Annotated in this window: 53 protein-coding genes (1 of these 53 cut by a window edge); 31 read left to right on the top strand and 22 right to left on the bottom strand. The window is 63.5% G+C overall.

What is annotated here, in order from left to right; all coding sequences use genetic code 11:
* Positions 1–110: 110 nt before the first annotated feature.
* Positions 111–860, top strand: a complete 750-nt coding sequence (locus tag ACCQ08_RS04075; protein WP_369459180.1) for a 2OG-Fe dioxygenase family protein — start codon at positions 111–113, stop codon at positions 858–860.
* An 84-nt stretch (positions 861–944) separates the two neighbouring features.
* On the opposite strand, the gene ACCQ08_RS04070 is transcribed toward ACCQ08_RS04075, so the two are convergent.
* Positions 945–1,931: a tripartite tricarboxylate transporter substrate binding protein gene (locus ACCQ08_RS04070; protein ID WP_312409173.1), complete on the bottom strand. Its 987-nt coding sequence runs from the start codon at positions 1,929–1,931 to the stop codon at positions 945–947.
* A gap of 240 nt (positions 1,932–2,171) precedes the next feature.
* Between ACCQ08_RS04070 and ACCQ08_RS04065 the strand changes: the two genes are divergently transcribed.
* The 5 genes from ACCQ08_RS04065 (at position 2,172) to ACCQ08_RS04045 (ending at position 7,298) form a co-directional block, all read left to right on the top strand.
* Entirely contained in the window at positions 2,172–2,729 is a 558-nt protein-coding gene (locus tag ACCQ08_RS04065) for a peroxiredoxin (protein ID WP_312836263.1), read from the top strand.
* 92 nt (positions 2,730–2,821) lie between these two features.
* Positions 2,822–3,637, top strand: a complete 816-nt coding sequence (locus tag ACCQ08_RS04060; RefSeq protein WP_239812699.1) for an ABC transporter permease — start codon at positions 2,822–2,824, stop codon at positions 3,635–3,637.
* Positions 3,638–3,984: 347 nt separating this feature from the next.
* Positions 3,985–5,004, top strand: coding sequence for a tRNA dihydrouridine(20/20a) synthase DusA (gene dusA / locus ACCQ08_RS04055; RefSeq protein WP_373448971.1), 1,020 nt, complete (start codon positions 3,985–3,987; stop codon positions 5,002–5,004).
* A 270-nt stretch (positions 5,005–5,274) separates the two neighbouring features.
* The gene (locus ACCQ08_RS04050) at positions 5,275–6,864 is read left to right on the top strand and encodes an NINE protein (RefSeq protein WP_373448970.1); all 1,590 of its coding nucleotides are present in this window, start codon (positions 5,275–5,277) and stop codon (positions 6,862–6,864) included.
* Positions 6,861–7,298 (top strand): hypothetical protein, encoded by a 438-nt coding sequence (locus ACCQ08_RS04045; RefSeq protein ID WP_373448969.1) that lies wholly within the window; start codon positions 6,861–6,863, stop codon positions 7,296–7,298. Before ACCQ08_RS04050 ends, ACCQ08_RS04045 begins: the two co-directional genes overlap by 4 nt.
* Before the next feature lie 12 nt (positions 7,299–7,310).
* Here the strand turns inward: ACCQ08_RS04045 and ACCQ08_RS04040 are convergent, their stop codons facing one another.
* From ACCQ08_RS04040 to ACCQ08_RS04025, 4 genes are all read right to left on the bottom strand, one after another.
* The gene (locus tag ACCQ08_RS04040) at positions 7,311–8,225 is read right to left on the bottom strand and encodes a thiamine phosphate synthase (RefSeq protein ID WP_373448968.1); all 915 of its coding nucleotides are present in this window, start codon (positions 8,223–8,225) and stop codon (positions 7,311–7,313) included.
* Positions 8,226–8,236: 11 nt separating this feature from the next.
* A complete protein-coding gene (locus ACCQ08_RS04035; protein ID WP_239812068.1) occupies positions 8,237–9,046 on the bottom strand; it encodes a thiazole synthase in 810 nt (269 codons plus the stop codon).
* Between the two features lie 70 nt (positions 9,047–9,116).
* Positions 9,117–9,314: a sulfur carrier protein ThiS gene (gene thiS / locus ACCQ08_RS04030; RefSeq protein ID WP_373449078.1), complete on the bottom strand. Its 198-nt coding sequence runs from the start codon at positions 9,312–9,314 to the stop codon at positions 9,117–9,119.
* A 37-nt stretch (positions 9,315–9,351) separates the two neighbouring features.
* Positions 9,352–10,464 (bottom strand): FAD-dependent oxidoreductase, encoded by a 1,113-nt coding sequence (locus ACCQ08_RS04025; RefSeq protein ID WP_373448967.1) that lies wholly within the window; start codon positions 10,462–10,464, stop codon positions 9,352–9,354.
* Positions 10,465–10,753: 289 nt separating this feature from the next.
* Between ACCQ08_RS04025 and thiD the strand changes: the two genes are divergently transcribed.
* Positions 10,754–11,608 carry a bifunctional hydroxymethylpyrimidine kinase/phosphomethylpyrimidine kinase gene (gene thiD / locus ACCQ08_RS04020; RefSeq protein ID WP_373448966.1) on the top strand — a complete coding sequence of 285 codons (855 nt, stop codon included), beginning with the start codon at positions 10,754–10,756 and terminating at the stop codon, positions 11,606–11,608.
* Between the two features lie 748 nt (positions 11,609–12,356).
* Here thiD and ACCQ08_RS04015 read toward each other — a convergent pair.
* Entirely contained in the window at positions 12,357–12,968 is a 612-nt protein-coding gene (locus tag ACCQ08_RS04015; RefSeq protein WP_312409164.1) for a gamma-glutamylcyclotransferase, read from the bottom strand.
* 487 nt (positions 12,969–13,455) lie between these two features.
* Between ACCQ08_RS04015 and ACCQ08_RS04010 the strand changes: the two genes are divergently transcribed.
* Entirely contained in the window at positions 13,456–14,463 is a 1,008-nt protein-coding gene (locus tag ACCQ08_RS04010; protein ID WP_373448965.1) for a D-2-hydroxyacid dehydrogenase family protein, read from the top strand.
* A gap of 61 nt (positions 14,464–14,524) precedes the next feature.
* Here ACCQ08_RS04010 and ACCQ08_RS04005 read toward each other — a convergent pair whose 3' ends face one another.
* The gene (locus ACCQ08_RS04005; RefSeq protein ID WP_239812063.1) at positions 14,525–15,517 is read right to left on the bottom strand and encodes a tripartite tricarboxylate transporter substrate binding protein; all 993 of its coding nucleotides are present in this window, start codon (positions 15,515–15,517) and stop codon (positions 14,525–14,527) included.
* A 219-nt stretch (positions 15,518–15,736) separates the two neighbouring features.
* Here ACCQ08_RS04005 and ACCQ08_RS04000 point away from each other — a divergent pair, with 219 nt between their 5' ends.
* Positions 15,737–16,354, top strand: coding sequence for a TIGR02281 family clan AA aspartic protease (locus tag ACCQ08_RS04000; RefSeq protein WP_373448964.1), 618 nt, complete (start codon positions 15,737–15,739; stop codon positions 16,352–16,354).
* A 13-nt stretch (positions 16,355–16,367) separates the two neighbouring features.
* Here ACCQ08_RS04000 and ACCQ08_RS03995 read toward each other — a convergent pair whose 3' ends face one another.
* The 3 genes from ACCQ08_RS03995 to ACCQ08_RS03985 form a co-directional block, all read right to left on the bottom strand.
* Positions 16,368–16,799 carry a hypothetical protein gene (locus tag ACCQ08_RS03995; RefSeq protein WP_312462842.1) on the bottom strand — a complete coding sequence of 144 codons (432 nt, stop codon included), beginning with the start codon at positions 16,797–16,799 and terminating at the stop codon, positions 16,368–16,370.
* A 152-nt stretch (positions 16,800–16,951) separates the two neighbouring features.
* A complete protein-coding gene (gene upp, locus ACCQ08_RS03990; RefSeq protein WP_021028434.1) occupies positions 16,952–17,584 on the bottom strand; it encodes a uracil phosphoribosyltransferase in 633 nt (210 codons plus the stop codon).
* A 113-nt stretch (positions 17,585–17,697) separates the two neighbouring features.
* On the bottom strand, positions 17,698–18,681 hold the full coding sequence (locus ACCQ08_RS03985) for a threo-3-hydroxy-L-aspartate ammonia-lyase (protein WP_373448963.1): 984 nt from the start codon (positions 18,679–18,681) through the stop codon (positions 17,698–17,700).
* A gap of 248 nt (positions 18,682–18,929) precedes the next feature.
* Here ACCQ08_RS03985 and ACCQ08_RS03980 point away from each other — a divergent pair, with 248 nt between their 5' ends.
* Positions 18,930–19,694 carry a basic amino acid ABC transporter substrate-binding protein gene (locus ACCQ08_RS03980; protein WP_373448962.1) on the top strand — a complete coding sequence of 255 codons (765 nt, stop codon included), beginning with the start codon at positions 18,930–18,932 and terminating at the stop codon, positions 19,692–19,694.
* Between the two features lie 65 nt (positions 19,695–19,759).
* The gene (locus ACCQ08_RS03975; RefSeq protein WP_239812058.1) at positions 19,760–20,536 is read left to right on the top strand and encodes an amino acid ABC transporter permease; all 777 of its coding nucleotides are present in this window, start codon (positions 19,760–19,762) and stop codon (positions 20,534–20,536) included.
* A 62-nt stretch (positions 20,537–20,598) separates the two neighbouring features.
* Here the strand turns inward: ACCQ08_RS03975 and ACCQ08_RS03970 are convergent, their stop codons facing one another.
* Complete coding sequence (locus tag ACCQ08_RS03970; protein WP_312462829.1) at positions 20,599–22,107, bottom strand: DUF853 domain-containing protein; 1,509 nt, start codon at positions 22,105–22,107, stop codon at positions 20,599–20,601.
* A 78-nt stretch (positions 22,108–22,185) separates the two neighbouring features.
* On the opposite strand from ACCQ08_RS03970, the gene ACCQ08_RS03965 reads away from it, so the two are divergent.
* The 7 genes from ACCQ08_RS03965 (at position 22,186) to rng (ending at position 28,963) form a co-directional block, all read left to right on the top strand.
* Positions 22,186–22,905 (top strand): YebC/PmpR family DNA-binding transcriptional regulator, encoded by a 720-nt coding sequence (locus ACCQ08_RS03965; protein WP_133858840.1) that lies wholly within the window; start codon positions 22,186–22,188, stop codon positions 22,903–22,905.
* Complete coding sequence (purD, locus tag ACCQ08_RS03960) at positions 22,902–24,179, top strand: phosphoribosylamine--glycine ligase (RefSeq protein ID WP_313331595.1); 1,278 nt, start codon at positions 22,902–22,904, stop codon at positions 24,177–24,179. The genes ACCQ08_RS03965 and purD overlap by 4 nt, the downstream gene beginning before the upstream one ends.
* A 30-nt stretch (positions 24,180–24,209) precedes the next feature.
* Positions 24,210–25,169: an oxygen-dependent coproporphyrinogen oxidase gene (hemF, locus tag ACCQ08_RS03955; protein WP_373448961.1), complete on the top strand. Its 960-nt coding sequence runs from the start codon at positions 24,210–24,212 to the stop codon at positions 25,167–25,169.
* A gap of 269 nt (positions 25,170–25,438) precedes the next feature.
* Entirely contained in the window at positions 25,439–26,155 is a 717-nt protein-coding gene (rsfS, locus tag ACCQ08_RS03950; RefSeq protein WP_373448960.1) for a ribosome silencing factor, read from the top strand.
* 72 nt (positions 26,156–26,227) lie between these two features.
* A complete protein-coding gene (gene rlmH / locus ACCQ08_RS03945; RefSeq protein WP_116925617.1) occupies positions 26,228–26,695 on the top strand; it encodes a 23S rRNA (pseudouridine(1915)-N(3))-methyltransferase RlmH in 468 nt (155 codons plus the stop codon).
* Between the two features lie 154 nt (positions 26,696–26,849).
* A complete protein-coding gene (locus ACCQ08_RS03940; protein WP_373448959.1) occupies positions 26,850–27,464 on the top strand; it encodes a nucleoside triphosphate pyrophosphatase in 615 nt (204 codons plus the stop codon).
* Positions 27,465–27,475: 11 nt separating this feature from the next.
* Entirely contained in the window at positions 27,476–28,963 is a 1,488-nt protein-coding gene (gene rng / locus ACCQ08_RS03935) for a ribonuclease G (RefSeq protein ID WP_239812052.1), read from the top strand.
* Positions 28,964–29,061: 98 nt separating this feature from the next.
* On the opposite strand, the gene ACCQ08_RS03930 is transcribed toward rng, so the two are convergent.
* The 3 genes from ACCQ08_RS03930 to ACCQ08_RS03920 form a co-directional block, all read right to left on the bottom strand.
* Positions 29,062–30,225, bottom strand: a complete 1,164-nt coding sequence (locus ACCQ08_RS03930) for a pyridoxal phosphate-dependent aminotransferase (protein ID WP_373448958.1) — start codon at positions 30,223–30,225, stop codon at positions 29,062–29,064.
* Positions 30,226–30,315: 90 nt separating this feature from the next.
* The gene (locus ACCQ08_RS03925) at positions 30,316–31,257 is read right to left on the bottom strand and encodes a CysB family HTH-type transcriptional regulator (RefSeq protein ID WP_239812050.1); all 942 of its coding nucleotides are present in this window, start codon (positions 31,255–31,257) and stop codon (positions 30,316–30,318) included.
* Positions 31,258–31,423: 166 nt separating this feature from the next.
* A complete protein-coding gene (locus ACCQ08_RS03920) occupies positions 31,424–31,819 on the bottom strand; it encodes a sirohydrochlorin chelatase (protein ID WP_373448957.1) in 396 nt (131 codons plus the stop codon).
* A gap of 290 nt (positions 31,820–32,109) precedes the next feature.
* On the opposite strand from ACCQ08_RS03920, the gene ACCQ08_RS03915 reads away from it, so the two are divergent.
* The 4 genes from ACCQ08_RS03915 to ACCQ08_RS03900 are packed head-to-tail and all read left to right on the top strand — an operon-like array spanning position 32,110 to position 39,280.
* Entirely contained in the window at positions 32,110–33,351 is a 1,242-nt protein-coding gene (locus ACCQ08_RS03915) for an efflux RND transporter periplasmic adaptor subunit (RefSeq protein WP_373448956.1), read from the top strand.
* Positions 33,352–33,377: 26 nt separating this feature from the next.
* On the top strand, positions 33,378–36,548 hold the full coding sequence (locus tag ACCQ08_RS03910; protein ID WP_373448955.1) for an efflux RND transporter permease subunit: 3,171 nt from the start codon (positions 33,378–33,380) through the stop codon (positions 36,546–36,548).
* Between the two features lie 20 nt (positions 36,549–36,568).
* Positions 36,569–38,089, top strand: a complete 1,521-nt coding sequence (locus tag ACCQ08_RS03905; protein ID WP_373448954.1) for an efflux transporter outer membrane subunit — start codon at positions 36,569–36,571, stop codon at positions 38,087–38,089.
* Between the two features lie 54 nt (positions 38,090–38,143).
* Positions 38,144–39,280 (top strand): NAD(P)/FAD-dependent oxidoreductase, encoded by a 1,137-nt coding sequence (locus ACCQ08_RS03900; protein WP_373448953.1) that lies wholly within the window; start codon positions 38,144–38,146, stop codon positions 39,278–39,280.
* 34 nt (positions 39,281–39,314) lie between these two features.
* Here the strand turns inward: ACCQ08_RS03900 and ACCQ08_RS03895 are convergent, their stop codons facing one another.
* The 4 genes from ACCQ08_RS03895 to ACCQ08_RS03880 all read right to left on the bottom strand — a co-directional run bounded on the left by ACCQ08_RS03895 (position 39,315) and on the right by ACCQ08_RS03880 (position 42,183).
* Positions 39,315–39,854, bottom strand: a complete 540-nt coding sequence (locus ACCQ08_RS03895; RefSeq protein ID WP_373448952.1) for an N-acetyltransferase family protein — start codon at positions 39,852–39,854, stop codon at positions 39,315–39,317.
* Between the two features lie 5 nt (positions 39,855–39,859).
* Positions 39,860–40,531, bottom strand: a complete 672-nt coding sequence (gene pdxH, locus ACCQ08_RS03890) for a pyridoxamine 5'-phosphate oxidase (RefSeq protein ID WP_239812047.1) — start codon at positions 40,529–40,531, stop codon at positions 39,860–39,862.
* Positions 40,532–40,618: 87 nt separating this feature from the next.
* Positions 40,619–41,155: a superoxide dismutase family protein gene (locus tag ACCQ08_RS03885; protein WP_239812046.1), complete on the bottom strand. Its 537-nt coding sequence runs from the start codon at positions 41,153–41,155 to the stop codon at positions 40,619–40,621.
* 107 nt (positions 41,156–41,262) lie between these two features.
* Positions 41,263–42,183, bottom strand: a complete 921-nt coding sequence (locus ACCQ08_RS03880; protein ID WP_373448951.1) for a LysR family transcriptional regulator — start codon at positions 42,181–42,183, stop codon at positions 41,263–41,265.
* Between the two features lie 86 nt (positions 42,184–42,269).
* Here ACCQ08_RS03880 and ACCQ08_RS03875 point away from each other — a divergent pair, with 86 nt between their 5' ends.
* Positions 42,270–43,277, top strand: coding sequence for a bile acid:sodium symporter family protein (locus tag ACCQ08_RS03875; protein WP_373448950.1), 1,008 nt, complete (start codon positions 42,270–42,272; stop codon positions 43,275–43,277).
* A gap of 51 nt (positions 43,278–43,328) precedes the next feature.
* Here ACCQ08_RS03875 and ACCQ08_RS03870 read toward each other — a convergent pair whose 3' ends face one another.
* Positions 43,329–43,811, bottom strand: coding sequence for a hypothetical protein (locus ACCQ08_RS03870; RefSeq protein WP_239812043.1), 483 nt, complete (start codon positions 43,809–43,811; stop codon positions 43,329–43,331).
* A 158-nt stretch (positions 43,812–43,969) separates the two neighbouring features.
* Complete coding sequence (locus ACCQ08_RS03865) at positions 43,970–45,142, bottom strand: DUF72 domain-containing protein (protein ID WP_373448949.1); 1,173 nt, start codon at positions 45,140–45,142, stop codon at positions 43,970–43,972.
* 198 nt (positions 45,143–45,340) lie between these two features.
* On the opposite strand from ACCQ08_RS03865, the gene ACCQ08_RS03860 reads away from it, so the two are divergent.
* The 3 genes from ACCQ08_RS03860 to ACCQ08_RS03850 all read left to right on the top strand — a co-directional run bounded on the left by ACCQ08_RS03860 (position 45,341) and on the right by ACCQ08_RS03850 (position 49,869).
* Positions 45,341–47,734: a Tex family protein gene (locus ACCQ08_RS03860; RefSeq protein ID WP_373448948.1), complete on the top strand. Its 2,394-nt coding sequence runs from the start codon at positions 45,341–45,343 to the stop codon at positions 47,732–47,734.
* A 171-nt stretch (positions 47,735–47,905) separates the two neighbouring features.
* Entirely contained in the window at positions 47,906–48,262 is a 357-nt protein-coding gene (locus ACCQ08_RS03855; RefSeq protein ID WP_373448947.1) for a hypothetical protein, read from the top strand.
* Positions 48,241–49,869 (top strand): AI-2E family transporter, encoded by a 1,629-nt coding sequence (locus ACCQ08_RS03850; protein ID WP_373448946.1) that lies wholly within the window; start codon positions 48,241–48,243, stop codon positions 49,867–49,869. Before ACCQ08_RS03855 ends, ACCQ08_RS03850 begins: the two co-directional genes overlap by 22 nt.
* A gap of 78 nt (positions 49,870–49,947) precedes the next feature.
* Here the strand turns inward: ACCQ08_RS03850 and ACCQ08_RS03845 are convergent, their stop codons facing one another.
* Positions 49,948–50,847: a LysR family transcriptional regulator gene (locus ACCQ08_RS03845; RefSeq protein ID WP_313332016.1), complete on the bottom strand. Its 900-nt coding sequence runs from the start codon at positions 50,845–50,847 to the stop codon at positions 49,948–49,950.
* A gap of 75 nt (positions 50,848–50,922) precedes the next feature.
* On the opposite strand from ACCQ08_RS03845, the gene ACCQ08_RS03840 reads away from it, so the two are divergent.
* The 5 genes from ACCQ08_RS03840 (at position 50,923) to ACCQ08_RS03820 (ending at position 54,685) form a co-directional block, all read left to right on the top strand.
* The gene (locus ACCQ08_RS03840; RefSeq protein WP_373448945.1) at positions 50,923–52,104 is read left to right on the top strand and encodes an MFS transporter; all 1,182 of its coding nucleotides are present in this window, start codon (positions 50,923–50,925) and stop codon (positions 52,102–52,104) included.
* A gap of 283 nt (positions 52,105–52,387) precedes the next feature.
* A complete protein-coding gene (gene dkgB / locus ACCQ08_RS03835; protein WP_373448944.1) occupies positions 52,388–53,191 on the top strand; it encodes a 2,5-didehydrogluconate reductase DkgB in 804 nt (267 codons plus the stop codon).
* A gap of 108 nt (positions 53,192–53,299) precedes the next feature.
* Positions 53,300–53,824, top strand: coding sequence for a hypothetical protein (locus tag ACCQ08_RS03830; protein WP_373448943.1), 525 nt, complete (start codon positions 53,300–53,302; stop codon positions 53,822–53,824).
* 73 nt (positions 53,825–53,897) lie between these two features.
* On the top strand, positions 53,898–54,164 hold the full coding sequence (locus ACCQ08_RS03825; RefSeq protein ID WP_373448942.1) for a hypothetical protein: 267 nt from the start codon (positions 53,898–53,900) through the stop codon (positions 54,162–54,164).
* 230 nt (positions 54,165–54,394) lie between these two features.
* Positions 54,395–54,685, top strand: a complete 291-nt coding sequence (locus tag ACCQ08_RS03820; protein ID WP_239812023.1) for a hypothetical protein — start codon at positions 54,395–54,397, stop codon at positions 54,683–54,685.
* A gap of 294 nt (positions 54,686–54,979) precedes the next feature.
* Here ACCQ08_RS03820 and ACCQ08_RS03815 read toward each other — a convergent pair whose 3' ends face one another.
* Positions 54,980–55,724: the 3' portion of a hypothetical protein gene (locus ACCQ08_RS03815; protein ID WP_373448941.1), read on the bottom strand. The gene runs 347 nt beyond the window's last position; only the last 745 of its 1,092 coding nucleotides appear in the window; its start codon lies off the right edge, out of view; the stop codon is at positions 54,980–54,982.

Here is a 55,724-nt window from a genome sequence, read left to right as displayed (position 1 = left end):
ATGCGCGTGCCACGGGATGCCAGCGGGCAGTGCTGCGGCGCTGCCCAAAGTTGTGTAGCACGCAATGCTTTTGAGACCGCCGTAAGCTCGCCCGCTTGACGGAGTTTTACATGCAGTCCTTTCCCCCTCCCTATTGCGATGCCGACACAGTAGACGGCACCTTGCGCGCCTATGGTTATGCGGTGCTGAGCCCCGCAGCGGTTGCACAGTGGGCCGCCTGCCAGCCAGAGGAGCTGGCGGCGCTCAGCGGCCACTGGGAGGCAATGCCCCACGATGCGTACCTCAAGGATGGCGGCCGGTACCGCAAGCGCCGCCATTCCTGCTATGTGGTGCAGGATGACCAGGTGCAGGCGGTGGCCCACCGTGCCCACTGGCAGCCGGTGGAATACAACGCCTTGCATGGCGGCATGCAGCGCTGGTTTGAACCGGTGACGGACACCACGCAGGCGCTGCCGGCATGGAGCCAGATCATGCGGGCGCTGGGGCACACGGCGCAGGCGCTGTTTCCCAGCGCTGAACATGCGCGTTGGTACACCGAGGCCCACCAGTTCCGCATCGACACCGCCGAAGGCATTGGCCGGCCCACCCCCGAAGGCGCGCACCGCGATGGCGTGGACCTGGTGGCGGTGTTTCTGGTGGCACGCGAAGGCATCAAAGGCGGGGAGACCCGGGTGTTTGATGCGCAGGGCCCGCAAGGCCTGCGCTTTACGTTGACGGAGCCCTGGTCGCTGATGCTGCTCGATGATGCCCGCATGATCCATGAGAGCACGCCGATCCAGCCCCTGGGCGAGGCTGCCGGCCACCGCGACACGCTGGTGGTGACCCTGCGGCGCGAGGCATTCCAGGGCGACGGCGCCTGAGCGCCTGCATCGCCGTGGGCCACTGGGCGTGGCCACAAAAAAAGGGCACCTGCAAGGTGCCCTTGTCGTGCCGAAGCCTTCGGGTTACTGGATGGTCGCGCCGGAGGCTTCGACGATGGCCTTGGCATCCTGGAAGTCTTTGTGGAAGAACTTGTCAAAGTCAGACACCGACATGGCTTGCGGCTCGGCGCCCTGGGCCAGGATGGAATCCTGCACTTCCTTCTGGCCCAGCAGCTTGTTCACCTCGGTGTTGAGCTTGCTGACGATGGGGGCGGGCAGGTTCTTGGGGCCAAACAGGCCATACCAGGTGCTCACATCAAAGCCTTTCATGCCCAGCTCGGCGACGGTGGGCACATCCGGCAGCGACGTGCTGCGCTTGGCCGAGGTGACGGCCAGCGGACGCAGTTTGCCAGCCTTGATCTGACCGATGGCCGAGGGCACCGAAGAGACCAGCAGGTCGACATTGCCGGACAAGGTGTCGAGCAGCGCGGGGTTGGAGCCCTTGTAAGGCACATGGGTCAGCTTGACGCCGGCCGCCTTCTCAAACAGCACGCCGGCGATGTGGATGCTCGTGCCATTGCCGGGAGAGCCGTAGGTGATCTTGCCGGGATCGGCCTTGGCTGCGGCGATCACATCGTTCAAGGTCTTGAATTTGCTGTTTTCCGACGTGGCGATGATCACCGGCGAATAGGCCACATGGGCAATGGGCGTCAGGTCCTTGCCGGGGTTCCAGGGCAGGCCCTTGTACAGGTAGTAGCCCAGCACCACATTGTCCTTCTGGCCCATGACGATGTCATAGCCGCTGGGCTGGGCCTTGGCCACTTCGCTGATACCGATGGTGCCGCCGGCGCCCGCACGGTTGTCCGCCACCACGGTCCAGTGGTTCTGCTCGCTGAGCTTTTGTGCAATGATGCGCGCGAGGATATCGGTGCCGCCGCCTGGCGGAAAGGGCACGACCATGCGTACGGGCTTGCTGCCGGGGTAGTCTGCCCCCGGGCCCTGGGCCATGGCACCCGATGCTGCACCCACCGTAAGGGCCACGGCGGCGCATTGCAGAATCTGTTTCATCATTGTGTTGTCTCCTTGAGAGTGACACCTTCGCATGGCTTTCGCAGAGGCGGCCAAGGAGGTAGTTGCATAAACGGTCAAAGGGGTGATGATGCATGCCATCACGCCAGGTGGCATATTCTAGGGGCTGTGGTGTTGGGCGATGTTGCGCAGGCAGGTTGCAGCATGCAAAACATGACAAGCGGCTGACAGCCCCGCCTTGGGCGTATGCAGATGACAACAGTGACAACAGAAGGATCGACTATGAAAGCAAAACTCGTGGGGGCGCTGGCCTCGGTGGTCATGGGCTGTGCGGCCTTGGTCAGCCTGCCCAGCCATGCGGCGCTGGCCGTTGGCGCCCAGGCGCCGCTCTTCAGCACCCAGTCGGCATTGGCCGGCAAGGTGCAGCGTTTTGACATGGCCGACGCCTTGAAGCGCGGCCCCGTGGTCCTGTACTTCTTCCCCAAGGCCTTCAGCCAGGGCTGCACCATCGAGGCCCATGCGTTTGCCGAAGCCACGCCTGCTTTTGCGGCATCCGGTGCCCAGGTCGTCGGCATCTCGCACGATGACATCGCGACGATGCAGCGCTTCTCCAGCGAAGCCTGCCGCGACCAGTTCAGCGTTGCGTCCGATCCCGATGCCAAGGCCATCAAGGCCTATGACGCGGGCTCGGCCGCACGGCCCGGAACGGCATCGCGCATTTCCTATGTAATCGCTCCGGACGGCAAGGTGATCTATGCGCATGAGGGCAGCGATCCGCTCGAACACGTGCAGCAGACCTTGAAGGCGGTGCAGGACTGGAAAGCGCGCCAGAAGTCCTGAGCTGCTGCAGCAGCGGGCGGCGGCCATGCTTGGCGCTGCCGGCATGCTGCTGAACACTGCCCATGCTGGCATCTATCGCCTATGATCGCCTGATGCTGGCAAGTCTGCTCCAACCCCAATGGCCCCACCGGACCTGGCGCACCGCGCGCCGCTGGGCGGTGGCCTGGTGGCGCATTTTCTATCTGGGCGCCGTGGTGCTGGTGATGCTGATGTCACCCAGCAGCTATGGCCCGCAGACGCGCGCGCGCCTGATGCGCCGCATGTATGTCGACACGGCGCCCATCCTGCTGGGCTTTACCGCACTGGCCGCGTTGCTGTGCCTGGTGGTGGCGCGCATCGTCTTTGTTACCGCGACCAGCTATGGCCTCTCGCGCGTGGCCGTCGAGATGGTCATCCGCGTGCTGGTGCTGGAGCTGATTCCGCTGACGGCCGCGCTGTTTGTGGCGATGCGCTGTTCCATCCCTGCGGGGGCCTCCTTGGCCAAGATGCGCGAGGACGGGCATTTTGAGCGTCTGCGCCAACACGGCTATGACCCCGTACGCACCGAGATGCTGCCGCTGGTGGTGGCCAGCATGTATGCCTCGATCACGTTGGCGGCCTTGTCCTGCGTGGTGTCGCTGGTCATGGTGTATTTCAGCGTTTATGGGCTCAGCTGGGTCGGGTTTGATCTCTACACGCGCATGTTTGCCAGTGTATTCACACCGATGGTGACCTGGCTGTTTGGGCTCAAGACCGTGCTGTTCGGACTGGCCGTGGCATTGATCCCCACCGCATCGGCCATGTACCGGCCTTACGGCATGGACCGCAACGAGACCCTGGGCCCCGCATCCGACCTCAGCGGTCTGGCGCGCATGTTTGCGGTGCTGCTGCTCATTGAGGTCGGGTCGCTGCTGGGGAACTACTACTAGCGAATCACCCGGCCGGCCGCCGCGCGTGGCAGCAGTGGCCCAGCCCTAGCGCGCAAAGCGCCCAGGCCTACCAGATCAGCCACCGCCAGCGGTTTGCTTTTGTGTACGACCCGCAGCAGGTCTTCGTCGTACAGATCTGCATCGTCCTGCGGCGCGCGTCCAACATGCAGCGCCACCGCGTTTGACAAAGCCGGGCCTCCGGGTGGCAGAAGGCGCATGCGCAGGCCTTTTTGAGGCCGGTCAGCGCCCGGGTGGCGCAACATTTAAAATACACCATTGCCTGCATGAGTCCCTGCCTCAACTGCACGCCACCCCTTCTTGGGCCATGCCTTGGCCGCGCAACCACCATGACTGAATCTCTCTCCCACAGCCCTTGGCGCATGTCCGTCGCGCCGATGATGGACTGGACTGACCGCCATTGCCGCTATTTTCACCGTCTGCTGACCCGCCAGACCTTGCTCTATACCGAGATGGTGACCACGGGCGCGCTGATCCATGGGGATGTGGCGCGGCATCTGCGCTTTTCTGCGCAGGAGCACCCGGTCGCGTTGCAACTGGGCGGCAGTGAGCCGGCGGACCTGGCCCAGTGCGCCCAACTGGCGCAGGATTGGGGCTATGACGAGGTCAACCTGAACTGCGGCTGCCCCAGCGAACGCGTGCAGCGCGGAGCCTTTGGCGCCTGCCTGATGAACGAGAAGGAGCTGGTCGCCGATGGCGTCAAGGCCATGCGGGATGTGGTGGACATCCCCGTGACGGTGAAGCACCGCATTGGCATCGACAAGAACGAAAGCTATGACTTTGTGCGCGACTTCATCGGAACGGTCGCCGATGCGGGTTGCGAGGTGTTCGTCGTGCATGCCCGCAATGCCTGGCTCAAGGGGCTCTCGCCCAAGGAGAACCGCGAGATCCCACCGCTGCGTTATGACGTGGTGGCGCAGCTGAAAAAGGATTTCCCGCATCTGACCATCGCCATCAACGGCGGCATTGCCGATGACGCCACGGTGCTGGCACAGCTGGAGCAGGTTGACGGCGTGATGGTGGGGCGTGAGGCCTACCACAACCCCTGGTGGCTGGCGACCTGGGATGCGCAGTTCTATGGCGCCGAACCCGACAACGGCATCAGCCGCGAATCGGTGGAAGAGGAGATGGTGCGCTACATGGAGCGCGAGGCGGCCGAGCATGGCACGCACTGGTACGCCATCGCACGCCATATGCTGGGCCTGCGACAGGGTATGCCCGGTGCGCGCCGCTGGCGCCAGGTCTGGAGCGACCACCGCATGAAGCATCTGCCACCGCACGAGGTGATGCAGGCCGCCCGCACCAAGCCGGAAAGCCACGTCGAAGCCACCGCATCGGCAAGTATGTGACAGGGCAACGCCGGTGCCCCCTTGGCGGTGCCGGCCGGCTTCACGCAGAGTCTTTTGCCGCGATTGGCGTCTGCGCTGCACGCCTATGCATGCTGGGCGGCAGGCCCGAAATGCTCTCTTGGCCACTGCAGGGGCCGCGCGTACCGGCAGCCCTCGCGTGGCCGATGGCGGTTGCTATACTTCCCGCGATACAGGCCGCCCCGGGAGGCGCCAACACGGTGCAAGTCCCGGTCGTAATGTGCAGAGCCAACAAAGCACAAGGGAAGAGGGATGGGAGAGAAGAATCCGCGATGGGCCTTGGGCCTGTTGTTGGCGGTGGGCTGGCTGGGCGCCCACCGCTTTTATTTGGGGCGCCATGCAAGCGCCGTCGCGCAGCTGGCCTTGTCCCTGCTGTGCGCGGCGCTGTGGCTATGGGGTGGACCAGCTGCACGTTACGCGCCTTATCTGCTGGGCCCGATAGTCTTTTGGCTGCTGCGCGATGGCTTTTGGCTGTTCGACTATTTTCGGGTCGAAGAAGACATGGACTCGCGCTTGTCGGCCTTTGCCCAGTCGCAGCTGGATGAGCAGACATCGATGCCTGCAGCCAAGGCACAGGTGGCCGCTGCGCCTATACCCGTCTCGGTGGCCCAGCCTTCTATAGCCGCCGCTCTACCGGCTGATCCGCCACCCAAACCCGCCACCGATCCGCAGATTGACAAGAAGTCCTTGGCCATCCAGATGGCGCAAAAGCATATTGGCGATGCGCTGGCAAGCCAGGATGTGCAGACTGCCCACGCGGAGGCGGACACACTGGTCAGATACCTGGCACAGCGCAGCCGCAAACCCCAAAGCGACCCGCACCTGGCGATGGCCTATCTGCTGCAGGGGATGACTTTCTACCAAACAGGGCAACTGGATGCGGCGCGCAAAAAGCTGCAAATGGGTGTGCACCTGGGCGCTGCCTTTGCCGAGCTGGCGCAGCCCGTGCAACAGGCCCAGGTGCTGTTGCAGCGCCTGCGCTCACCCCAGATGGCGCCGGGGGGCGCTACGCTGCCGGCGCTGCAGCCGGGACAGTATCCGCTGCTGATGCAATCGCAGGACTGGGCCCAAGCGCTTACCTGGTGTGAACAGACCATTGCGATGCGCCAAGCGGGCCAGGAAGGGGATGTGCACGACCTGGCCCAGCACCACCTGCATGCGATGGAGATCGCCCAGCACCTGGGCGATGCAGAGCGCCAACGTGTGCATGGCCAGGCGGTGCTGGCGCTGTCCCTGCGTGACGGTGGGGGCGTGCCCGCGCCGATGCAGCGCAGCGCGTTGCAACAGCTGGGCGATCTGTACCAGGCCCAGGGGGAGTACCGCCGGGCCAATGGGTACTACGCACAAGCGCTGGCGCTGGTGGATCTGCGCAGCAGTGGCAACGCCGCCGCGCAGGCTTTGTGGCTGTGCATGCTGTTGCAGCGCCTGGCCAGCACCCATGCGGCGCTGGGTGAGACGGTACAGGCCCTGCAATGCTGGCAGCGGCTGGCGCTGTACCTGGACAGCCTTGACCGGCTGGACCAACAAGGCCAGCACATGCCCGATCCGGAGGCGGTGTCGTTCATGCTGGCCGACTACGCAGCCTTTGCCATCCGCCACCAGCCCACGCGGGTCAAAGCGCTGGTGCAGCAGGCCTTGCGCATACAGCAGCGCAGTTGCCGGGGCTATTCGTTGGCGGCTGCGCGCGCCTATGAGGTGTTTGCGGATTTTCTGGCGGCCCACGGGCAAACCGACGCGCGCCGCAGCGCGCTGAAAAAAGCACTGTTGCTGGTGCAGATCTGTGACCCGGACAACAGTGCTCATCTGATGCAGCTGAAAACATCCATCAGGGAGGCCGCATGAGCGTGCAAGGACTTTTTTATGCGATGCCGCGCCATGGCTTGCGGGCTTTGCTGGTCGAGCCTTCGGCGATGGATGACTACCTGCAGCGCAGTGCTGAACAAGGCGGGCCGCTGGCCGTGCTGGACCAGGGCAGCTGGTGGCAGCAAGACATGCAACGCCTGCCCGAGATCGAACCCGGCGTGGCGGTGGAATGCACCTTGGCTCAGCATTGCTGGGCCTGGCCGGCCGATATGGTGAACGACAGCGCGCAAGGCTTGGCGGCGATCAGCGCCAGCGAACTCGTGCAGCGCATGCCTGCATGGCAAAAGGCGCAGGATGGAGCGCCGCCTGATATCGACGCGCTGCGCCACTGGGTGCGCCGGCAGGCCGCGCTGCGCAGCTTCTGGCAGGCAGCGGCCCAGCGGCGTGATGCTGTGCTGCTCTACGTGGTGTAGCGGGTTAGGGGATTAACCCATCAGCGCCATCAAGTCGGCGGCAGCCGCCTCCGGGTCGTCCGCGTTGACGATGGCACGCACCACCGCGATCGATCCGACGCCGCTCTCGCGCACCTGCGGAAACTCCGCTGCCGAGATGCCGCCAATGGCGACCTGGGGGTAGCTGCGCGTCAGGGCGGCATAGCGCTGCAGACGCGCCAGGCCTTGCGGAACGGTGGCCATCTTCTTCAGGGTTGTCGGGAAGACCGCCCCCATCGCGATATAGCTGGGCTGCGCCTTGCTGGCACGCACCATTTCGGCATAGCCATGGGTGCTGACACCCAGGCGCACGCCGCTGGCACGCAGCTCGGCGAGTTCTGCAGCGCTCAGCGTATCCAGGTCTTCCTGGCCCAAATGCACGCCATAGCTGCCAGCGGCAATGGCCTGGCGCCAGTGGTCGTTGATAAAGAGCAGGGCGCCAGTCCCCGCCACTGCGGCAATGGCCGCGTCGATCTCCGCAGCAATGGCCTGGGCATCGTCGGACTTGAAGCGCAGCTGCACGGTGGGCACGCCGGCGCGGGCCATGCGGCCGACCCATTCGGCCGTTGGCAGTACCGCATACAGGCCCAACTGCTGGGGACAGGCCGCAAAGGCCTGGGGGCCGCCGCCGGTCACCAGGCCAAAATCGGCAGCTTGCGTGGGCCAGGCCTGCGCGTCGAACCGGCCAGTGCGTGCGCTCTGCGCGCTCCAGGCGCTGGCCAGGCATTCGGCATCAATAGCGATAAAGCCCAGCGTGCTGCAAGCGGCCAGGGCGCCGGCATAAACGGCATCCTGCTGACGCTCTGCGGGCAGCGCAGGGGCAGGTTGGGGCGGAAAGCTGGCAAACGCGGCCTGGTGGGCGGCGGTAATCGCCCGCGCGATCTGGGTGGAGGTGGGGGTGGCGTGCATCGGCGGGTTTCTCAGTGGCTCTGGTGCCAGAACGGCGTGCCCAGCACCGGCGTGCTGGGTTGGGCCATGTCCTGCGCCTGCATCGCGCCGGCGCGGTAGGCGGCGTGACCGGCGGCGGTGGCATCGGCAAAGGCGCCGGCCATCGCGACCGGGTCTTGCGACAAGGCGACGGCCGTGTTCAGCAGCACGCCGTCAAAACCCCATTCCATGACCTGGCAGGCATGGCTGGGCAGCCCCAGGCCTGCATCGCAGATCAGCGGTACGTCCAGGCGCTCGCGCAAGGTTTGCATCGCATAGGGGTTGACGGGGCCACGGCCGGTGCCGATCGGCGCGGCCCAGGGCATCACGGCCTGGCAGCCCACATCGACCAGGCGCTGGCAGAGCACCAGGTCCTCGGTGCAGTAGGGCAGCACCTGGAAACCGTCCTTGATCAGGATGGATGCGGCCTCGACCAGGTTCAAGGTGTCGGGCTGCAAGGTGTAGTCGTCGCCAATCAGTTCCAGCTTGATCCAGGGTGTCTCAAACACCTCGCGCGCCATCTGGGCCGTGGTGATGGCTTCCTGCAGGCGCATGCATCCGGCGGTGTTGGGCAGCACCGGCACATTCAGACGCTTGAGCAGCGCCCAGAAGTCACTGCCGGTCTCTGCCGCATTGCTGCCCTGGCGGCGCAGCGATGCGGTCACCATGGCCGGCTGGGCGCGGGCGACGGCCGCTTCCAGCACGGCAGGCGATGGATAGCGCGAGGTGCCCAGCAGCAAGCGGCTTTGAAAACGCTGGCCATACAGCACCAGCGCGTCATCGGAAGAGGAAAGGGCGTTCATGGCAAAGGCCTTGGTAAATGCGGTACAGGGGCGCGGAAGGTGTCGGCCCGCGCGGAGGGCGCTGGGCAGCCTAACCGCCGGTGACCGGCGAGATGACTTCCAGTTTGTCGCCTGCGTGCAGCTGGCGGCTGTCGTACTGGCCCTTGGGCACGAATTGGGTATTGACGGCGACCGCAAACGGCGGACGCGGCTGCAGCTGGGCCAGCGCCACGGCAATGGTGGCGCCTTCGGGCAAGGCCGTGGCCTGGTTGTTCAAGAGAATCTGTATCGTCATCGTTCAAGGCTCATCATAGGGCTGCGGTCCATCAGGCGGCCGCGAGCAGGCGCACATCCATGTCAAAACGTGTGGCCAGAGGGGCTTGGCCGGTCAGCAGCAGCTCGACCGCGCAGTCCAGCACGGCGGGCGAGATCATGAAGCCATGCCGGTACAGGCCATTGATCTCCAGCACCCGGGGGCGTACCTGGCGGATGGCTGGCAGATTATCGGGCAAAGTCGGGCGGCACTGGGTGTTGATCTCCAGGATGCGCGCCTCGGCAAAGCCGCTGTGCACAGTGTAGGCCGCGCTGAGCAGCTCCATGGCCGAGCGCACGCTGGCCGGCGACATGTCGTCGGACTCGATCTCCGTCGCGCCGATGACGAAATGGTGGTCCTGCTTGGGTGCAATATAGATCGGGTAGCGCGGATGCATCAGGCGCGTGGGGCGGCGCAGTTGCACTTCAGGGGCATGCACGCGCAGCACTTCGCCGCGCACGCCGCGCAACTGGCTCCACTGCGGTTTGGCACCCAGGCCACGCGTGTCGATCAGCAGGTCGGGCTGGCCCTGCTCGCCGGGCGCAAAGTCATCGAGCCCGCGCGCCTGGTGCCAGTGCAGGCGCACGCCCCGGGCCTGCAGCGCAGGCACCAGTGCGGCCAGCAGCTGGCGGTTGTCCAGCTGCCCCTCGCCGGGCAGGTAGTAGGCGGCCTGGAAATGCCCTGCCAGCGCTGGCTCCAGCTCGGCGATCTGGGGGCCGCTCAGCGTTTGCAAAGGCGGCAGGTCGGGGATGGCCGCCTGGGTGCGCTGCAAAATGCCGCGGAAGCGCTGCGCTTCAGGCGCATCCTGGCGGTGCCAGACTACCATGGTGCCAGCCTGTTGCAAAAACACCGGCGTATCGAGCTGTGCAAGCAGCTGCGGCCAGCGCTGCAGCCCATACTGGCCCATGCGCACGACGCCGTGCTCCGTCACGGCCGATTCGGCCAGGGGCGCGAGCATCGCGGCGGCGACGCGCGCCGCGGCATGTTCGGCTTCCGGGCCACCCCGGTCGTACAGGTCGATGGACAATCCCCGGGCCGACAGCTCCAGCGCCATCAGCCGGCCCAGCAAACCACCGCCCAGGATGGCGATGCGGGCTTGGGGAGAAATGAATGGGTGAGAAGACATGTTTTGTGCTTGGCAATAGACAAAACAGTGCGCGCAGCTGCCGAAAACTCCCCACGCCAGCATGACCTGGATCGGGTTGCGGAGCGCTGCCGTGGTGGCTCGCTCCAGGGTCTGATCTCAGTCGCGCTGCAGCCAAACTGCTGCAGGGACACCCCTGTTTCGTCTCAGGCTGCATTACAACACAGCGTTGCGCCGGGGGCATGGGCCTGCGTCAAGCCGTCGTCACAATCGTGGATAATTTTGGCCAGGCCGGGCCAGTGTTGCCCGGCATTGTTTTTGGACTGCTGCCATGGCCTCACTGAATCCTTCTTCTCCCGTCTCCTTGCCGCGCTATGCACGGGTGCTGTCGATTGCGGGTTCCGACAGCGGCGGCGGGGCCGGTATCCAGGCGGATCTGAAGACCATGTCGGCGCTGGGCTGCTTTGGCATGACCGCGATCACGGCGCTAACGGCGCAAAACACGCAGGGCGTTCGCTCCATCCATGGCGTACCGCCGGTTTTCCTGCAGGAGCAACTGGACGCCGTGCTCGAGGACATTGGCTGCGATGCGGTCAAGATCGGCATGCTGCACGCGCCCGAGATTGTGGCCGTCGTTGCCGCCGCGATTGACCGCTATGCCTTGCCCCATGTGGTGCTGGATCCGGTGATGGTCGCTACCAGCGGAGATCGGCTGATTGCCGAGGCAACGGTAGGTGAACTGGTGCGGGAGCTGTTTCCCCGCGCTGCGCTCATCACCCCCAACCTGGACGAGGCGGGTTTGCTGCTGGGGCGCCGCCTGGAACACGCCGATCAGCTGGAACAGGCCGCGCAGGACTTGCTGGCACTGGGCGCCAAGGCGGTGCTGATCAAAGGCGGCCATTTGCCCGGCGATGAGGTCGTGGACCTGCTGGCTACGGCCGACGGCGAGCGCCTTCGTCTGGCCTCCACCCGCATCCACACCCATAACGGCCATGGCACCGGATGCACCTTGTCATCGGCCATTGCCTGTCAACTGGCCCTTGGGCAGCCACTGCCGCAGGCCGTCAGCCTGGCGCGCCAGTACATCCTGGGCGCCATCGCGTCGGGTGCCGACGTGCATACCGGCCAGGGCCATGGCCCGCTGAACCATGGCTGGAACCCGCAAAAGCAGGTGATTGTGCGTTGAATGCATGCGCTCGGCAGCGCTTCTGTAAGCAGCGGTGAGGGTGGCGGTGCAGTCGATTTTTCGTCCGTACTTATGTCGAAATGGCGAAATAATTGATAATTTAAGATTGAAATGACCTAAAATATGTCGATATTACGACGAAATGCAATATTTAACGCGCATTGAAGGGTGTTGCTGTTAATTTAAGTTACTTTCTATGTTTGCGATTTAAGTCCATGATATATATCAATAAATCTCTGAAAATGTAGCCTGAATCAAGCTTTTGATACATTTTTCATTGTTGTTTTTCATGGGTTAAATATTGAAAGGTAAACAGTGCGTAAACATTTAAATTTGTGGAGCCTGCTGTCAACCGCGTCATAGGCCCCGGCGTTGAACAACCATCTTTAGGAGATTGTTCACATGACCACCGCAAATGTTTTCAGCATCTGGCCAGAAGACGAACGTGATCGCAAGCGCTAAGCACTGGCGCCAGTAACTCTTTATCGTGCTTGCCGTGATGCTGAACTCGGCAAGCCACCCCAGTAAACGGCTCCTTGATGGAGCCGTTACTTGCGAATAGGGCGCGGAGCCTTCCGGCCCCCCCCTGGATGGTCGAAAGACTGTCCACCCGCCTCAACATGCACCTCGCTTCCGATGCCGTCTGGCTCAGGGAAGGCGGGGTGTTTGTTTTTCTGCGTGTGATGGTGGGGGCCGGAACGCCCAGTACCCTGATGCCAGGCGCAGGGGTACAGCGGTCGCTGGGAGGTCAGGCGGCAGAGCGCTCAGTGTTAAGTCGCTGCTGGCCTCGAACGTCCTGGCCTGCGCCGGAGCGCGAAGCGGACAGTCGCAGCAGCCGCTCCAGCGCCCGGTCCTGAATGCCTCGGTTTTTGAGGGCCGTATAGGTGGACTCGGCATAGTCCAAGGTCGTGCCGTAGATACCGCAGGACTGGGCAAAGATGCGGCGGTAGTCCTCTTCGCTCAAGGTGCCGGTGCAGCGCGGGCTGGACTTGGACAACGTGAAAGCCAGCGCTTTGACGGGGCCGTCGTCGGTCTGGCAGTCGAGCCACTTGGGGTCATAGGAATCGGTCGCCATCTCGCGCTGCCACAGCCGTGGCATCATTTCCGGCACATGCTGGCGGGCAATGCGAAACGCCATACCCCGGCAGCTGCCGCCCGAGAACATGCCAAACACCAGGCCAGGGCATTCCGGCGTGCCGCGGTTGATGTGGCTCCACATCTTGAGCGCGCGGTGCCAGCCAAAGACCCTGGCGTGGCGGCATTCCAGAAATTCAAACTCCGGGCGCCAGATCAGCGAGCCGTAGGCAAAAACCCAGAGGTCATCCGCTCCTCCCCACTCCTGCATGGTTTGCGCGAACATTTGTTGCGGGCAACGGCTGCGGGAGGAGGCGACCAAATTCGTCATAGTGGTATCGACCGACAAAACTAAGAGATAAGCAATTGTTATAGCGCTTGACCAGTGCCAACGCTAGGGCTGCTGGGTGTCTGGCATCATCTTTTGCGTGGAAAGCAACAGTTTGGCAATGTCGGACACCGCCTACCTAACGCGGTAGAAGGCCTGGGCGATGACAAGCCCGGAGGATGTTGGAGCATGGCGGGCCGCGATCCTGCGACGGCAGGCCCACTGTGTTGCCCAGCCGCTGCAGAGCAGGGCCTTGGCTGCTTGCCCGATTGCCTGACTAAGACGCAGAATTATTCAGTGCTATGATGTTCATAGCTGATGCGGGGCTGGCCTGTGCTTGGAAATCGGTTTCCTGCTGATTTCCGCTGCCGGCGGGCTGGTGTGTACAGGTGGCATGCGTGGGGCAAGGCCGCCTGGCGGGCATACAACGAGAATGGTCCTTCCTATGAATATTGTGATCTTGGACGATTATCAGGATGCGGTGCGCAAACTGCAGTGCGCGTCTGTTCTCGACGCCTATTCGGCCAAGGTCTATACCAACACCGTCAAGGGCTTGGGCCAGTTGTCGGTTCGCCTCAAGGATGCGGACATCATCGTGCTGATCCGCGAGCGCACCCATATCAACCGCCTGCTGCTCGACAAGCTCCCCCGGCTCAAGCTGATTGCCCAGACGGGGCGCATCGGCTCCCATGTGGATTTGACAGCCTGCACCGAGCGCGGCGTGGCCGTGGCCGAGGGTGTGGGGTCGCCGGTCGCGCCTGCCGAGCTGACCTGGGCCTTGATCATGGCCGCTGCGCGCCGGCTGCCGCAGTACATCGCCAACCTCAAGCATGGCGCCTGGCAGCAGTCGGGTTTCAAGGCGGCCAATATGCCGCCCAATTTTGGCCTGGGTACGGTTTTGCGTGGCCGCACCTTGGGCATTTGGGGTTACGGCCGCATTGGCCAGCTGGTTGCCGGTTTTGGCAAGGCCTTTGGCATGGATGTGCTGGTCTGGGGCAGCGATGCCTCGCGTGCCAAGGCGCTGTCGGACGGCCACAAGGTGGCGTCGAGCAAGCAGTTCTTCTTTGCCAACAGCGATATGCTGACCGTGCATCTGCGCTTGAGCGAGCAGACCAAGGGCTGCATCAGTTTTGAGGATTTGGCACAGATGAAGCCGTCGGCCACTTTCGTCAACACCTCTCGGGCCGAGCTTGTGCAGCCCGATGCGCTGATTGCGGCGCTCAACCGGGGACGCCCCGGTATTGCGGCGGTGGATGTGTTCGAGAGCGAGCCAATCCTGCAGGGCCATGCGTTGCTGCGGCTGGAGAACTGCATTTGCACCCCCCATATCGGCTATGTCGAGCAGGACAGCTACGAGCAGTACTTCGGCGTGGCCTTTGACAACGTGGTCAACTTCATCAAGGGGCGGCCGTCGAACATCGTCAATCCGGGTGCCTTGCAGGTTCGCCGCTAAAACCGTTGGATGCACAGAAAAGGGCCCTGCGAGGGCCCTGGTTGTTGGCGCAGCGCGGAAATCACTCCAGCTGCAGCTTCTTTTTCGCGATCAAGGCGTTGTACATCTTGCGGTCACTGCTGATGCGGGTTTGCAGTGCGGTGGGCGATGCATCGTCCAGGGTCCAGGCCTGGCGCAGCAGCTGATCGCGGATATCGGCGGTATTGAGCACCTTCAGCAGGGCATCGCTCAACGGGGTGCGGATGGCGGCAGGCATGCTGGCCGGGGCCATCAGCGCGTTCCAGACTTCGATATTCACATCCTGGGCACCGATCTCGCGCATCGAGGGCGTCTGCGGCATCAGTTGCGTGCGCTGGGCCGAGGTGACGGCCAGCGCCGCCAGCTTGCCGCTTTGCACCAGCGGCAGCACCGACGAGATGGGCAGCAGCGCGCAATCGAGCTGGCCCCCCATCAGTGCGGAGACGACACCGGGAGCGCCGGTAAACGGGATATGCACGGCATCGAAGTGCAGCGCGTCCTTCAGCAGCTCCATGCCCAGATGGCCGCCGGAGCCCAGGCCCGTGGAGCCGTAGCTGGCCGCATTGCCCTTTTGGCGCAGGCTGGCGAGCGCCTTGTCGGTTTGTGCGCCGGCGCTGGCGGGCACCACCCAGGCCAGGGGCGAGACGCCCACCAGGGCCAGCGGCGCAAAATCCTTCACCGGGTCGTAGGGCAGCTTGGCATACAGCGCCTGCGACGAGGTCAGCGGGCCGTTGCCGACTATGCCAAAGCTGTGGTCGTCGGTCGCGCGGGCCACCTGGTCTGCACCGATATTGCCGCTGGCACCGGGCCGGTTGTCGACCACCACCGGCTGGCCCAGGATCTGTGCCAGCGGCTGCGCGATCATGCGCGCCTGCATGTCGGGCGAGGAGCCGGCCGGGTAGCCAACGATAAAACGCAGGGGCTTGCTGGGCCAATGGGTCGGGGCAGCATGGGCGCTGGTCCAGCCCGCTGGCAGGACAGTGGCTGCGGCAAAGCCCGCGAGGGAGTGCAGCAGGTGGCGGCGGTCGATGGTCATGAAAAACTGGGCAAGGTGGTAACTGGCGGTCATCCTAACCCAGACGGCACCCGCCCGAGGCGCTGGGCCTTTCCGCCTGGCGGCAGTGGCCTGCGACGAATAAAGCGCTGCAAGCGCCAGCACACAGTGCAGCAGCGTGGCCTGGCCCATGCCAGTATGATTTATGCTTTGTCTCCGGCCGCCGCACAGTTTGCTTGCGTAGGCGAAAAACCCTGATCCATGAGCCGATTACGCACCCGACGCCCCGATTCTTCTGCCGCTACACAGTCCGCAGGCGCCGCTCTGCCACCATCCTGGACCGGTGCACCCGGGCCCACAGGATCCCCGGGGCCGCAGCGCACCCCGCCTGAAGCCAACCGCCGCACCACCTGGATGCTGCTGGCCATCTGGATCGGGGTGATGTTCGCCATCTACCTCGTCACCGAGGTCTATCGCAAGCCCAGCGAGGGCACGGTGATGGCCCATGGCGTGCTGGAGATTCCCCGCGACCGCGATGGCCATTTCCGTGTGGCGGGCTCGGTCAACGGGGTGCCGGTGCAGTTCATGGTGGATACGGGCGCCAGCCTGATCAGCATCACCGATGCCGTCGCCGAGCGTGCCAATCTGGGCGAGGGCGTGCCGATCAGCTTTCAGACGGCCAATGGTGTGCGCCAGGGCATGATGAGCCGGGCAGAACGGATTGAGGTGGGGCCGCTGGCCGTCAATGGCTTGCGGGTGGGCACGGGCTACACCGGAGAGAGCGCACGCGATGCGCTGCTGGGCCAGAATTTTCTGCGCTATTTTGATGTCAGCATCTCCGGCAACAGCATGGTGCTCAAGGCCCGCGACGGCGAGTGAGGCCAGCGGTGCCTCAGCCCATCACCGGCCTGGAGTCAAACGCCGCCTGCAGGCCATTGTTGCCGTCGGGCAGGCGCACAGCCGCCGGTGATGCACTGGCCTCGTACAAGCCGACGCAGTGCCGAGCGGCCAACTCCCGGGCCGCCTCCAGCGCGGCACCGGCCTGCGCTGGCTGCACCGCGACAAAAACAATATTGCGGCCAATGCTGTAGTCGGCCAGCAGACTCTTGTCGTCGGGGGGGAGTTCTTCGCGGTAGGGGCCACTGCGCGGCGGAAAGCGCTGCATCATGTCCAGGCACCAGGCCTTGAGCGACAACGTGGCAACCGCTGGGTCCTCGTAGTCATGGTGCTCTGGCCATTCGGTCTGCGCCTGGAACCAGAGCCCAAAGGCCGCGGGTTCCCGGGGTGCAGCGGCGGGCGCAAAAACCAGCAAGTGGTAGCTCATGGTGGGGCCTCCAGACGGAGATGCTCTGGACGCCATTTAACCAAAGTCGCCGTGCGCTGTATGTGAGATTTTGTCTTACGCGCAGACACTGGCGGGCAGGCTGCGGCGTCTGGCATGCCCAGCGCGTGGTGGGCATGCCAAGGGGGCTGGGCTTACTTGGTGCCGAAGATGCGGTCGCCCGCGTCGCCCAGGCCCGGCAGGATGTAGCCGTGGTCGTTGAGCTGGCGGTCCACGGCAGCCGTGTAGATGTCCACATCGGGGTGGGCGGCCTGCATGGTCTTGATGCCTTCAGGCGCGGCCAGCAGGCACATGAACTTGATCGACTTGGGCTGGCACTTGTCCTTGAGTTGCTGCACGGCGGCGGCGGCCGAGTTGCCGGTGGCCAGCATCGGGTCCACGACGATCACATCGCGCTCGCCCATGTTGTCGGGCATCTTGAAGTAGTACTCGACCGGCTGCAGGGTTTCAGGGTCACGGTACAGGCCGATGTGGCCAATCCGGGCGCCGGGCACCACGTTGAGCATGCCGTCGAGAAAGCCATTGCCGGCGCGCAGGATGGAGACGAGGGCCAGTTTCTTGCCGTCGATGACCTTGCCGACCATCTTTTCCATCGGCGTCTCGATCTCGAGGTCCTGCAGCGGGAAGTCGCGCGTGATCTCGTAGGCCATCAGGGTGGACAGCTCGCCGAGCATGCGGCGGAAGCTGTTGGTGGATGCTTCCTTGCGGCGCATCAGCGTGAGTTTGTGCTGGACCAGCGGGTGGTCGATGAGGTGAACGGTGCTCATGGTAGTTGCCAATGTCATTTTTGGCCGCAATGGTAGCAGCGCAGGCCCGAAGGCGTGCGCGGCCTGCGAATATATTTACCGAATGGTGAGGCTTTTGCGTGGTGCATGGCCCCTCATGCAGCCCCCAGCAATTGCGCGTAGCGGCCCAGGTCCACATTGCCGCCGCTGATCAGCACGCCCACGCGGGCGCCCTGCAGATCGACACCGCCAAAGCGTGCGCCTGCCAGGCTCAGCGCGCCGGTGGGCTCGACCACCATCTTCATGCGCTCGGCATAAAAACGCATGCTGTCCACCAGCTGCGGGTCGCTGGCGGTGACGATGTCGGTCACATCGCGGCGGATGATGGCATAGGTCAGATCGCCCAGTGCCTGGGTCTGTGCGCCATCGGCAATGGTGCGGGGTGTGGCGATCTTGACGATCTCGCCCTTGCGCAGCGATTGCTGGGCATCGTTGCCGGACTCTGGCTCGACGCCGTAGACCTTGCACTGGGGCGCCATGGCCTTGGCCGACAGCAGGCAGCCCGACAGCAGGCCGCCACCCCCCAGGCAGACAAACAGGTAGTCGAGCTGGGGCACGTCCTGGAACAGCTCCATCGCGCTGGTGCCTTGGCCGGCGATCACATCGGCATGGTTGTAGGGGGGCACCAGCGTCATGCCGCGCTCCTGGGCAATGCGCTGGCTGATCGCTTCACGGTCCTCGGTAAAGCGGTCATAGGTGATGACCTCGGCACCGTAGCCGCGGGTCGCATCCAGTTTGGCGGCCGGGGCGTCTTCGGGCATCACGATGGCTGCGGGCATGCCCAGAATGCGGGCAGACAGGGCGATGGCCTGCGCATGGTTGCCCGAGGAGAAAGCCAGCGCGCCGCGCTGCGCCTGCTCGGGCGAGAAGCGGGCCACCGCGTTGTAGCCGCCCCGGAACTTGAAGGCACCCATGCGCTGGTAGTTCTCGCATTTGAAGAAGAACTCTGCGCCCGTCAATTTGTCGAGGGTGGATGAGCGCATCACCGGCGTGCGGTGGGCAACGCCTTGCAGGCGCTGGGCAGCCGCTTGCACATCGTCAAAAGTGGGGAGGGGGGTCGCGTGGACAGAGGCGTTCATGGTCGGTCAGGTGGCAGAGGCGTCGAAGGGATTCATGGTAGTGGCTTTTTGGCGATTCGGTGTCGCTCTGGCGGTCCGTTCTGGGGCAGCGCAGCGCATCGGCTTGCGCAATCCCCTTGGCATGCGGGCGGCCCCGCTTGTGCGCAACGACAGAGCCGCGCTGGCCACCGTGCGTTCGCCGCCGCTGTCTGCAAGCGTTTACGTATAATCGGCCGCTTGTATGAGCTTATGTTGCTAAAGGTTGGGGTATGTGGAACAAAAAATTTGCGCTGGCCGTGGGCGCTGCAGCGGTCTTGGTGTTGGCCGGCGGTGCCGCGCAAGCGCAGGGCCGTGATCTGGTGGTGGCCTCCAGCGCCACCTACGCACCCTTTGCATTCGAGAACAAGGACAAGCAGATCGTCGGTTTTGACATCGACATCGTCAATGCCATTGCCAAGCAGCAAGGCATGAAGCTGCGCATCGTCAACACGCCTTTCAGCAGCATCTTCGCATCGCTCAACAATGGCGATGTGGACTTTGTCATCTCCGGCGTGACCATCAATGACAAGCGCAAGCAGAGTTTTGACTTCTCGCAGCCGTACTTTGACGCCCGCCAGCTGATCGCGGTGCCCAAGGACAGCGCGGTGGCTTCGCTCAAGGACCTCAAGGACAAGAAGGTCTCGGTGGTCAGCGGCTCGACCGGCGACGATGTATTGAGCCGTGAAGTCGGCAAGACCAGCCCCAATATCCGCCGCTTCGAGAGCACGCCGCTGATCATCTCCGAGCTGGCAGCCGGCGGCGTCGATGCCGCCATTGGCGACAACGGCGTCATCGCCTACCGCGTCTCGCAGTATCCCGCACTGAAGACTGTGGATGATGCCAGCTTCCCCAAGGAGCATTTCGGCATCGTCGTGCGCAAGGGCGACAAGGCCTTGCAGGAGAAGATCAACGCCGGCCTGGCCGCCATCCGCGCCGATGGCAGCTACAACGTGATCTACAAGAAGTGGTTCAACCAGGACTACAAGCCTCAGTAAGGCCGCCGCGACGTCCGCTGCAATGACGGCCCGTTGGCCGTCATTTTTTTTGAAAGAATTGATTGATGGACAACAACACCCCCGTAGAGTGGTTCGGCTGGTTCCGCCCCGACATCCTGGTGGAATACAAGCAGATGTTTTGGCAGGGCGCGATGGTCACCATCGGCATGACGGTGGCCTGCGTGATCATGGGTTGCGCGCTGGGCCTGATGCTCGCGCTCGCACGCCTGGCTGATACCCGCCATCAGCCCTGGAAGGGGGTGTGCAAATACCTGCTGCGCTGGCCCTCGACGGCCTATGTCAGCTTCTTCCGGGGCACGCCGCTGTTCGTGCAGATCCTGCTGATGCATTTTGCGGTGATGCCGCTGTTTGTGCACCCGGTCAACGGGCTGATCATCAGCGGTGACCTGGCCCGCACGCTCAAGCAGGACCATGGCGCGCTGATGTCCGGTGTGGTGGCGTTGACGCTCAACTCGGCGGCCTACATCTCCGAGGTGTTCCGCGCCGGTATCCAGTCGATCGCGATTGGCCAGAAGCAGGCGGGCATGTCGCTGGGCATGACGCATGGCCAGATGATGCGCTATGTGGTGATTCCGCAGGCTTTCCGCCGCATGCTGCCTCCGCTGGGCAACAACATGATCTCGCTGCTCAAGGACACCTCGCTGGTCTCCGCCATTGGCCTGGCCGAGATGGCCTATGCCGCGCGCACCGTGGCCGGTGCCTATGGCCGCTACTGGGAGCCTTACCTGGCCGTTGCGCTGGCATACTGGCTGATGACCTTCATGCTGACCCTGGGCCTGCGGGCGCTGGAAAACCATATGGCGCGCACCGACCGCAGTTGATAGCGCAGCGCACACGCAAAAAAGCCGGCATTGCCGGCTTTTTCTTTGCGGTGCGCCTCAGGCTACTTTTTGCCGCCCATGATGCTGCCCAGCACGCCGCGCAGAATCTGGTTGCCCAGCTTGGTGCCAAAAGAGCGGGCGGTGGACTTGGCCATCGACTGCACAATGCCATCCTTCTTGCCGCCGCGCGGGCCGGTGGTGCCAAACAGGATGTCGTTGATGCTGCCCATCAGGCCGCCATCCTCGCCAGCGGCACTGCCTGCACCCGCCTTGCCGCCTGCTGCTGCGGTCGCCTGGCCAGCGCGAGCCTTCAGGATCTCGTAGGCCGACTCGCGGTCCACCGGCGTGTCATAGACGCCCGCGACCAGCGAGTTCTTCAGCAAGGCCTGGCGCTGCTCGGTGCTGATGGGGCCAATCTGGCTGCCCGGCGGCAGTACATAGACGCGCTCGGTCACGCTGGGGCGGCCTTTTTCGTCGAGAAAGCTCACGAGCGCCTCACCGACGGCCAGCTCGGTGATCGCGGTCTCGATGTTCAGGCCCGGGTTGGCGCGCATCGTGGTCGCCGTGGCCTTGACGGCCTTCTGGTCGCGCGGCGTGAAGGCACGCAGCGCATGCTGCACGCGGTTGCCCAGCTGGGCGAGCACGCTGTCGGGAATGTCCAGCGGGTTTTGTGTGACGAAATACACCCCCACGCCCTTGGAGCGCACCAGGCGCACGACCAGCTCGATGCGCTCTTGCAGCACCTTGGGCGCGTCGTTGAACAGCAGGTGGGCCTCGTCAAAGAAGAACACCAGCTTGGGTTTGTCGGGGTCGCCAATTTCCGGGAGCTTCTCGTACAGATCGGACAGCATCCACAGCAGGAAGGTGGAGTACAGGCGCGGCGAATTCATCAGCTTGTCGGCCGCCAGAATGTTGACCACCCCCTGCGTGCCCACGGTCTGCATCATGTCGTCGATGTTGAGCATCGGCTCGCCAAAGAAGCTGTTGCCGCCTTGCTGCTCGATCTGCAGCAGGCCGCGCTGGATGGCGCCCACGCTGGCCGAGCTGATGTTGCCGTAGTCGGTGGTGAACTGCTTGGCGTTCTCACCCACGTAAGACAGCATCGCACGCAGGTCCTTGAGGTCGAGCAGCAGCATGCCGTTGTCATCGGCGATCTTGAACACCAGGTTGAGCACGCCCATCTGCGTGTCATTGAGGTCCAGCATGCGGCCCAGCAGCAGCGGGCCCATGTCCGATATGGTGGCGCGCACCGGGTGGCCTTGCTCGCCAAACACATCCCACAACGTGGTGGGGCAGGCCTTGGGCGTGGGCAGGCCAATACCACGGTCTTGCAAGGTGGCGGCCAGCTTGCCGCCAATCTGGCCCGCCTGGCTGATGCCGGTCAAGTCACCCTTGATATCGGCCATGAACACCGGCACGCCAATGCCCGAGAATCCCTCGGCCAATGTCTGAAGGGTTACAGTCTTGCCGGTGCCGGTCGCGCCGGTGATCAGCCCGTGTCGATTGGCCAGGCCAGGAAGCAAAAAACACTCCGTTGTGCCATTTTTGGCAACCAGTAGGGGTTCAGCCATCGTAGGTTTCCTCTCCAGCATCAAAGTCAAAAGTAAAATCGCAGTCTAGCTAGATAAAACAATAGCAAAGGAAATTCTGTGGCAGGACACAGCAAATGGGCCAATATTCAACACCGCAAGGGTCGTCAGGACGAAAAACGCGGCAAGGTTTGGACCCGTATCATTCGTGAAATTATGGTCGCTGCGCGGCAAGGCGGCGCAGATTTGAGCGCCAACCCGCGTTTGCGCCTGGCCATCGACAAGGCCAAGGCCGCCAACATGCCGGCCGACAACATCAAGCGCAACATCGACAAGGCCACCGGCAACCTCGAAGGCGTGACCTACGAGGAAATCCGCTATGAAGGCTATGGCATCGGTGGTGCGGCCATCATTGTCGACACGATGACGGACAACCGCGTGCGCACGGTAGCCGATGTGCGCCATGCTTTCAGCAAGCATGGCGGCAACATGGGCACCGAAGGCTCGGTGTCCTTCCAGTTCCGCAACCTGGGGCAGCTCGTGTTTGCACCGGGTGCCGATGAGGAAAAGATCATGGAAGTGGCGCTGGAAGCCGGCGCCGACGATGTGATCACCGACGAGGAGGGCGCCGTCGAAGTGCTGACGCCCCCGTCAGAATTTGAGGCAGTGCGCAATGCGCTGGAGGCAGCGGGCTTCAAGCCCGAGGTGGCCGAGGTGACGATGCGCCCCGAAAATACCGTAGATCTGGATGAGGAAGGTGCGGCCAAGATGCAAAAGTTGCTGGACGCGCTGGAAGATCTGGATGATGTTCAAGATGTTTACCATAACGCGGCGCTATGAAGGTACTTGTGATTGGTGGCGGCGGCCGTGAACACGCAATGGCCTGGAAGTTGGCGCAATCGCCCAAGGTCTCCAAGGTCTATGTAGCCCCGGGCAACGCAGGCACCGCACGCGACAAGCGTCTGGAAAACCTGCCGATCACCGATGTGGTCCAGCTGCGTGAATGGGCACAGGACAACGGTGTGCAGCTGTCCGTCGTCGGCCCCGAGGCGCCTTTGGCCGCCGGCGTGGTGGACGAGTTCCGCGCGCACGGCATGAAGATCTTCGGCCCGACCAAGGCCGCAGCGCAGCTGGAAAGCTCCAAGGCTTTCTCGAAGGATTTCATGGCACGCCATGGCATTCCGACGGCGCAGTACGAGACCTTCAGCGATCCGGTGGCAGCCCATGCCTATATCGACAAGCTGGGTGCGCCCATCGTCGTCAAGGCCGACGGCCTGGCTGCCGGCAAGGGTGTGGTGGTGGCCACCACCGCCCAGGAAGCGCACGATGCCGTCGACTTCATGCTGGTGGACAACAAGTACGGCGTCGCCCATAACGACGGCGGCGCCCGCGTGGTGATCGAGGAGTTCCTCGACGGCGAAGAGGCCAGCTTCATCGTGCTGTGCGACGGCAAGAGCGTGGCGGCGATGGCGACCAGCCAGGACCACAAGCGCCTCAAGGACGGCGACCAGGGCCCCAACACCGGCGGCATGGGTGCCTACTCGCCCGCCCCGGTGGTGACGGCCGATGTGCATGCCCGCGCGATGCGCGAAATCATCCTGCCCACTATCCGTGGCATGGAAAAGGACGGCATTCCCTACACCGGCTTTTTGTACGCAGGTCTGATGATCGACAAGGCCGGTCACCCCAAGACCCTGGAGTTCAACTGCCGCATGGGTGACCCGGAAACCCAGCCTATCATGATGCGCCTCAAGAGCGATCTGGTCGATGTGATGCAAGCTGCCACCGACGGCAAGCTCGACCAGATCGAGCTGCAGTGGGACCGCCGCACCGCGCTGGGCGTGGTGATGGCTGCCCATGGCTACCCGGACGCACCGCGCAAGGGCGATGCAATCACCGGCCTGCCCGAGGACGAAGAAGAAGTGATGGTTTTCCACGCCGGCACTACGGTGCAGGATGGCAAGCCCGTCACCAGCGGTGGCCGCGTGCTGTGCGTGACCGCTTTGGCCGACAACGTCAAGCAGGCGCAGCAGCGCGTGTATGCCGCTGCCGCCCAGGTGCATTTCGATGGCGCGCAATACCGCCACGACATCGGCTACCGCGCGGTCAAGTGACGGCCTCCAAGCCCACAGGGAGCCAGGCACATGCTGTCTTCTTCCATTGACCAACTGAACGCCGGGGCCCAGGCCCTGGCGGTGGCCGCCTATCTGCAGTCGCTGCAGGCCTCCATCACCGATGCGGTTGAAGCGCTGGAGCAGGAGGCAGGCAGCAACGTCCGCTTTCTGGCCGATGCCTGGCAAAAGGCGCCCGGTGAGAAGCTGCAAGGCCAGGGGCTGACCAAGATCCTGGAAGGCGGTACGGTGTTCGAGCGTGCAGGCGTGGGCTTTTCGCAGGTGCGGGGCCCGCAGCTGCCGCCCTCGGCCACCCAGCACCGGCCCGAGCTGACGGGTGCGCCTTTCACGGCCATGGGCGTGTCGCTGGTCTTCCATCCACGCAACCCCTATGTGCCAACCGTGCACATGAACGTGCGCATGATTGCCGCAGGCCACCCCGGCCAGCCCGCCACCTGCTGGTTTGGCGGCGGCATGGACCTGACGCCGTTCTACCCCTTTGCCGAAGACGCGCAGCATTTTCACCAGGTCTGCCACGATGCGGTGGCGCCTTTCGGTGACGATCTGTACCCGCGCTTCAAGCAGTGGTGTGACCGCTATTTCTTCCTCAAGCACCGCAACGAAGCGCGTGGCATCGGCGGCATCTTTTTTGATGATTTCTCCGAGCTGGGCTTTGAAGGCGGCTTTGCGATGCTGCAGTCGGTGGGCGATACCTTTTTGAAGGCCTATCTGCCGATCGTGCAACGCCGCAAGGACCAGGTCCATGGCGAGCGCGAGCGGGACTTTCAGCTCTACCGGCGCGGTCGCTATGTGGAGTTCAACCTGGTCTGGGACCGGGGTACCCACTTTGGCCTGCAGTCGGGCGGGCGCACCGAATCGATCTTGCTGTCGATGCCGCCCATGGCCAGCTGGAGCTACCAGCGCCAGGACCCTGAGGGCTCGCCCGAAGCGCGTTTGCTGGCGGAGTTTTTGCAGCCGCGTGATTGGCTGTGAACAAGCCGGCCAGGGCTGCCGGTTCCGTGCCAGAGGGGTAGGCCCGAACGCCTTTTGCTCGCCCGGCGCCCATGCCGCAAGGCCATACCAGAGCGCCATTTGGCGCAGCTTGCGTATAATTCGCTTTCCGCTGACCATGCGCATGCCCCATTGCAGGCTGCGCGGCAGCTTCTCTTGAAGGCTTTGCCCTTTTGTCACTGCGTGTTGACGCGATCAACAATAACTGCAACACGCGCTATAGTAGAAACACTTTCATCCATCACCTACTGATGACCACCGCCAAAAAATCCGAATCCACTGCCAAGAAATCTGTGCAATTGCTGCAGCGTGCCATCGTTGATGGGCTGGAAGATGTGAAAGCACAAGATATCCAGGTTTTCAATACCGAGCACCTGTCGCCGCTGTTCGAGCGCGTGATCGTGGCCGCAGGTACCTCGAACCGCCAGACCAAGGCCTTGGCGGCCAGCGTCAAGGACGCCGTCAAGGAAGCGGGCTTTCCCAAGCCACGCACCGAAGGCGAAGACAACGGCGAGTGGATCATCGTGGACTGCGGCCCTGTCGTCGCCCACATCATGCAGCCGATGATTCGCCAGTACTACCGCCTCGAAGAGATGTGGGGCGATACGCCGGTGCGCGTGAAGCTGGGCGCTGCCAAGCCCAAGGCCGCCAAGCCTGCCAAGGCCCAGGCCGAAGCCGCTGCGGACACCGAAGCCAGCAAGAAAAAGCCCGCTGCACGCAAGACTGCCTCCGCTGACAGCGCGGCCGCTGCACCGGTAAAGAAGGTTGCCGCCAAGAAGCCGGCGGTCAAGAAGATCTCGGGCACCGTGGCCAAAAAGCCTGCAGCCAAGAAGACCAGTGCTGCTGCCACCGTCAAGACCGTCGTGGTCAACAAACCCAAGGCCAGCAAGCCCGCAGCCAAGTCGGCCGCCGCCAAGCCTGCAGCCAAGAATCCCGCAGCCAAGCGCGTAACCAGCAAGGTCAAGTAAACCCCCTCAACCTGCGGGTTGCAAAGAGCTGTACTGCCCCGCAGGACAGCTCTTTTTCATTGGAGAGTTCGCATGAAGATTTTCATCGTTGCGGTGGGCCAGCATGTACCCGATTGGGCGCAGACCGCCTATGACGACTATGCCAAGCGTTTCCCACCCGAGCTGAAGGTGGAGCTCAAGGCCGTCAAGACGGAGCCGCGTGGCTCCAAGACTGTCGAGACGCTGTATGCCGCCGAGCGCAAGCGCATCGAGGCGGCCATCCCACGTGGCACGCGCATCGTGGTGCTCGATGAGCGCGGCACGAACCTGACCACGAAGGCGCTGGCCCAGCGGGTCAAGGGCTGGCAGCTCGAAGGCGACGATGTCGCGCTGATCATTGGTGGTCCCGATGGTCTGGACCCCGAGTTCAAAGCCGCGGCGCATGAGCGCATTCGCCTCTCGGACATGACCTTGCCCCATGCGATGGTGCGGGTGCTGCTGATCGAGCAGCTCTACCGTGCCTGGTCGGTCAATGCCGGCCACCCCTACCACCGCGAGTAAGCCGGTGGCACCAGCCGCAAGGTGGGGTGAGGGCAGCTCAATATCCCCGCTTGCCAGTGGGCTGCCGGATGCGTTATGCTGCAAAAATAATAGCTGCTTGCGCTGGATTGATGGGCGCAGGCGCTTTTTTCAAATCTAGGCCTCGCTTCCCACCATGCACCCCTTTGTCTACCTGGCATCGCAGTCTCCACGCCGCAGTCAACTGCTTGAACAGATCGGTATCGCCCACCGCTTGCTGGTTGCCCAGGACGACGACCCCGAACCCCAGGACCCTGAAGCGCTGGAGCAGGTGCTGCCGCGCGAATCGGCCACCGACTATGTTCAGCGCGTGACCGGCCTGAAGCTGGATGCTGCCATCGCCCGCCTGCAGCGGCGCGGGCTGGAGCAGGCGCCGATTCTCTGCTCTGACACCACGGTGTCGCTGGGCCGGCATATTCTGGGCAAGCCCGAGTCGCAAGAACAGGCCCGCGAGATGCTGCAGGCGCTCAGCGGCAAGACGCACCGCGTCTTGACGGCGGTGGCGCTGCAAAGCGGGCGCAAGCGCCTGACCAGCCTGTCGGTCTCCAGCGTGGAGTTTGCGGCAATGGACAGCGCGCAGATCGATGCCTATGTCGCCAGTGGCGAGCCCATGGGCAAGGCGGGCGCCTATGGGGTGCAGGGGCGGGCGGCAGCGTATATTGCCAGGATCAGCGGCAGCTATTCAGGCATCATGGGGCTGCCGGTGTTCGAGACGGCCAATGTGCTGCGGGCTGCAGGGTTTGCCATCTGAGAATGACTTCTATGCAAAATGATATTTTGATCAACTGGGCCCCGCAGGAGACGCGGGTGGCGGTCATCGAGGGCGGCGCCGTGCAGGAGCTGCACCATGAGCGCACCCTGGAGCGCGGCCTGGTCGGCAATGTCTACCTCGGCAAGATATCGCGTGTGCTGCCCGGTATGCAGTCTGCGTTCATCGACATTGGCCTGGAACGCGCCGCGTTCCTGCATGTGGCCGATGTCTGGCAGCGCCAGGAAGGCGGTCTGGCGCCGATGTTCGCGCGCAAGGGCGAACCCCAGGTGCCGATTGAAAAGCAGATTTTCGAGGGCCAGTCGATCATGGTGCAGGTCATCAAGGACCCCATCGGCACCAAGGGCGCGCGGCTGTCCACGCAGATCAGCATTGCCGGGCGCCTGCTGGTGTACCTGCCGCAGGACGACCATATCGGCGTGTCGCAAAAGATTCCCCAGAACGAGCGCGATGCCTTGCGCGCACGCCTGCAGGCGCTGGTGGGCACCGCGCAAACGGGTGGCGGCGGTGGCTTTATCCTGCGCACCAATGGCGAGGACTCCAGCGACGAGGAGCTGGCCGAGGACATCAGCTACCTGCGCAAGGTCTGGAAGCGCATCAAGGAAAGCGCCGCCAAGCAGGCTGCCAAAACCTTGCTGCACCAGGACCTGAGCCTGATGCAGCGCGTGCTGCGCGATATGGTGACGGAGAACACCCAGTCGATCCGCATCGATTCGCGCGAGCAGTTCGTGCTGCTGCAGCAGTTTGGCCAGGAGTTCATGCCTGCCGCGCTGCCCAAGCTTCAGCTGTACAAGGGCGAGCGCCCGATTTTCGATCTGTACTCGGTCGATGAGGAAATTGCGCGTGCGCTGGGCCGGCGTGTCGATCTCAAGTCGGGCGGCTACCTGATCGTCGACCAGACCGAGGCCTTGACGACCGTCGATGTGAACACCGGCGGCTATGTCGGTGCGCGCAATTTTGACGACACCATCTTCAAGACCAACCTGGAAGCGGCCCATGCGATTGCCCGCCAGCTGCGGCTGCGCAACCTGGGCGGCATCATCATCGTGGACTTTATCGACATGGTGCATGAGGACCACCAGGCGCAGGTGCTGCATGAGCTGCGCAAGCAGCTGCAGCGCGACCGCGTCAAGACCATGTGCGGCGAGTTCTCCCAACTGGGCCTGGTGGAGATGACGCGCAAGCGCACCCGCGAATCGCTGGCCCATATGCTCTGCACCTCCTGTCCCGTCTGCCATGGCGTGGGCGAGGTCAAGACCGTGCGGACCGTCTGCTATGACATCCTGCGCGAGATCCTGCGCGAGGCGCGCCAGTTCAACCCCAAGGAGTTCCGCGTGCTCGCCGCCCCGCCGGTAATCGAGATGCTGCTGGACGAGGAAAGCCAGCATTTGGCCGGGCTGTCCGATTTCATTGGCAAGCCGATCTCGCTGCAGGCGGAGGGGCGGGACGGCTCGGACCAGTACGATATCGTGCTGCTGTAGCACTGGGCCACTGACGGCAGACAGCAGACAGCAGACAGCCAACAAAAAGCCCGGCGAGATGGGTTCCCGCCGGGCTTTTTGCCAGGGAAGAGGGCGCTTTACAGCTTGCGCAGACGTTCCAGCGCCGCGAGCAAGGTCTCATCCTTTTTGGCATAGCAAAAGCGCACCACCTGCTGGTCAAAGCCGTTGCCATAAAACGCAGACAGCGGAATGGCTGCTACGCCCAGGTCCTTGACCAGCTGCTGGCAGAACTCTGCTTCGCTGGCATCGGTCACGGCGGAGATGTCCACGCACTGGAAATAGGTGCCGGAGCTGGGCAGCAGCTTCAGGCGCGAGCCTTCGAGGCCGGCGCGGAACAGATCGCGCTTCTTCTGGTAGAAAGCGGGCAGGTTCAGGTAGGGCGCCGGGTCCTTCAGGTACTCGGCCAGGCCGACCTGCATCGGGGTGTTGACGGTGAAGACATTGAACTGGTGCACCTTGCGGAATTCCGCCGTCAGCGGCGCCGGTGCAGCAACGGTGGCGACCTTCCAGCCGGTGACATGGAAGGTCTTGCCAAAGCTGCTCACCACATAGGCGCGCGCGGCCAGGCCGGGGTAGCGCGATGCGCTCTCATGGCGTTCGCCGTCGAACACCATGTGCTCATAGACCTCATCGGCCAGCAGCAGGATGTTGGTGGGCGCCAGCAGGTCCTGCAGCTGCTGCATCTCCTGCGCGGTCCAGGTGGTGCCGCTGGGGTTGTGCGGCGTGTTGATCAGCAGCAGCCGCGTCTTGGAGGTGATCGCTGCGGCAATCTTGCCAAAGTCTGGGCGGAAGGTCTTGGGCGTCAGCGGCACGCGCACCGGCACGCCGCCCGCCAGCTCGATATTGGGCACATAGCTGTCGTAGCAGGGGTCCAGCACGATGACCTCGTCACCGGGGCTCACGCAGCTGAGGATGACGGTGAGGATCGCCTGCGTGGCACCAGCGGTGACGGTGATCTCGCTGTTGGCGTCGTAGCGCTTGCCGTAGAGCGCTTCGATCTTCTGGGCCACCACCTCGCGCAAGGCCGGTACACCGGTCATCGGCGGGTACTGGTTGTGGCCGGCCTGCATGGCGCGGCTGACACTGTCGATCAACGCCGGGTCGCAGCCAAAGTCCGGAAAGCCCTGGCCCAGGTTGACGGCCTTGTGCTCGGCCGCGAGCGCCGACATGACGGTGAAGATGGTGGTGCCCACATGGGGCAGACGGCTGGGGAACGACGGGGTGGGGGCGGAGGCGGACATGGTGATCAAGGTTGGAAAACAACCGCAGCCGGCGAGCCGGACTGCGACCTATCGATCAGTAAGCGGTTTGGGTTGGGAGACGGGTGCGGGTCAGAGCTCATAGTCAGCCACATGGCCGACCATGGCACGGGCGATCAGATCACGGCTGAGCCGGTCGCTGAGCAGCTCGGCAAATTTGTAGACAAAATTGCGCATGTATGCGCCGCGCTTGAAGGCCACGCGCGCCACGCTTTCGCCAAACAGATGACCGACGGGCCGCACGGCCAGGTCCTTAAGCGGATCATCGCGCATGGCCATCTCGGCCACGATGCCGATGCCCAGGCCCAGCCGCACATAGGTCTTGATCACGTCCGAGTCAATCGCTTCCAGGACAATCTTGGGGGTGAGCTGGCGGGCAGCCATCGCCGCGTCGATCTTGCCCCGGCCGGTAAACGATGGGTGGTAGGTGATCAACGGCTCTGCGGCAATGTCCTCCAGATTGATGCGCTCCTTCTGAGCCAGAGGGTGTTGGTGCGGCATGACCAGCACGTGCTGCCATTCATAGCAGGGCAGGGTCACCAGTTCGGGGTAGTCGGCCAGCGACTCGGTGGCCATGCCCAGATCGGCCTGCTCGTCGATCACCATGCGTGCCACTTCGGCCGGTGTGGCCTGGTGCAGGCTGACTGTCACCTTGGGATAGTGCTCGCGCAGCCGTGCCACCGGCGTGGGCAGCACATAACGCGCCTGGGTGTGGGTGGTGGCGATGGAGAGGGTGCCGCTGTCCTGCGCGCTGTACTGGTCGCCGATGCGTTTGAGGTTGCCGACCTCGCGCATGATGATCTCGATGCTGCGCAGCACCTGCTGCCCAGGCTCGGTGATGCGCTTGAGCCGCTTGCCATGGCGCGCGAAGATGTCGATGCCCAGCTCCTCCTCAAGCTCGATGATGGCCTTGGAGACGCCGGGTTGCGAGGTGTGCAGTGCCTTCGCCGCCTCGGTCAGATTGAGGTTGCGGCGTGCGGCCTCTTGCACAAAGCGGAACTGATGCAGGTTCATACAATGATGCGGAATATGAATTTGCATCATTATGCTTGATTGGAATATAAAAATCAGCCTCTCTGCAGAAATCCAGCCTCTGGGGCGGATTTTTCAGACATGCACCCGCTGGAGCCTGCCGCAACCGGGTACCGGCGGCATAGGGGCCGCCGGAGATTTAGCGCGGCTACGCGCCTTCCAGGTAGCCGCCCGCCATGGCCGCCAGCAGCCCGATGACGCGCGCATCCTCGCCCATCGCCGGGGCAATGCGCAGCTGCACCTGGGGATGGAGCGGGGCGAGTTCCTCGACCAGCGCGGGAATGTCTTCGCTGGCATGTTTGCCGACGCCAAACAGCAAGGGCCAGATGGTGATTTGCGTCAATTGGGGATGCGACTGCAGCAGCTGGGCAACGGCGTGGCCGAGCGGTGGGTCGCACCAGTCAAGATAGGCGCAAGCCACCGCAGCGGCGGGTTGCGCTTGCTGCACTTGGGCGAGCAGGTGTTCCGCATTGCGGCGCCAGACCGGGTCCTTGGAGCCGTGGGACAACAGAATCAATCCGATGGAAGAGGTGGTGGAAGACATGTGCGTAGGACGTTAGCGGCTGAAACATAAGCCGCCGTGGGTAAAGCTAGGAACCTTTAGGCATTATCGCTTTCCCATACCCGGGCCCGATGGGCCACCGAAATGGATACGAATGTAGCAAAATGTACAGCTTGCGCAGCCAGGGTCTGAAACCTGGCAATCCCGCGCGGCGCTTTACACTGCCTACATATTTAGCTGTAAAAATAGTAGTTTGCTCTACCTTGAAGCCAAAACCGATGATGCCGGATGTTTCCAATTTTTCGCGCCAGTCCCTGGCAACGTTTCAATCCTTGGCAACCGTCGGAAAGCACTCCTCCCCCCGCGCGTTGGGTCGTCTGGTCCGCACAGCTGCTGTGGTCGGCGCCATCGGTCTGCTGGCTGCGTGTTCGGACAAGCCCGCACCCGCAGCCGCCGCGCCGCAGGCACCGGAGGTCGGCATCATCACGGTCCAGGCAGCATCGCAGCAGCTGACGGCGGAGCTGCCCGGGCGCACCAGTGCCTTCATGATTGCCGAGATTCGCCCCCAGGCCAACGGCATTGTGGAAAAGCGCCTGTTCACCGAAGGCGCCGCCGTCAAGGCCGGCCAGGCGCTGTACCAGCTCGATGACCGGCCTGCGCGGGCCTCCGTCAACAGTGCCGAGGCGGCGCTGGCCAAGGCCAAGGCCACCGCGCAGACGGCGCGCAGCAATGCAGCGCGCAACAGCGAGCTGGTCAAGATCGATGCCATCAGCCGCCAGGTCTTCGATGACAGCCAAGCGCTGGTGGCGCAGACCGCTTCCGACGTGGCCGTCGCCCAGGCAGCGCTGGACAATGCCCGGATCAATCTGCAGTACACCCGTATCAGTTCGCCGATCAGCGGCAGGGTCAGCACCTCGGCGGTCACGCCCGGTGCGCTGGTCACCGCCAACCAGGCGACGGCGCTCACCACCGTGGTGCAACTCGATCCCATGTATGTGGACTTCACCCAATCGAGCACCGAGATGCTGCAGCTGCAGCGCGACCTGAAGGCGGGCCGCTTTCAGCGCCTCGAAGGCGACCAGATTCCGGTGCGCATCCGGCTCGATGACGGCACCGAGTACAGCCACGAGGCCAAGCTCAAGTTCTCCGGGGTGATCGTCAGCCCCACGACAGGCACCGTCACCTTGCGTGCTCAGGTCCCCAACCCCGATGGCGTATTGATGCCCAATATGTATGTGCAGGCGCTGTTGCCTACCGCAGTGGCGCCAGATGCACTGCTGGTGCCCCAGCAGTCGGTGGTGCGCGACCTCACCGGCAAGCCGACCGTGCTGGTGGTCACGGCCGACGACAAGGTGCAAAAGCGCGCGCTGCAGCTTGACCGTGCTGTGGGCAGCCAGTGGCTGGTGGGCAGTGGCCTCAAGTCGGGGGAGCGCGTGGTGGTCGATGGCTTCCAGCGTGTCAAGGAGGGTGACAAGGTGCGCGTCACCGAGGTGGATCTGAAGGCGCAGGCCGAGCGCGTCCGCAGCCCTGGGCGCGTGCCCGGCCAGGCCGCAGCGCCGGCAGCAGCCCAGTAACACCCCCAGAACCCGAGGCTGCATCCATGGCTCAGTTTTTTATTCAGCGCCCCATTTTTGCGTGGGTGATCGCCATCATCATCATGCTGGGCGGGGCACTGTCCATCTCCAAGCTGCCGCTGGAGCAGTACCCCGAGATTGCGCCGCCGCGCGTCACCATCGGTACCCAGTACACCGGTGCGTCGGCCGAGACGGTCGAGAACTCCGTCACGCAGATCATCGAGCAGCAGCTCAAGGGCATCGACAACATGCTCTACATGAGCGCGACCAGCAATGCCTCTGGCCAGGCCCGCATCACCTTGACCTTTGCGCCCAGCACCAATGTCGATGTCGCCCAGGTGCAGGTGCAAAACAAGATACAGGGGGCGCTCAACCGCCTGCCCGAATCGGTCAAGAGCCGGGGCGTGTTCATCAACAAGGGCGGCCAGGATTTTCTGGTCACCTACAGCTTCTACTCCCAAGACCCCACGATGACCGAGGTCGACATTGGTGACTACATCAATGCCAGTCTGGTCGATGTGATCGGGCGCCTCGAAGGCGTGGGCGACATCAACGTCTTTGGTACCTCATATGCGATGCGCATCTGGATGGACCCGGCCAAGATGGAGAAATTCGGACTGATGCCGTCGGACTTGGCCAATGCGCTCAATGCGCAAAACGCCCAGGTCTCGGCCGGGCAGCTGGGCGCGCTGCCAGCGGTGAACAACCAGCAGCTCAATGCGACGATCACGGCGCGCACCAAGCTCAAGACGGTGGACCAGTTCGAGGACATCGTGCTCAAGGCCGCCACCGATGGCTCGGTGGTCACCATGAAGGATGTCGCCCGCGTGGAGCTGGGCGCCGAAAATCTGAACGTGCAGGCCAAGCTCAACGGCATGCGCGGCGCCGGCATGGGCATCATCCTGGCCGATGGCGCCAATGCGATGGCCGTGTCCGATGCCGTTGCGGCCAAGCTGGCCGAGATGAAGCCGTACTTCCCCAACCAGATCGATTACTTCGTCAGCTCGGACTCCACGCCCTTTGTGCGCGCCTCCATCCACGAGGTGGTCGCAGCGCTGGGTGAGGCCATGGTGCTGGTGGTGATCGTCATGTTCGTGTTTTTGCAGAACCTGCGCGCCACGTTGATCCCGGCCATTGCCGTGCCGGTGGTGCTGCTGGGCACCTTTGGCGTGTTGTCGATCGCCGGGTACTCCATCAATACCTTGACGATGTTCGCGATGGTGCTGGCGATCGGCCTGCTGGTGGACGATGCGATCGTCGTGGTGGAGAACGTCGAGCGGGTGATGCACGAGACGGGCATGTCCGCCAAGGAGGCAACCAAGGTCTCGATGCGGGAGATCACACCGGCGCTGGTCGGTATCGGCGTGACCTTGTCGGCGGTGTTTGTGCCAATGGCCTTCTTTGGCGGATCCACCGGGGTGATCTACCGCCAGTTCTCGATCACCATCGTCGCGGCAATGGCACTGTCGGTGTTCGTCGCATTGACGTTGACCCCGGCGCTGTGTGCCACCCTGCTGAAGGCGCCCGAGCATGCCGGCGGCCATGAGCGCACCATCCGCAAGGGCCTGTTTGGCATCAGCGACCGGTTCTTCCGCTGGTTCAACCGCAATTTCGACCGCACGGCCACCCGCTACCAGGGCATCGTCGCCCGCAGCCTGCGCCGCGCCAAGCGCATGATGCTGATCTTCATCGCCGTGCTGCTGGGCGTGTGGCTGCTGATGCACAAGCTGCCGACCTCGTTCCTGCCCGATGAAGACCAGGGCTTTCTGTATGTGAACGTCAACCTGCCGTCCGGCGCAGCCGATGCGCGCCTGCAGGACGTGCTGGACGAGGTGCGCGAATACCTGCTCAAGCAGCCCGACATCATCAGCTTCAACCAGGTCTCGGGCCTCAACGGTGACCAAAGTTCGGCGCGCGGCTTCATCCGCCTCAAGCCCTGGGATGAACGCCAGCTCGCGTCGCAGTCTTCCGCGGCCATTGCCAACAAGGCGACGAGAGACCTGTCGCGCATCCGGGATGCGCGGGTGCTGGTGATCCTGCCGCCAGCCGTGCGCGGTCTGGGTGCCAGCTCGGGCTTCAACTTCATGGTCAAGGACATGAACAGCATCGGCCACGACGGGCTGTTGGCAGCCAGCAACCAGGTACTGGCGGCCATGCGCGCCAACCCGAACCTGACGGCAGTACGCACGACCAATCTGGACGATGCGGCCGAATTGCGTGTGGATGTGGACGACCGCAAGGCCGCCGCGCTGGGTTTGTCGTATGCCGACATCAACAGCGTGCTGTCCAGCGCGATGGGTGGCACCTATGTCAATGACTTCCTGAACAATGGCCGCGTCAAGCGCGTCTACATCATGGGCGATGCGCCGCACCGCATGCTGCCGCAGGACATCGCCAAATGGACGGTGCGCAACAAGAACGGCGAAATGGTGCCCTTTGGTGCGTTCTCCGACACGCACTGGGCCTACGGCTCGCCCCAGCTGCTGCGCTACAACGGCAGCCCGGCCTACGAGTTCGAAGGCCGCGCAGCACCCGGCATCAGCTCCGGCGCAGCAATGCAGGAGGTCGAAGCCATCCTGGCCAAGCTGCCAGCCGGCCTTGGCTATGAATGGACCGGCGCGTCGCTGCAAGAGCGCCAGTCCGGCGCCCAGGCGCCCATGCTGTATGCGATCTCGATCCTGTTCGTGTTCCTGTGCCTGGCCGCGCTGTACGAGAGCTGGACCGTGCCGCTGTCGGTGATGCTGGCCGTGCCGCTGGGGGTGATTGGTGCGCTGGCCGCCACCTATACCCGGGGCCTGACCAATGACGTGTACTTCCAGGTGGGCTTGCTCACCACCGTGGGTTTGGCGGCCAAGAATGCCATCTTGATTGTCGAATTTGCGGTGCAGCTGCAAGAGCAGGGCAAGCGCCTGTTTGATGCCACGGTGGAGGCGGTGCGCCTGCGCTTGCGCCCGATCCTGATGACCTCGCTGGCCTTTGGCTTTGGCGTGATTCCGCTGGCCATTGGCACCGGCGCCGGTGCCGGCGGGCGTAACGCCATCGGCACGGCCGTGCTGGGCGGTATGGTGGCCTCGACCGTGCTCGGTATTTTCATGGTGCCGGTCTTTTTCCTGCTGATCCGCAGCTGGTTCCGCTCGCGCAGCCGCCACGACGAGGCGCCTGCGCAAGCCAGCGCCGCGCCGGAGACCGCGCCATGAGCTGTTTTGATACTTTTTCCATGACCCGTGCCTACCGTTTGCCGCTGTCCCTGTTGGCAGCCGGCCTGCTGTCCGCTTGCAACCTGGCGCCGCAGTACCAGCGTCCAGAGCCTGCGGTACCCGCCACGCTCGATGGCGTGGCCCAGACCTTGCCTGCCGATTTTGTTGTGGAGCCGGCTGCAGCCGATACCTTGCAGTTGCTGCCGTGGCAGCAGTGGGTGGAGAGCGCAGGGCTGCGTCAGCTCATCGAGCTGGCCTTGCAGAACAACCGCGACCTGCGCGTGGCCATCGCCAATATCGAGAAGGCGCGCGCGCAGTACGGCGTGCAGCGTGCCGACCAGCTGCCCAGCCTGAATGCCAACGCCCAGGCAAACCGCACCCGAACCGCGGACGATCTGCGCTCGGCCAGCGCGGCCTCGTCGGTGACCAACCAGGTCAGCGTGCAGCTGGGCCTGGCCAGCTATGAGCTCGATTTCTGGGGCCGGGTGCGCAACCTCAGCGAGGCGGCATTGCAGCAGTACCTGCTGGTGGAAGAAAACCGCCGCAGCGTGCAGCTGGGCCTGATCACCGATATCGCCAATGCCTGGGTGGCCCTGGCCAGCGACCAGCAGCGCCTGCAACTGGCGCGCGACACGTTGGCCACACGCGAGCAGGGCTACGGCCTGGTGCAGCGCATGCACCAGCTGGGCGCCACCAATGGTTTGGTGCTGGCCCAGAACCAGACGGCGGTGGAGACCGCCCGCAACGATGTGGCGGCCTACGAGTCGCAAGTGGCCCGTGATCGCAATGCACTGCAGTTGCTGGTGGGTGGCCCGTTGGCGGGCGATATGCTGCCGCCCGCGCCCACTGCGTCGCTCAGCACGAATGAGATCAAGAGCGCGGGCTCGGGCCAGTTGCTCGATGGTGCAACGCCCCAGGTCAAAACGCCAGGCGTGGCCACTGCCATGACCGTGGTGCCGACCGGCCTGTCGTCGCAGGTGCTGCTGGCCCGGCCCGATGTGGCGGCCGCCGAGCACAGCCTGCAGGCGCAGTACGCCAGCATTGGTGCAGCGCGCGCGGCCTTCTTCCCCACGATCAGCCTGACGGCCAATGCCGGCACCGCCAGCGATGCGCTGTCGGGCCTGTTCGATGGTGGTAACCGCGCCTGGAGCTTTGTGCCACAGATCCGTTTGCCGATTTTCGACGGCGGCCGCAACCAGGCCAACCTCGACATCGCGCAAGCCAACCGCGATGCCGCACTGGCCCAGTACGACAAGGCCATTCAGGTGACTTTCCGCGAGGTGAGCGATGCGCTGGCCGACCGCGCCACGATGCAGCGGCGGCTGAACGCGCAGGCAGCGCTGGTGCAGGCGGCCAGCCGCGTGCTGCAGCTGTCGCAGGCGCGTTTCAAGGCCGGCGCCGACGATTTTCTGACCGTGCTCGATGCGCAGCGCAGCCTGTACGCGGCCCAGCAAACCCAGATCACGTTGATGCAGGCCGAGCAGGTCAACCGCATCAGCCTGTACAAAGCGCTGGGCGGAGGCATCGACAGCGCGCAGTGATGGCGCATAAGCGCAATGCTGCGAGGGCAATGCGCGCTGCACTACGATGGCGCCATGACTGATACCTTGCCCACGCCTTCTGACCGCAAGGCCTCACCCGAGTTTGATGAATCCCAGGCGCAGGCGGTCGATGCGCTGATTGTGGGTGCCGGCCCGGTCGGCATGTTTGCAGCATTCCAGCTGGGTTTGCAGGGCGTGCAAGCCCAGTTGTGCGACAGCCTGCCGCAGATGGGCGGGCAGTGCATTGCGCTTTATGCCGACAAGCCCATCTACGATATCCCCGGCATTCCGCTGTGCACCGGCCGCGAGCTGGCTGCGCAGCTGCAGCGCCAGATCCAGCCCTTCGAGCCCGTCTTTCACGGCCACACGCAGGTCGCGCAACTGCTGCCCCATGGCGATGGCCGTTGGCGCGTGCAACTGCAGGCTATCGATGGCCCCCAGACCCGCTGGTTGCTGGCCCGCACCGTGGTCGTGACCGCCGGCGTGGGCGCCTTTGTGCCCAAACAGCTGCGCTTGCCTGGGCTGGAGACTTGGCTGGGCAGCCAGGTGTTCTACCACCCCACGTTGGATGATGCCTGGCTGGAGCCGATATTGGCCGGCCATGCTGCGCCACGCATTGTGATCAGCGGCGGCGATGAGGCGGCGGTGGAGGCGTTGCTGGCCGCGGCAGACCATGCACAACTGCAATCGGCGCAACTGGTGCTGATGCACCGGCGCGACCAGTTCAGTGCCCCGGATGCCATGCTGCAGCGCCTGGCACGGCTGCGGGCCAGCGGCAGGGTCGAGGTGGTCATTGGCATGCCGCAGGCCATCGAGGCCACCGAGCGTCTGCAGGCCATTGGCTACGTTGATGCCGACGGTGCTGACCAGCGCCTGGCCTGCGACCAGCTGTGGGTGTTCCAGGGCCTGTCGCCCAAGCTCGGGCCCTTGCTGGACTGGAGTCTGGCGCTGGAGAAAAAACAGTTGCAGGTGGCGACCGACAGTTTTCAGACCAGTGCCGTGGGTATCTATGCCGCAGGCGATATCGTCAGCTACCCGGGCAAGCGCAAGCTGATACTGACGGGTTTCTACGAAGCGACGATGGCAGCCATGGCGGCCGTTGAATACCTGCGCGGCGAGAAGCTGCTGCTGGAATACACGACCACCAGCAAGCGCCTGCATGCGCGCCTGGGCGTCTCGCACCCGGACTGATCTTGCAGCGTCTCGCGCAGCTGCTGAAGCGGGCTTAGGCTGCTGGCGTAGATGGGGGCTGAAGCCGGTGCTGCATCAGCAGCTCATCGTGCAGCTCGCCGTCGACCAGCAGAGCCGCCGGCTCGGTGCCATAGGCCCGGAAGCCGGCTTGCTCGTACAGGCGTATCGCGCTGGCGTTGGCGGCGTTGACGCTCAGGTGGATCTGCACCGCCCCGGGAACCTGGCGGGCAAAGGCGACAGCCTGTGCCAACAGGGCCTGCGCGATGCCCTGGCCGCGACAGGCTGGCTCCACATACACGCCCCACAAGGCCATACGGTGGCGGGTCTTGAGGCCATCCTGGCGGCGAATGCCCAGCATGCCCACCAGCTGGCTGCGGGCAAAGGCGCCAAGCACCCCCTGGTCAGCGCTGGGCGCCAGGCGCGCCTCGATCACAGCCAAAGAGCGGTCTTTTTCTTCTTCGTAGCTGGAGCCAAAGGCGCTCGGCGATGCGCGCAGGCCGGCCAGGCGCAGGCGCTGGAAAGCGGCGGCATCGGCCGGTGTCAGCCAACGGATCTCCCACGCAGCGGCGGCCATCGGGTTCAAGGCGCTAGGCGTTCGCGGATCCATCCGGTGCCGTCTGGCCCCGTTTGGCGGTAGCGCAGGCGGTCATGCAGCCGGCTCTTGCGGCCTTGCCAGAACTCCCAGGTATCGGGCACCAGGCGAAAGCCACCCCAGTGCGGTGGGCGCGGCGGCTTGAGCAGGAACTGCGCGCCATATTTGGCGGCATTGGTCACCAGCACGGCGCGGCTGTCGATGACCTGGCTTTGCGGACTGGCCCAGGCGCCAATGCGCGAGTCGAGCGGGCGGCTGTTGAAGTAGGCGTCGCTTTCCTCGTCCGAGACTTTTTCCACACGGCCCTCGATGCGCACCACACGCTCCAGCTCCACCCAGTGGAACATCAGCGCGGCAAAGGGATTGCCTGCAATCTCACGGCCCTTGCGGCTGTCGTAATTGGTGTACCAGACGATGCCGCGTGCGTCGTAGCCCTTGATCAGCACGATGCGGGTGCTGGGCCGGGCATCGGGGCCGACGGTAGCGACCGTCATCGCATTGGGTTCTGGCAGCTGCGACGCAACGGCTTCGTTCATCCAGCGGTCGAACTGGTCAATCGGCGCAGCGCAGGACGCCGATTCGTTCAGCTCGGCGCGTTCATAGCTTTTGCGCAAATCGGCAATGGAGTGGGAGAGTTCGCTCATGGCCCGATTGTGCATCGCTTTGGCGCAGTGCAGTGACAAAAAAGCCTGTGGGCCACCGGGCGCCACAGGCTAGGTTTGAACAGGCTCTTGGTGCAGGACAGCTTACTGGATCACACCGCAGCCAAGACGCGCACCGGAATTGCCGGTGGGCTGGGTGGTGTAGTCGTCCTTGTCCTTGTGGACCACCACAGCGCGGCCCTTGATGTCGCTGGGCTTGCCGGTGCCGATCGACAGGTCCTTGGTTTCCCAGACCAGGAACGCGGTGCCTGCGGCATCGGCCATCAGGCTGGGCAGATCACCGACATGGGATTCGGGGCCGGCCTTGCCATGCTGGTGGCCGTTCGGGTTGTAGTGGCCGCCGGCGCTCATCGCATCGGGCGACGAGCAGTTGCCGTTCTCATGCACATGGAAGCCGTGTTCGCTGCCGGGCTGCAGACCCTTGACCTGCGCCATCACGCGCACCGTGTCGCGGTTGACTTCGTAGACGCGGAAATAGCCGCTGATGTTGTTGCCTTCGGTCGGGTTGATGGTCGCTTCGGCAATCGGTGTGGCGCGGTCGGTGTGGGCGCAGGCGCTCAGCAGCGCGGCCACGGTGGCCGCAGCAGCGAACTTGGCGATGGATGGAATGCGTTGGATCATGGGAACTCTCCTGGTGCCTTGGATTAAGGGTTGGTCACAGCCACCGTTTTTAGCACGCACGCAGCGCTTCTCTTGTAGTCTGATTGCCAGCAATCGCGGCGGCGTGTTTACGGTGTGGGGGCTGTTGTGAGGCGCCGGGCCACCAGATCCCAGACCGCTTGCGCCGCAGCGGGCAGGCTGCGCTGGCGGCGCCGCACCAGCATGATTGCGCGTTGCACCTGGGGCAGCAGATCGCACACCTGGAGGCTGCTGAAGCCATGGGCCGGGATCGCCAGGCCCGGCATGATGCTGATGCCAATGCCGGCCTCGACCATGCGGAAGGCAGTGGTGACATGGCCTACCTCCTGCACGACAGGGCAATGCTCAGGCCCGCAACCGCTGGCCAGCAAGGCAGCGTCCATCAGCCGGCGGCTGCCCGATGCGTGATCGAGCAGCACCAAGGGCTCGCCGCGCAGCTGGTCCCAGCGCAGGCTGGTGGCCTTATGCGCCTTCGGCATCAGCGGGTGCGCGGGCGGCAACACGGCAACAAAGGGGTCCAGCTGCAGGCTGATGCAGTCGAGATCGCCCAGCTCCGGCGGCTCCACCACCACCCCGAAATGCACATCGCCGCTGCGCACCTGGGCCAGCACCTCTTGCTGCAGGCGGTCCACCAGCTGCAGCTGGATCTGCGGCAGCTCGCGGTTGCAGGCGGCGATGCAGGCGGGCATCAGCGCCGCAGACAGCGTGGGGCTGCTGGCAATGCGCACCTGGCCACGTGCGGCATGGCCCACATCGGCGACCTCGGCCAGGGTATCGGCCAGCTCCTGCAGCAGGGGCGCGGCCTTCTGGGCCAGCAGCTGGCCGGCATCGGTCAGCAGCACCTCGCGCGTGGTGCGGTCCAGCAGCCGCACATGGAGCTGGCCTTCGAGCTCCACCATCGCGCGGCTGACGGCCGATTGGGTCAGGCCCAGCGTCTGGCCGGTCTGGCTGAAGCTGCGGCACTGGGCGACGCAGAGGAATACCTGGAGCTGGCGGAGGCTGACGTGCATGGTGGGAAACGAAACGGAGATATATGACTTTAAATCATCAATCAATCTTATAAATTAATTTTACTTTCGCCTGCAAACGGCGTCCAATGGCGCACATGAAATTCCGTCCCGACAACTTCACGCTGATGCTGGTGGCCACGGTGCTGCTGGCCAGTTTTTTGCCCGCTACCGGCCAGGTGGCGAGCAGCTTTGAGACCTTGACGACAGCGGCCGTGGCGCTGCTGTTCTTTCTGCACGGCGCCAAGCTCTCACGCCAGGCGATTCTGGCGGGCATCATGCACTGGCGGCTGCACCTGTTCATTGTCGGCAGCACCTTTGTCGTGTTTCCGTTTCTGGGCTGGGCGCTCAAACCGTTGCTCACGCCCCTGGTCTCGCCCGAGCTGTATGTGGGGGTGATGTTCCTGTGCGTGTTGCCGTCCACGGTGCAGTCGTCGATCGCGTTCGTGTCGATGGCGCGTGGCAATATCCCGGCTGCCATATGCAGTGCATCGGCATCGACGCTGCTGGGCGTCTTTATCACCCCGCTGCTGGTCAGTGTGTTCGTGACCGCCCATGGCACGAGCGGTTCTTTCGTCGATGCGGTGGTCAAGATCCTGCTGCAACTGATGCTGCCCTTCGCGCTGGGCCATTTGCTGCAGCGCTGGGTGGGCCCGTTCATCAAGAAGCACGGCAAGCTCACCAAGGTGGTGGACCAGGGCTCCATCCTGCTGGTGGTGTACACGGCGTTCAGTGCCGCCGTGGTGCAGGGCATCTGGCGCCAGGTATCGCTGACCACCTTGGTCGGCCTGCTGGTGATCAGCGCCATCATCCTGGCCTTGGCGCTGTTCCTGACCACCTTCCTCTCGCGCCGCCTAGGCTTCAGCAAGGAAGATGAGATCACCGCCGTGTTCTGCGGCAGCAAGAAGAGCCTGGTCAGTGGCGTGCCCATGGCCAAGGTGCTGTTTGCCAGCAGCACGGTGGGCATGATGGTGCTGCCGCTGATGCTGTTCCACCAGATGCAGCTGATGGTGTGCGGCGTGCTGGCCGCCAAGTACGCCAGGCGGGCAGAACTCGACAGCGACCAGGCCCTGGGCGCTGCGGCTGCGGGCAAGTAAGCCTCAGCGTGTCGTCAACACCGGGCCGGCGGCATCCAGCCGCGGCTAGCGTTACTTCAGCGCCGGGCTGAAGCTGATGCTGTATTTCTCCAGCGCGGGTCCGACCTCCAGCTGCATCGTACGGCGCTTGACCGCAGGCTTGCCACCGGTCACCTGGGCCGTGATCACAATGCCTTTGCCATGGGCGCGGCAGCGCAGGTCCTGCAAGCCCAGGTCTGCGTTGTCGTCGTTGATCTCGGCAAATCCCTGGGTATGGGCAGCCACTCCGCGCCAGTGGGGCGTGTCTTCGGGTTGGTTCATCCACTGCACGAACAGATAGCTTTGGCCGTTTTGCTCGCCCTGTACCACGCGGTAGGGCTGTACGGCCTTGTTGCTGCCCTGGTTGCGGTTGCCGCACAGCTGCACGCTGGTGATGCTGTCGCTCACGGTGAAGCGGTTGGCACGGGTCTCCGCCGCCTGGGCGCTGAAGGAAGAGGCCAGGCCGGCGCTCAAGGCCGCCAGGCAGGCAAATTGGCACAAAGTGCGGTATCGCATGGATTCAATCGCTCAAAGGGTAGTGGGTGCGGCGGCGGGCCCGAATGGCGCCGCGCTGCGCGCCCAGGCCAAACATCATAGGCCTGCGCCCATGCACTGCTGGGCAGATGCCTGGGCCACAGCGGCAAATTTGCGCAAAACATCGCAAGCGATTGCAATCAGACCGGGCTTGGGTTGTCAGATTTTTTCAGTGCGGCAATCGCCTCGGCCAGTCGCACAATGCTGAGCGGGCCGCAGCCCTCGGCCTCGTTGCTGACAGTGACATAGGCGGGCTGCCCCTTGCCGCAGACGCCGGCCAAGGTGCTGGCCAGCAGCGCCAAGGTGGCGGGGTCGGGCTGCTGGATACGGTCAAACGGGGCCAGTTGCTTTTCGGCATCGGCGTAGCCATAAGGGCCAAAGACAGGGTTCACATTCCAGCGGCAGACCAGCGGGCCGGGCCACAGCGCGCGCAGCAGCGGCAGTTGCTCGGGCATGCGTGGCATCTTGGCGTGCAGGCCCAGACAGTAGGTGGCACCGGCCTGGCGCAGAATCTGGGCCAGCTGCGGGGCGATCTCGGGGCGCAGCCAATCGGCATCACGCACCTCAAAGGCCACAATGGGCCGGCGCTCTGCGGGCAGGCCCGCCAGCTCTGCCTGCACGGCCAGCGCCAGTTGCTCAAGTTCCGCCAGGGTGCGCTGCAGGTTCAGCAACCGGCCCAGCGGCAGCGGGCTGAGCTGGAACAGCAGCACGCCGAGCTTGTCCAGCAGGCCTTCACAGGCTGGGCGCACATAGCTGCTGAGCGCCAGTTCCACATTCAAGAACGCGGGGTTGGGCTCTTTGCCGCGGCCTTCTTCACCGCGCACCTGCGCATCGCAGACCAGCGCCGGCCCCTTGACGATAAAACGGAAATCCGCCGGCACCTGGGCGGCGTAGACGGCGTATTCGGATGCTGCCAGTGGCCGGTAAAAGCTGCGGTCAATGCTGACGGTACGCAGCAGCGGGTGCTCGGCATAAGCGTTCAGGCCGCGTTGCGCAAGAATGCGCTCGCTGTAGGCCTTGTCCCAGACCAGGCCCTGCCAACCGGGGTAGGACCAGGATGAGCCGCCCATGCGCAGCAGCGCCGGCATGGCGGGGGCCAGGTCCTCCCCCAGCAAGGGGTACGCGGCGCCTACCGCCTGCGCACGGCTGCGCGCTTTGGCGGCAGGAGCGGGTGGCGGAGGGGACGCTTCGGTGTCTTGCGCGCCGGCAGGCGGCGCAGCGGGGGCGGGCGCAGCGGCCGCCGGCGCGGGCTCGGCGCCAAACAAATCCAAATTCGAATCGGGCTCTGGGGACATCGCGGCCCAGTATGCCATCGACTGCGCCGCCCGATTCGCATTGTTTGACGATTGACCAAGTAGGACCCGAGCTCACCTGCCACGTAGCAGGCGCGTTCCGGACTGCTATAAAAATTACATTTTTCAAATCCGGCACCTGTTCAAATCCCCAGTGGCTGCCGGCAGCTATGGCACACTCGCTGTTTTGCCAGAGAAGCATTGGAGCGAGCGTAGAGCATGCAAAAGATCATTGCGCAGATTGCGGCTGAGCTGAAGGTGGCCGAGTCGCAGGTTACGTCGGCGGTGGAACTGCTGGACAGCGGGGCGACGGTGCCTTTCATTGCCCGCTACCGCAAGGAAGCCACCGGTGGTCTCGATGACACCCAGCTGCGGGATTTGGCCGAGCGCCTGACCTATCTGCGGGAGCTGCAGGAGCGCCGCGACACGGTGCTCAAGGCCATCGACGAGCAGGGCAAGCTGACCGATGCGCTGCGCCTGGCCATTGCCCGCGCGCCCACCAAGCAGGAACTGGAAGACATTTACCTGCCTTTCAAGCAAAAGCGCCGCACCAAGGGCCAGATCGCCAAGGAGTTTGGCATTGAGCCGCTGGCCGACAGGCTGTTTGCGGACCCGAGCCTGGACCCGCTGCAGGAGGCCCAGGCCTTTTGCAAGCCGGCCACGGTGCTTGACGATGGCAAACCCGGTCCGGATTTCTCGACCCCGATGGCGGTGCTCGATGGTGTGCGCGACATCCTGTCCGAGCGCTGGGCCGAAGACCCGGTGCTGGTGCAAAAACTGCGCGAATGGCTCTGGGCCGAAGGCCTGCTGCGCTCCAAGAAAGTGGAGTCCAAGAACGAGAACGACCCCGAGGTCGCCAAGTTCCGCGATTACTTTGACTATGACGAGCCGATTGGCCGCGTGCCATCACACCGCGCGCTGGCGGTGTTCCGGGGCCGGGCCCTGGAGGTGCTGGAAGCCAAGCTGGTGCAGCCCGAGCTGCAGCCTGGCGCGGCGCCCGAGCCTGGCCAGCCCAGCTTGGCCGAGGGCAAGATCGCGCTGCACCTGGGCTGGAGCCATGCCAAGCGGGCCAGCGATGACCTGATCCGCAAATGCGTGGCCTGGACCTGGCGGGTCAAGCTGAGCCTGTCGACCGAGCGTGACCTGTTCTCGCGCCTGCGCGAAGATGCCGAAAAGGTGGCGATCAAGGTGTTTGGCGACAATCTGCGCGACCTGTTGCTGGCTGCGCCTGCCGGTCAGCGTGCCGTGCTGGGTCTGGACCCGGGCATTCGTACCGGCGTCAAGGTCGCCGTGGTGGACCACACCGGCAAGCTGGTGGATACCACCACGGTCTACCCGCATGAGCCGCGCCGCGACTGGGATGGCTCACTGGCCGTGCTGGCCCGCCTGGTGGAAAAGCACCAGATCAACCTGATTGCGATCGGCAACGGCACCGCCAGCCGTGAGACCGACAAGCTGGCCGCCGACCTGATCCGCATTGCTGAGAAGGCGGGCAAGAAGATCGACAAGGTGGTGGTGAGCGAGGCGGGCGCATCGGTTTATTCCGCCAGCGAATTCGCGGCGCTCGAGATGCCCGATGTCGATGTCAGCCTGCGCGGCGCAGCGTCGATTGCCCGCCGCCTGCAAGACCCGCTCGCCGAGCTGGTCAAGATCGACCCCAAGAGCATTGGCGTGGGCCAGTACCAGCACGATGTGAACCAGAGCGAGCTGGCCCGCCAGCTCGACGCGGTGGTCGAAGACTGCGTGAACTCGGTGGGTGTGGACCTCAACACAGCCTCGGCGCCGCTGCTCAGCCGCGTCTCCGGCCTCTCGGGCACGGTGGCCAAGTCGGTCGTGCGCTGGCGGGATGCCAATGGCTCGTTCAGGAACCGCAAACAGCTGATGGATGTGGCCGGCCTAGGTGCCAAGACCTTTGAGCAGGCCGCCGGTTTCTTGCGCATCCGTGGTGGCGACAACCCGCTGGACATGACCGGCGTGCACCCGGAAACCTACCCGGTCGTCGAGCAGATCATTGCTACCACCGGCAAGCCGGTGGACCAGCTGATGGGCCGTGGCGATGTGCTCAAGGGCCTCAAAGCCGAGCGCTTTGTCAGCGAGAAGTTTGGCGCCCTGACGATCTCGGACATTCTGGGTGAGCTGGAAAAGCCCGGCCGCGATCCGCGCCCCGACTTTGTCGTGGCCCGCTTCAACGAAGGCGTGGAAGACATCAAGGACCTGCGCGAGGGCATGACTCTGGAAGGCACCGTCAGCAACGTCGCCCAGTTTGGCGCCTTTGTGGACCTGGGTGTACACCAGGACGGCCTGGTCCACGTCAGCCAGATGAGCTACAAGTTCATCGAAGATGCCCGCGAAGCGGTCAAGACCGGCCAGATCGTCAAGGTCAAGGTGCTGGAAGTGGATGTGGAGCGCAAGCGCATCAGCCTGACGATGAAGCTGGACGCCGCGCCTGCGCGCCGTGATGGCCCGCGCGACAACCGCTTTGAATCGGCGGGCCGAGGCCACCAGGGCGCTGGCGGCCGGGGGGGCTACACGCAGCCCGCCCGCACCAACCAGCCTGCCCAGCAAAACGCGATGGCGTCGGCCTTTGCCAAGCTCCAGGGCCTGAAGAAATAGCGCTGCCCGCCTGATCGGTTGCGCAGACCGCAAGTGCCATCCGGCCTTGCGGTTTTTTGTTGCGCAGCTTCGGCCCTTCAAAAATCGGTCAAAGATGACACCTGCCACCATGGAAATTGGATGTAATAGCTGCTTGCGCTTCCCACCCTTTCTTAGTCTTCACCCCACGCTATGCCCCCCGACCACGCCGCGCCCGACGATGAGCCTGTAGCCCAGCCCGTTCCCGGACCTCAGCGGCCCTCGCGTCGTGCGCTGGCCGAGACGGAGCCAAGTGGCAGGCGTGGCGCGGGGCGCCGGCGCAAGGGCGCATCCACACAAGAGACCCTGGCCCCGCTGTTGGCGATCGTGCCGGGCCTGCGGTTGATGGTGGGCATGGTCATTGCGGCGGTGGTGATTCTGGGCCTGTATGTAGGCCGGGATGTGCTGCTGCCGGTGGCCTTGGCCGCCTTGCTGGGCTTTTTGCTCGATCCTGCGGTCAGCCGGCTCAAGCGCTGGGGCCTGCCCGGGTGGTATCGGTGGCGCTGGTGATGGTGCTGGCTCTGGGCGCTTTGGGTGCAGGCGCGCTCTATGTGGGCAACCAGGTGACCAGCCTCAGCGCCGAGCTGCCGACCTACCAGAACACCATTCGCCAGAAGCTGCGCCACGTCAAACCGTATTTCAATGGCCCGGGGGTCTGGGACGGCGCGGTCAAGGTGCTCAATACGGTGGAAACCGAGATCGGGCAGGGCGATGCCCGCCGCCGCGTGCAGAAGGTGGAGGTGCAGGAGCCGGAGGTCAAGCCCATCCAAAAGGCGCTGGAGCTGCTGAGCAAGGTGGCCGAGCCGCTGGCCACCACCGGCATTGTGTTCCTGTTTGTCGTGCTGATACTGCTGGACCGCAGTGGCCTGCAGGACCGGCTGCTGCGGCTGATGGGGCCGAATACACATATGGCTTCCGACGCGCTCGATGACGCTGCGACGCGCATCGGCCAGTACCTGCGTATGCAGCTGTTCGTCAACCTCAGCTACGGGGTTCCGATGGCGCTCGGGCTGTGGTGGATCGGGGTGCCCGGCGCCATTCTCTGGGGCATTCTGGCGGCGGTGCTGCGCTTCGTGCCCTATATCGGGCCGATGGCATCGGCCGTTTTTCCGCTCACGCTGGCTTTTGCAGTGGACCCCGGCTGGAGCCTGCTGCTGTGGACCCTGGCCCTGATTCTGGTTCTGGAGTTGATCAGCAACAACGTGATCGAGCCCTGGCTTTATGGCGCAAGCACCGGTTTGTCGACCTTGTCCATCATTCTGGCGGCGACCTTCTGGACGGCGCTTTGGGGGCCGGTGGGGCTGATCCTGTCGACCCCGTTGACGGTGTGTCTGCTGGTGCTGGGCCGCTACATCCCGGGGATGGGTTTTCTCGAGATCTTGCTGGGCAGTCAGGCGGTGTTTGATCCTCCGGAAAAATTGCTGCAGCGCCTGTGGCGCGGCGATGTCGACCAGGCCATTGACGTTGCATCCGAAAACATCGATGAAGCGCTGCCACCCAAGCCCAGCCAGCAGGACCAGGCATTGGCCGTCACCCATTTCTACGACGAGGTGGCCGTGCCAGCCCTCCAGATTGCGGCCCAGCAGTACCGCAGCGCTGCCAGCCCACCGCAACGCCAGCGCCTGTCGGAGGCGGTGGCCATGCTACTCAGTGGCCTGCAGCGCCATTACCCGCCAGACGCATTGCCCGAGGCGGTCGAGGGTCAACCGCCCCCGGCCTCGGTTGTCTGTGTCGGCATGCAATGGGACATTGACCGGCATGCCGCCACGATGGCAGCCCATGCGCTGCGGCTGCACGGGGTAGACAGCAGCACCCGCGCGGTGTCCATCGACACCGTGCTCCGTCAGGGTGATCTGTCGCTGTATGACGGTGTGCGCCACCTCTGCATCTGCAGCTTCCATCCGAACCCACTGGGCAGGCTGGCCCAGATGTGCGAGAGCCTGCGCCAACGCTGCCCGCAAATGCAGATCACCGTGATGCTGCTGGGTGCGCAGGGCAGGGGGGGCGTGCGCAGCGACACCTTGAACAGCATGCGCGCGCACGATGCGGTCCAGCAGATCAGCGACTTGACGCGCTTGGTCTTGGGCGAAGGCGCCTCCGGGTTGGATGCCACCTGACGGAAGATCTGCAGACGCCTCTGGCTGGACAGCGAACGCCCCGCGTGGCGCCGGTGGCTGGCAGGTGCTTGGGCCTGTTCAGTCAAAGGGCTTGGCGCCCAATGTGGTGACCACGTGGTCGACAAAGCAGGTGATACGCGAGGCCAGCGCCGTGTTGCGGTAGTAGACCGCATGGATGGACTGGCGTACATCAAGCAGGTGGTCTTCGAACAAGGGCACCAGCTGACCGCTGTCGCGGTCCGCCCGCGTCATGAAATCCGACAGGCAGACCATGCCCAGACCGGCCAAGGCCATATGGCGCAGCGTTTCGCCGCTCGAAGAGGCAACCGCCGGCTGTATGCGCAGCAGTTCGCCGCCGGTGTCACGCAGTGGCCATTCATTGAGCGAATCGGGCTGGGTGAAGCCCAGCAACACATGCTGCGCCAACTGCTGAATATCGGTCGGCGTGCCGTGGCGTGCAAGGTAGGCGGGGCTGGCCAATACCCGGATGCGGCTGATCCCCACAGGACGCGCATGCATGCTTGAATCCTTGAGCGCGCCAATGCGAAAGGCAACATCGCTGCGCTTTTCGATCAGGTCCACAATGCCTTCGTGCGAGTGCAGCTCCAGCTCCACCTCGGGGTAGCGGGCGCGAAAGCTGTCCACCAGCGGCACCAGCACGTGCAGCATGAAGGGTGTGGCGGCATCCACCCGCAGCCGCCCGGCAGGCCGCACGCGCCGTGCGGCCATCAGCTCTTCGGCCTCGTCCACCGACACCAGGATCGCGCGCGCCCGCTGCAAGAAGGCGCTGCCTTCCTCGGTCAACTCCAGCCGGCGGGTGGTGCGGCGCAGCAGCGTGGTTTGCAGCTTTTCCTCCAGCCGGCCCAGGGTGCGGCTGGTGGCGGAGACGGTCTGGTCCAGCAGCTCGGAGGCGGCGGTGATCGAGCCGGTATCGACCACGGCCACAAAGGCCTGCAATTCGTCGAGCGTGGTCTTCATTGTTGCCCTGGCGTCAAAAGATTTTGGTGGCGATGGTACTTAATCTGCAAATATTAGCAGGGCACACTAGCAGCTATGAAGTCTTCCGCTGTATTGTTCGCATTGGCCATTGGCGCTTTCGCCATTGGCACCACCGAGTTTGCCCCGATGGGGCTGTTGCCTGTGATCGCCCAGGGGGTCGACGTCAGCATTCCCACTGCCGGCATGCTGGTATCGGCCTATGCCGTCGGTGTAATGCTGGGGGCACCTGTGATGACCTTGCTGTTCAGCCGCTTTGGGCGGCGTGCCGCGCTGGTCACCTTGATGCTGATTTTCACCGCCGGCAATCTGCTCTCTGCATTGGCCCCTGGCTACACGACCTTGCTGCTGTCGCGGTTGGTGACCAGCCTCAACCATGGGGCCTTCTTTGGCATTGGCGCCGTCGTCGCGGCCAGTGTGGTCCCCAAGGACAAGCAGGCCAGTGCCATTGCTGCGATGTTCATGGGGCTGACGGTGGCCAATATCGGCGGCGTGCCTGCTGCCACCTGGATCGGCCAGCAAGTCGGCTGGCGGCTGGCCTTTGCCGGCACGGCCGCGCTGGGCCTGATCACCATTGCTGCGCTGTGGATGGTACTGCCCAAGGGCGAGGCCGGCACACGCCCGGACGTGCGCCGTGAACTCAAGGTGCTGACCCGCCCCGAGGTGCTGCTGGCCATGGGTACGACGGTGCTCGGTGCCGGCTCCATGTTCACGCTCTACACCTATGTGGCGCCGGTACTGACCGAGATCACCCATGCCAGCCCCGGCTTCATCGCCTTTGCGCTGGTGCTGATCGGCGTGGGCTTCACCATCGGCAACAGCCTCGGTGGCCGCCTGGCCGATTGGTCGCTCGATGGCGCTACACGCATCATCCTGCTGGCCCTGGCCCTCATCATGGTGGTGCTGCCTTGGGCGCTTGGTACGCATCTGGGCGCCGGCATGGGTCTGGTCGTGTGGGGTGCTGCCGCCTTTGGCATGGTGCCCCCGGTGCAGATGCGGGTGATGCAGGCCGCCGCAGAGGCGCCCGGCCTGGCCTCGTCCGTCAATGTGGGCGCTTTCAATCTGGGCAATGCAGTGGGCGCCGCCTTAGGGGGCGCCGTCATCAGCCAGGGTCTGGGCTATGGCGCAGTGGCCTGGGCAGGCGCGGCGCTGGCTGCAGGCGGGCTCGGTCTGGTGCTGATCCAGGGCCGCATGCGCCGTGGGCAGGCCCGCCACCCAGCAGCAGCGGGTAACCTCTAATCCCCGGCGCTGGCCCCAGGCTCCCTGTGCAGACCACAAGCTGCACGGGGAGCTTTTGCTTTTTTAAAGTGGGTTCTGCCTGGCCCGGAATTGCCCAAGAAACGAAAGAGCAGGGCGGTGGGTATAGTTGATATTTCATCAAAAGAATATTGTTGATACAGGGCTTTATCTGCAAGGATGAAAAGCGCAAACTGTCCACCAATGCGATGAGAACCTGGTTGGGCTGCGAACCACTGCAGGGCCGCCGCACATTTCTGTCCGTATTTTTCTCAAGGAGTTTTTCATGTCTATTCCTCGCTTTGGTGTTGGTACTTTCCGTCTGCAAGGGCAGGTCGTGGTCGACTCGGTGCGCAATGCACTGGAGCTGGGCTACCGCGCGGTCGACACCGCGCAAATCTATGGCAATGAAGCCGAGGTGGGCCAGGCCATCGCCGAGAGCGGCGTGGAGCGCGAAGCGCTGTTTGTCACCACCAAGATCTGGACCGACAACTACAGCCAGGCCAAGCTGGTTCCCAGCCTCAAGGACAGCCTCAAAAAGCTGCGCAGCGACTATGTGGACCTGACCCTGATCCACTGGCCCGCACCCGGCAATGGCGTCGAACTGCAAGAGTTCATGACCGCGCTGGCGGACGCCAAGGCCCAGGGCCTCACGCGCCAGATCGGTATTTCCAACTTCAACATCGATCTGACCCGCCAGGCCATCGCAGCCGTTGGAGCAGGGGAGATCGCCACCAACCAGATCGAACTCAGCCCCTACCTGCAAAGCCCCAAGCTGACGGCCTTTCTCCAGGAGCAGGGCATTGCCGTGACCTCGTACATGACCCTGGCCTACGGCAAGGTGCTGAAGGACCCGGTGCTGGCAGAGATCGCCAGCAAGCACCAGGCCACCGTCGCCCAGGTCGCCCTGGCATGGGCGCTGCAACTGGGCTACGCCGTCATCCCGTCTTCCACCAAGCGCGAGAACCTGGCCAGCAACCTGCTGGCCCAGCAACTGATGCTGGATGCCGATGACATGGCCCGCATTGCCCAGCTGGAGCGCAATGGCCGTGAGGTCAATCCCGAGGGACTGGCTCCTACCTGGGATTGAGCGCCTGACAGCGTTAGTTAGCGAAGGCCTGCCGTTCTGCAGGCCTTTTTCATGCCAAGGAGCAGGGTGAGCCGTTAGGATGCGCGTAGAGAATACGTAAGGAAATGTATGCGCTTTCTGATGGCGCTGGGCCTGCTGCTTGCAGGCCCAGCCGGTGCCCAAGAGGTATACCGCTGCGGCAATAGCTATAGTTCCGAGCCCTGCAAAAATGCCAAAACCATTGATGTAACACCCGCAGTCAGCAACCCGGATGGACCGCTGACACGGCTGATCTACCTCTGTAAACGACCTGACAAAACCGAGCTGTGGTGGATAGACAGGCCATGTTCGCAAGAGCAATGGGACTTGGTCGAGAGCGTTAGAGTGCCCAGCAATGTGGATTGGAAGACCCAAATGGCCATCGCCCAACGAAAACGGGCGGACGATGCGCAGCAAGCCAGCCAGGCTCGTCATCACTACCATTCGGCCGAGCCTGGCAGCGGCCGTTCCAGCGAGGCGCGTTGCGAGGAATTCAAGCAAAGGGTGGAATATCTGGATTCCGCCGCCAGAGCCGGCGGTACCGCACGCAAGATGGAATGGATCCGTGAAGAACGGCAACGCGCGCGGGACGAGCAATTCCGGGCCGGATGCTGAGGTTCCTGTTACAGCGCTTGCATGCGTTGGCGGGTTGCAGACCAGCGCGCAGCTACACTGCGCGGCAGGAGGAATGGCGATGGAATGGGCAAGATTGCAGATGGAGATAGACCGACAGCTCGCCTGGATGCTTTTCTGGTCGCTGATCGCTACGCTTATCTCGGCGTGGGTCGGTTATGAGCTGTTGAAGGCAGCGATCAAGAACGGCATCAATGCCTCAAACCTGGGCGACCGCCGCAGGTCGATGCAAGCGGCGCAGCCACCGGTGGCGCCGGCAGGCTACCGTTGGGTGCTGGTCAAGGATGACAAGCCGGGCGCTGACATGCGGCCGGAGCGCTGAGAGACAGAGGTTGCGCGTGTCCAAGCAAGGAGGCACGGGTTGTAGCCAGATGGTTCCTCACCAGTACTTAGCTAATTGATACGATGTATATTACTGTTAACTCCGAGATACAGAATTAACATATAAACAACATATCAAAGCACAAAAAGCCCACCGAAAAGGTGGGCTTTTTATTGGCCACTGACATTGCCATCAGCTTTAGGATGCGCGCATCAAACGTAAGGGAATGTATGCGCACCATCATCGCGCTTTGCGCATTTGCAGCAGGGTCGGTAACAGCTCAACCAAAAACCACATATGAAGCAGCAACCGAAGCAGGCGAACGAAACATGGTGCTGCTATACCAGTGCGTACCGAAAGATGGACGACCTTACTGGAGAGACAGGCCATGCGCGGAAGCGCCTGACGATCTCATTCACGTAAATAAGGCATGGGCACCAAAAAACGCGACCTTGTGCGAGCAGCTTGAATACATTTACCGTCAAAGGAGAAATGCTCCCATTCTTATCCCCATCAACTAAAGACAGGCACGAGATAGAACAGGCGTCCACATGGGGTTTGTCACCCCATACCCCGACCCCACCACAACGACAGAAGGTCTCCGTTCCAGGGGCCCCTGTTTGTATTCAAAGTGAAGCAGCGAAGGCTGCGAACGAAGCACGCTTAGCTGCAGCCCGTTTTGCGCCGGCCTGGTCAGAGGTAACTGCAGCCAGGTCGCTGTCACTACGAACCAGCCTAGTGTGCGCGCCAACCATTGATGAAAAATCGAAGGATGCTAAGGAATATTTCGTGGATAACTCTACTTTACCCATCTGTTACGGCTTACTGTTCTTAATTAAATCTTGCAATGCCCTCACGAAATCTCCTTGGGTAGCCCGTTCAATCTTAGCCTTCTCAAGCGCTGCGGTGCTTTGATCCTTCGTTAAAATGTAATTGCGTTCAGTAGAGGCGAGTGATTGAACCATCATGGCTATCATAGATGGATCGCCATATTTAATAGATGTTTGCAAGGCAATATGCTTAGACTCAGCATTTGTCAACTCGTTCTGAAAATATTTTATTTCCGCCAAACTTGCCTTATAGAGCGAGAGGAAAAAGAATGCAAATAATTCTATAAGAATTACCAATGTAAGGCGGGGGAGAAAATGGGATGCCATGACCCACGGATCTTTAACTGCAGAAGTTACCTCTTGAAAAACACCCCATCCAAGAATTACCAATCCAATTACAGTAGTAATGGCGCCCAAGGTCAAATTAACATTACCTCTAAAACCAAGTGCCTCTATCTCCTTTGTTAATCTCATTCTTATTTCTTCAAATTCAAAAAATAACTCTCGCTCTTTTTCAATACGGGCTTGCGATATAGAAACATTAGCCTCGATTTCAGCCAGAACATCCTTAGCAGTTTCTGACGTCAACTGATTCTTAAGATTTGCAATAAGAGCATCTTTATCCTGATCCCCCAGTTGCGCTGCAAGACTAGAGCTATATTTTAACTCTTCATTTGCATAATTAAGCTGATTGATCGCCTTATCAAGCTGCAGTTTGACGCGATCTGCT

Source organism: Comamonas sp. SY3 (genome assembly GCF_041730275.1).
GTDB classification, from domain to species: Bacteria; Pseudomonadota; Gammaproteobacteria; order Burkholderiales; family Burkholderiaceae_C; genus Comamonas; species Comamonas sediminis.
Note: the sequence above shows the minus strand (reverse complement) of the source record. Positions and strands in the feature narration are given on the sequence as shown.

Bases quoted from the DNA above. Each gene is read 5' to 3' on its own strand.
- ACCQ08_RS04075 (WP_369459180.1), top strand. From the start codon at position 111: ATGCAGTCCTTTCCCCCTCCCTATTGCGATGCCGACACAGTAGACGGC.
- ACCQ08_RS04070 (WP_312409173.1), bottom strand. From the start codon at position 1,931: ATGATGAAACAGATTCTGCAATGCGCCGCCGTGGCCCTTACGGTGGGT.
- ACCQ08_RS04065 (WP_312836263.1), top strand. From the start codon at position 2,172: ATGAAAGCAAAACTCGTGGGGGCGCTGGCCTCGGTGGTCATGGGCTGT.
- ACCQ08_RS04060 (WP_239812699.1), top strand. From the start codon at position 2,822: ATGCTGGCAAGTCTGCTCCAACCCCAATGGCCCCACCGGACCTGGCGC.
- dusA (WP_373448971.1), top strand. From the start codon at position 3,985: ATGACTGAATCTCTCTCCCACAGCCCTTGGCGCATGTCCGTCGCGCCG.
- ACCQ08_RS04050 (WP_373448970.1), top strand. From the start codon at position 5,275: ATGGGAGAGAAGAATCCGCGATGGGCCTTGGGCCTGTTGTTGGCGGTG.
- ACCQ08_RS04045 (WP_373448969.1), top strand. From the start codon at position 6,861: ATGAGCGTGCAAGGACTTTTTTATGCGATGCCGCGCCATGGCTTGCGG.
- ACCQ08_RS04040 (WP_373448968.1), bottom strand. From the start codon at position 8,225: ATGCACGCCACCCCCACCTCCACCCAGATCGCGCGGGCGATTACCGCC.
- ACCQ08_RS04035 (WP_239812068.1), bottom strand. From the start codon at position 9,046: ATGAACGCCCTTTCCTCTTCCGATGACGCGCTGGTGCTGTATGGCCAG.
- ACCQ08_RS04025 (WP_373448967.1), bottom strand. From the start codon at position 10,464: ATGTCTTCTCACCCATTCATTTCTCCCCAAGCCCGCATCGCCATCCTG.
- thiD (WP_373448966.1), top strand. From the start codon at position 10,754: ATGGCCTCACTGAATCCTTCTTCTCCCGTCTCCTTGCCGCGCTATGCA.
- ACCQ08_RS04015 (WP_312409164.1), bottom strand. From the start codon at position 12,968: ATGTTCGCGCAAACCATGCAGGAGTGGGGAGGAGCGGATGACCTCTGG.
- ACCQ08_RS04010 (WP_373448965.1), top strand. From the start codon at position 13,456: ATGAATATTGTGATCTTGGACGATTATCAGGATGCGGTGCGCAAACTG.
- ACCQ08_RS04005 (WP_239812063.1), bottom strand. From the start codon at position 15,517: ATGACCATCGACCGCCGCCACCTGCTGCACTCCCTCGCGGGCTTTGCC.
- ACCQ08_RS04000 (WP_373448964.1), top strand. From the start codon at position 15,737: ATGAGCCGATTACGCACCCGACGCCCCGATTCTTCTGCCGCTACACAG.
- ACCQ08_RS03995 (WP_312462842.1), bottom strand. From the start codon at position 16,799: ATGAGCTACCACTTGCTGGTTTTTGCGCCCGCCGCTGCACCCCGGGAA.
- upp (WP_021028434.1), bottom strand. From the start codon at position 17,584: ATGAGCACCGTTCACCTCATCGACCACCCGCTGGTCCAGCACAAACTC.
- ACCQ08_RS03985 (WP_373448963.1), bottom strand. From the start codon at position 18,681: ATGAACGCCTCTGTCCACGCGACCCCCCTCCCCACTTTTGACGATGTG.
- ACCQ08_RS03980 (WP_373448962.1), top strand. From the start codon at position 18,930: ATGTGGAACAAAAAATTTGCGCTGGCCGTGGGCGCTGCAGCGGTCTTG.
- ACCQ08_RS03975 (WP_239812058.1), top strand. From the start codon at position 19,760: ATGGACAACAACACCCCCGTAGAGTGGTTCGGCTGGTTCCGCCCCGAC.
- ACCQ08_RS03970 (WP_312462829.1), bottom strand. From the start codon at position 22,107: ATGGCTGAACCCCTACTGGTTGCCAAAAATGGCACAACGGAGTGTTTT.
- purD (WP_313331595.1), top strand. From the start codon at position 22,902: ATGAAGGTACTTGTGATTGGTGGCGGCGGCCGTGAACACGCAATGGCC.
- hemF (WP_373448961.1), top strand. From the start codon at position 24,210: ATGCTGTCTTCTTCCATTGACCAACTGAACGCCGGGGCCCAGGCCCTG.
- rsfS (WP_373448960.1), top strand. From the start codon at position 25,439: ATGACCACCGCCAAAAAATCCGAATCCACTGCCAAGAAATCTGTGCAA.
- rlmH (WP_116925617.1), top strand. From the start codon at position 26,228: ATGAAGATTTTCATCGTTGCGGTGGGCCAGCATGTACCCGATTGGGCG.
- ACCQ08_RS03940 (WP_373448959.1), top strand. From the start codon at position 26,850: ATGCACCCCTTTGTCTACCTGGCATCGCAGTCTCCACGCCGCAGTCAA.
- rng (WP_239812052.1), top strand. From the start codon at position 27,476: ATGCAAAATGATATTTTGATCAACTGGGCCCCGCAGGAGACGCGGGTG.
- ACCQ08_RS03930 (WP_373448958.1), bottom strand. From the start codon at position 30,225: ATGTCCGCCTCCGCCCCCACCCCGTCGTTCCCCAGCCGTCTGCCCCAT.
- ACCQ08_RS03925 (WP_239812050.1), bottom strand. From the start codon at position 31,257: ATGAACCTGCATCAGTTCCGCTTTGTGCAAGAGGCCGCACGCCGCAAC.
- ACCQ08_RS03920 (WP_373448957.1), bottom strand. From the start codon at position 31,819: ATGTCTTCCACCACCTCTTCCATCGGATTGATTCTGTTGTCCCACGGC.
- ACCQ08_RS03910 (WP_373448955.1), top strand. From the start codon at position 33,378: ATGGCTCAGTTTTTTATTCAGCGCCCCATTTTTGCGTGGGTGATCGCC.
- ACCQ08_RS03905 (WP_373448954.1), top strand. From the start codon at position 36,569: ATGACCCGTGCCTACCGTTTGCCGCTGTCCCTGTTGGCAGCCGGCCTG.
- ACCQ08_RS03900 (WP_373448953.1), top strand. From the start codon at position 38,144: ATGACTGATACCTTGCCCACGCCTTCTGACCGCAAGGCCTCACCCGAG.
- ACCQ08_RS03895 (WP_373448952.1), bottom strand. From the start codon at position 39,854: ATGGCCGCCGCTGCGTGGGAGATCCGTTGGCTGACACCGGCCGATGCC.
- pdxH (WP_239812047.1), bottom strand. From the start codon at position 40,531: ATGCACAATCGGGCCATGAGCGAACTCTCCCACTCCATTGCCGATTTG.
- ACCQ08_RS03885 (WP_239812046.1), bottom strand. From the start codon at position 41,155: ATGATCCAACGCATTCCATCCATCGCCAAGTTCGCTGCTGCGGCCACC.
- ACCQ08_RS03880 (WP_373448951.1), bottom strand. From the start codon at position 42,183: ATGCACGTCAGCCTCCGCCAGCTCCAGGTATTCCTCTGCGTCGCCCAG.
- ACCQ08_RS03875 (WP_373448950.1), top strand. From the start codon at position 42,270: ATGGCGCACATGAAATTCCGTCCCGACAACTTCACGCTGATGCTGGTG.
- ACCQ08_RS03870 (WP_239812043.1), bottom strand. From the start codon at position 43,811: ATGCGATACCGCACTTTGTGCCAATTTGCCTGCCTGGCGGCCTTGAGC.
- ACCQ08_RS03865 (WP_373448949.1), bottom strand. From the start codon at position 45,142: ATGGCATACTGGGCCGCGATGTCCCCAGAGCCCGATTCGAATTTGGAT.
- ACCQ08_RS03860 (WP_373448948.1), top strand. From the start codon at position 45,341: ATGCAAAAGATCATTGCGCAGATTGCGGCTGAGCTGAAGGTGGCCGAG.
- ACCQ08_RS03855 (WP_373448947.1), top strand. From the start codon at position 47,906: ATGCCCCCCGACCACGCCGCGCCCGACGATGAGCCTGTAGCCCAGCCC.
- ACCQ08_RS03845 (WP_313332016.1), bottom strand. From the start codon at position 50,847: ATGAAGACCACGCTCGACGAATTGCAGGCCTTTGTGGCCGTGGTCGAT.
- ACCQ08_RS03840 (WP_373448945.1), top strand. From the start codon at position 50,923: ATGAAGTCTTCCGCTGTATTGTTCGCATTGGCCATTGGCGCTTTCGCC.
- dkgB (WP_373448944.1), top strand. From the start codon at position 52,388: ATGTCTATTCCTCGCTTTGGTGTTGGTACTTTCCGTCTGCAAGGGCAG.
- ACCQ08_RS03830 (WP_373448943.1), top strand. From the start codon at position 53,300: ATGCGCTTTCTGATGGCGCTGGGCCTGCTGCTTGCAGGCCCAGCCGGT.
- ACCQ08_RS03825 (WP_373448942.1), top strand. From the start codon at position 53,898: ATGGCGATGGAATGGGCAAGATTGCAGATGGAGATAGACCGACAGCTC.
- ACCQ08_RS03820 (WP_239812023.1), top strand. From the start codon at position 54,395: ATGCGCACCATCATCGCGCTTTGCGCATTTGCAGCAGGGTCGGTAACA.